Genomic DNA, 57,671 nt, shown 5'->3' on the forward strand with positions numbered 1-57,671 from the left:
GCTGCAGCTGGAATGGATGCTAGATAAAGGGCAAATCTTAAATTTATATCTCACCCACACCCCGATGGGGGGCAATATTGAAGGTGTGCAAGCTGCCAGCTTGCGATATTTTGGTAAGATGGCAAAAGATTTAAGCCACACCGAATCCGCGCTGCTGGTGGTGATCCCGCAGCGACCCAGTTTGCATCGGCCAGATAGGCACCCGCAGTTAGCCCTTAACGCGCGCAACAAGGTGTTAGACCGATTGTTGAATTTTGGCGTGATCACCCCTTATCAGCATGATGTGATGGCCAATGAAGCCTTGTCCGCTAAGCGGCGTCCCTTGCCCCAGCTTACCCCATTGCTTGCCCGTGAGTTACAGAAAAAGCAGATAGATAGCTCGATAAATCAGGGGCGCATTACCACCACCATAAATCAGACTTTACAGGCTGATGTTAATGCGGTTGTCGAGCAGCGGTTAAGCCGTTTATCGCCTTTGCTTTCTATTGGTATTTTGGTGATGGAAAATGCGTCAGGCCACGTGCTGGCTTATAAAGGCTCTGCCGATTTTAATGATGCTCAGCGCGCAGGGCATGTGGATATGACCAAAGCGGTGCGCTCACCCGGCTCTACCTTAAAACCCTTCATTTATGGCATGGCGCTGGATTTAGGCTTAGTGCATTCGGCGAGTTTGTTAACCGATACGCCGCGCGCGTTTGGTGACTATCGACCCGCTAACTTTAGCCAAGGTTTTATCGGTGCCATGCGCTTAGATCAAGCGCTGCAAACATCTAAAAACGTACCTGCAGTGCAAGTGATGGCGGCCATTACGCCCGCGTATTTTGCGGATAAACTTAAGCAGCAGGGAATTTCCTTGCGAGTTGCTGAGCCTAATTTAGCCATTGCCCTGGGTGGTAATGGTTCAACATTGCGTGAGTTAGTGACCTTGTATTCCGCTTTGGCACGACAAGGCAAAGTGGCTCCACCTGTGTTCACCATGGCAAACGAACAAGGCTTGACTGATGACAACACTCATCGGGCTGCGCCAATATTATCGCCTGCAGCCGCTTGGATCATTGCCGATACCTTGGCCAAGATCCCGCCGCCAGATCGCGCTAAACCTGCATGGGGTAGAAAAATTAGCTGGAAAACCGGCACCAGCTATGGTTATCGTGATGCTTGGGCCGTGGGGGTAAGCCATGATTACACCGTGGGCATTTGGATTGGTCGCCCCGATGGCGCGCCCTTTGTTGGCCAAACCGGCGCCAATCAAGCCGGCCCCCTGTTATTTGATACCTTTGATTTACTGCCCGCCGATAAAGGGCGTTTAACTAAGCCAAGTGACGTGGTGGCCAAAGACATTTGCTGGCCCTCGGGTTTAAGTCGCAATTTGGTGGCCGAAAAAGATTGTCTCACCCGTCAACGCGCCTGGACCATTAAGGGATTAACCCCCGTGACCTTAGCCGAGCCGGGGCGTAAGCGCAGCCTACACCAATGGCCACTCAGTGTGGAAACTTTAACCAAACCCATGCACGCGTCAAGCCAAAAGCGGGTGAAAATTAGTTTTCCAACCAATAACTTGACCATCTTTAGCTACCCAAAGCAAAAGCTAAAATTGGTGAGTAATCAAGCTCAGGCGAATTGGTATGTTAACGATCAATTTATAACTGGACAGCAATTGGAGTTAGCGCCGTTAAAATCAGGTAAGCACCGCATCACGGCGTGTGTAGAATTAGCCTGTGATGCGGTCGATATTTTGGTTTACTAGCGCAAATAGTACGCTGGATGGATAGGAAATATGGCTGTAATAGCTAAGGATATGTATGGAAAATAACAAGATCTTTCTAACAATAAACAGAATAAACTCATTACTTTTTTTGGTTTTATTGATCGCTTCATTAATCGGGGCTGTTTTCGTATTTCAGGAGATCACGACAAGCACCAGAAAAAATGCTGTAGAAATCACGACCCCAGATAAAGAAACAAAAGAAGTTATTGAACTTTCAGATGTTGAAACGATACGAGATAAAGGAATCCAATATATTCGTGTTTATTCCAAGCGTGATGGTGTATTAATGTCTGGGGGATACTCCAAAACATTGATAAATCTTCTTTTCTTAAGTAAAAAAGGGGAAGAGCCTAAGTGGCTACTTCCCGATAATGATTCAAATATTCTTGTGCATCGTGTTCTCAAAACTTATGACGAGCAAACAAATAAATCGACTTCCGATTACATATATTTGGAAATAAATTCGCAGTCAGAAGGAAGCCGTGCCTGTATCAGCTCCATCGATGGGGAATCTCTGCATTGTCTTGATAAGGATTTAAACAAAATCATCCAGTATGAGTATTTTTCTGATGAAGGCACGATTGGTTTGTTGGTGCAAGTATCAAATGAGATCCGTTATAAAGTGTTTGATCTTGAATCAAAAAAACTGGAATCGGATAAGTTTGTAATTAAGCTTTAACAAGGTACTCGGTAGGAGCGATTTTTAAATCGCGAAAGGTATAAACCATAACACCTTGATTCGCTGTATAAATACAGCTCCTACCTGCACTCAAAATCGCTGTTAAATACAGAAATACCCAAAAGCGTTATTTTTGCCATGGCTTGGCAAAATCATATTGGCCAATCACATTAAGGCCAGTTAAATGCCGACGCAGCATATCAAGGGCAATGGTGGCGGCAATTTTTCGGGTTATGGTGCGACTTTTAGCGGGTAACAGCAACATTTGGCTAAAGACTTGTGTGGGGGTGGCTAAAGCAAAGGCGACCGTGCCAACGGGCTTGTCGGGTGTCCCCCCTGTTGGCCCAGCAATGCCGGTAACAGAAAGGGCGTAGTCACTTTGAGCACTTTGTCTTGCGCCTTGTGCCATTTCGACGGCGGTTGCTTCGCTGACCGCACCATACTGAGTTAATGTTGTTTCATGCACGCCCACTAAATCTTGTTTGGCTTGGTTGGAATAAGTCACCATGGCGCGATCTAAATAGGCCGAGCTACCTGAAATGGCAACTAAGCTTGCTGCTATCATGCCGCCGGTGCAAGATTCCGCAAGGGCGAGGGTGGCACCGTGCTTTAGCATCAATGTTTGGATATAGCTTGCCAAGCAGTCCCCTTGCTGGTGGTTAAATAAGGCATATTCACCTAAGGCTTGTTCAATGGCGCTGGCTGAATCTGCGATAGTTTGGCTGTTGGCACCAATTAACTTAACTTCGATCTCGGGGGCCGCAGTGCGATAGCCAAGGTGAATATCGGGTGCGATGGGCACGTCCTTAATCAGCTGATGAATACCAGATTCACCTAAACCAAAAGTGGTGATTTTGTGCTGGCTTAGGGGGTTATCCAGCTGGTATTGGGCCGCAATCTCTGGCCAGATCAGCTCACTAAACATGTGTTTGAATTCGTGTGGTACGCCAGGGGTGAAATAAAAGGTTGCCTGATTTATCTGAACACTAAAACCACAAGCCGTGCCTTTGGGGTTATCAATGACTTGTGCGCCTTGGGGTAATAGGGCTTGCTTGCGATTGGCGGGGGCCATGGTGCGCCCTTGTTGATGAAACTTGTTCTCCATGGTTTTAAGCCAAGATTCATTGAGCTCAAGTGGCACACCTTGTGCCTTGGCCGCGGCTTCACTGGATAAATCATCACTGGTGGGGCCAAGACCGCCATTGACCAGCACGATGTCACTGCGCTGCGCGGCTTCTTGAAATAACGGTACGAGTGCGTCCAGTTGGTCGGCAACCGTATGTAAGCGCTGGGGTTGCACACCTTGGCTAAATAATTGCTGGCAAAGCCAATTGGCATTGGTATCAAGTATTTGCCCGGTTATTATTTCGTCGCCCGTACTGATTATTTCGATTTTCATGGTAGTCCTTATCGCACCTTGCTGGCTGTTTTGCTTAGGCAGATTGATAAATTTCAGGTTTAAGATCAAGTATTAATACAGAAATATAAAATTGATTGCTAAAATTAAGCTGAATTCGCTTTTAAATAGGTTAAGGACAATGATGAGAGTATTTGCTGCAGTATTAACCTGTGCCATGTTCAGTGGCAGTGCAATCGCTGCGAACCCTTGGGAAAAATTCGATGAGCCCACCAGTGGCCCGGCCAGCTCGATTGGCAGCTATGCTAATGGTTGTTTAGTGGGTGGTGAGGCCTTGCCATTAGAAGGGGACGGCTATCAGGTGATACGCACATCCCGTGAACGGTATTATGCGCACCCTTTGATGATCGATTATTTAGTTGAACTGGCTAAAGAAAACAAACGTTTGGGTAATGGTGACTTATTGATTGGTGACATGTCGATGCCGCGAGGCGGGCGCTTTACTTCAGGTCATTCGAGCCATCAAACGGGCCTGGACGCAGATATTTGGTTGCGCATTGGTGATAAACAATACAGTCGAAAAGCCAGAGAGAACCTCAGCCCTTATAATGTGGTGGATATGCAAAACTACAAGATAAAGGCGCAAAAATGGACCAATGAGCATGCACAAATGGTGCAACTGGCCGCAACAGATAAACGCGTGGCGCGCATCTTTGTCCATCCTGTGATCAAAGAAACCTTGTGTAAAGCAGACTGGCCAGAAGGTCGCGATTGGCTGCGTAAGGTGCGACCTTGGTTTGGTCACAACTATCATATGCATGTCAGACTGCATTGTCCCAAGGGGGATGAATCCTGTACCCCGCAAGCCGCCCCGCCTGCAGGTGATGGGTGTGGTAAGGAGTTGTACTCATGGTGGCCAAAACCGAAATCCGAGCAAGAAAAGAAAAAAGAGCAAGAGCAGTTGTTGCTGGCTAAAAGCACCACTAAAAAGCCTGCTAAGCCGGTCTATAAAGATCAGCTAAAACTTAAACCCCTGCGTTGCCAAGATCTAGTAACAGGTACATTGCAGTAAGTTTGAGCGGTTAGGGTTAATTGTGACGGAGTTGCAGTTAACCCTATGCTCGTCTAGAAATAAAACATCAAGTAAACCGCAGCCGCTGTTAATAACCCCACACTGATAAAAAATTGCGTTTGTAATTTGACCATGACACTCTTCCTTGTGACTCAGTTAACCAATCATAAGAACAAACTCGCTGTTGAAAAATTAATCTAGATCATACCCTCGGGTTGTTTTTTGAACTTAATGAAAATTTTGGGGGACAGATCGTTTCACGCAATAACATATTCCTTGCCGATGTTGTTATTGAATCGCCAAGGGAACCCTTCTTCGACCCATATCAAGGGCGGACGGCATCAAGTTACGTTAAAATCTTCAATAGCGCATTTTGAGTCAGAACTTAACTTATTGTAAATAATAGGCTTACTGCATTCATTTTGATGCTTAATGATTCCCTTAGACTTGACTGACTCGTGATCAAACAGTCTTGTGATTAAATTTAGGAATGAACATGTTCAATCGCTCATCATGCTTTTATCTGGCTAGTGCTTTATTGGTGGCTATTTTGTTTGTCAGTTTAGATAGCATCGCATTGCAAACTCAAGTGCCCGAGTATTACAAAAACGCCATCAATTTGATGTTAAGTAGTCCGATGGGGGTCCCCATTATTGTGGTAATGGCATTCGCTATGGCTGGGATCGTTTTTATGCTGTTCAATGCCCAGTATATGCGCCATATCGTGTTGATTTACGTGATTGGCTTGGCGTTATTTTATGGTTTTGTCAGTTTGGTTGACCATCTCGCTAGCGCGCCAGTTGAGCCCCAAGAAGTGACCTCGAACGAAGCGGTGGTTGAGCAACAACGGCCCAGAAGGCCAGTAGAAGATGAAGCGGTGCGTGGCTGGTTGAAGCAAACGCTGATTCAAGAAGCGGAAAAAGAAGATACGCGTTTAACCCTTAGCTCGGGGGTTATCTTAGTCCTTATGGCTGTCATCATCTTGTTGATCCTAGCGCCTAGATGGCAGCAAAGGCGTCAGGCTAGCGACAGCTTAGCTGAGACACCACCACCATTAGCCAACCTCGCCAAACAGCAAGCCAAGCAAATGCAGGCCAGCTCAAGTAGCGCCAAAGCACAAATCATTAATTGTTATCAGCAGTTACTGAGTTTATTAGCGCAAGAATACAAGTTAGTACGCCATCCGGCGCAAACTGCACAGGAATTTTATGTGCAGCTTAAACAGGCGCAGTTACCGGCTGAGCCTTTGTATCAACTGACGTTAATATTTGAAAAGGCCTGCTATAGCCAAGTTGATTTTGTGAGTGAGGAAGTGGCTAAGGCGATCACCTATTTAGACGAAATATCACAGGCCAAATCTTGATGAAAGCAACCTTTAATACCGTCAGAAAATTAATCCTATTTGTGTTAGTGAGTGCGCTGATTTGTATGGTGCTGGTTACATTCAAACCAGCATGGTTGGTGGATGGGTTAACTTGGTTACTGTCCATCCCACGGGTGTTTATTTGGGCAGGGTTAATTCTATTGCTCTTCTTTATTGCCCTGCAACGAATTAAGCGGGCTGATCTTAGGATGCCGGTGCTGTTGGTGAATCATCAAGTTGAGCAAGAAAAGGATGTACACCTATTACAGCAGTTAAGTGAACTATTTGTCGCAGGGAATGAGCAGCGTTTACATGGTCATGTTAAGCATTTATACCTCAAACAGTATTGCCAGCAGCATCAGCTCAATAGCCGAGATGGGTTAAAGCAACTAATGACAGATCAAAGCATTAGCCTTGAATTAAAGCAGGCCATGTCGTTTAAGGTAACCCCTAATTGGCGACAAACCTTAAGTTTTGGCCACTGGCCAATTTCAGGGCGGGCCTATTTACCCCATGCCATGGCCATTTTGGCTGCCTTAAAGCAAAGTGCAGATTTAACCTAAGGAGTAGTTTATGAATTCAACCCCATTGAACGCAGCCCAGATCCCGTCAATATGCGCCGCGGTGTTAGCCGAAGTGGAACAAGCCATCATAGGTAAGCGACCTGTGTTAGAGCAAGTGTTAGCGGCATTGCTGGCCCAAGGCCATGTATTACTGGAAGACAACCCTGGCGTGGCGAAAACACAAATTGCGAAAAGCTTTGCTCGGGTACTTGGCCTTGATTTTAAGCGCATTCAATTTACCCCAGATTTATTGCCTGGCGATATCCTGGGCGGGTTTATATTTGATCGTCAGTCAAATCAGTTTCAGTTGAAAAAAGGCCCTCTATTTACCTCGGTGTTGTTGGCAGATGAAATCAACCGTGCATCCCCGAAGGCACAATCGGCATTACTTGAAGCGATGGAAGAAAAGCAAGTCACCTTAGACGGGGAAACCTTACCCTTGCCGCAACCGTTTTTTGTGATGGCAACGCAAAACCCCATTGAATACGAATCCACGTTTCCCTTACCTGAAGCTCAGCTCGATCGGTTTTTGCTTAAATTATCGGTGGGCTATCCAACAGAGCAGCAAGAGATTGCCATTTTGCAGGCAAGACAATCACGTCAATCAGCGCAGCCGCAATTAAAGGTGATCACGGATCAAGCCCAGTTAGTGGCGATGCAACAAGCCATTGAACAAGTGACGGTGAGTGAGGCGCTGCAATCATATATCGTACAAATAGTGCGTGCGACCCGTAGCATGAATAATGTGGTGGTCGGGGCGAGCCCACGAGCCAGCCTAGCCTTATTAGCCATCAGCCGGGCTTGGGCTGCGATGCAAGGACGAGATTACGTGTTGCCCGACGATATTAAAGCCGTTGCCGTGCCTTGTTTGGCACACAGGTTGAGTCTATCGCCTGAGTTGTGGGGGCAAGATCAAGCGGGCGAGAAAATCATCGCACAAATATTAACGACCATAGCGGTGCCGATGGAGTCAGGTCATGGCGCAGACTAAATCACTGCAGCTGACTTTCATTATGTTTTTGCTTCTTGGTTTGTTACTTACAAATGCAACCTTAGTGGCAATGAGTTTGTTCCCCCTCAGCTTTTTGCTTGTGGCAACGATGACTCAGCCTGCTTTGAAGCTTAAGCTGCGACGTGAGGTGACGAAAAATAACCATTACATTGTGTTGGATTATCACATTAGCAGTGAGCATGGCAACATCAGTCATCTTTACCTAAAGGAAAAGATGCCCGCCAGTTTAAAGGCGAAGGCGGCAGATGTTGAGTTGGTTGCACCATTAAAGCAGGGCGAGCCCTTGGTTTATCGCCATGAAATCCCTCTCAGTCGTGGCCAGTTTGACTTTAATCAGATAGAAGTGTCAGCTGCGGATTATATTGGCCAAGTTTACCAACGTGAAAATGTGTTACAACCTGCTAGCATTGCTCAAGTTCCCGCTGCGCAAGGGATGGGAAACATCCCGCTCAATTCACGTAAAACCTTTGGTTTTAATGGCGTGGTTGCGGCGGGTAAAGCGGGCACAGGCGAGGCTTTCTTTGGCTTAGGCCAATATCAAGATCATATGCCCAGCAAGGCCATTAACTGGCGAGCCAGCGCAAAGCATGAAAGTTTGCTTCTGGCTAATGAATTTGAACAAGACAGCAATATGAATGTTGGCTTGATTTTAGATGCGCGCCAGTTAGGTGCTATGGGGTCAAATGCGAGCAGCTCAGTCTTGGCTAGTGGGTTAGATTTGACCTTAACCTTAGGCTTAAGTATGGCAAAAAGCCTATTGCGCAGCGGGCATCGACTGGGGTTGCTGACGTTGGGACAGCAACTAGACTACGTATATCCTCAGTGTGGGCGCAGACAATTGCGTAAAATTGAGCAAGCCTTAACTAAGGTTGAACCTTCTAAAGCTGGCGGGCTTAACTTGTGGGCATTAGAGAATAAACCGGGGCTGTTTTTTCCCAACAAGGCCAATCTCGTGATGATTAGTCAGTTGCAGCACGGCGATTTACATTTACTGCAAGGATTGAAACGGGCTGGCTATTACTTGACGGTGATAGTGCCCGATCCTTCTGGGCTCGTCGCAGGTGAGCATCAACAGCAGGTTAAGGACTTGTATCATCTGCACCGAGAGAGCTTGCTACAAGAGTTTAAGCAGCTATTTAAGCAACATGGGATCACCCTGATCACTTGGCCCATGGAGCAAGAGTTAAGTCAGTTCTATCATCAGGCCTTAGTGCCGGCATTGCGCTTACAAAGGAGAAGAGGATGATCTTGGCTTTGATCTTACAATTATTACCTGTACTTGGCCTAGTGGGGCTGTATTACCCCAACGGTATCATGGCCATGGTTATCTTGGTGCTGTTTCCGTTTTACCACATGGATAAAAATGTCTCGGCGGTGATCTTTTATGCCACGGCGTTAGCGCTGGGGGTGATTGCGATGACCAGTGACGATTTTTACCCTGTGATGAGCTTATTTGCTATTGCTATGGTTGGCTGGCAGCTTAATCAGCAGCGTATTTCACAAGATACCATGGCGTCAATGGTCACTAAAGCCAAGCGTCTATCAATGTTAAGCCTAGCCACGCTTGTCTTTATCATCGGTCTCTACCATATCAAGTTTTCATTACCCATTGGATGGGCGATGGTTTTGCTTGTGCTGACGTTAGGTTTGTTTATGGCTGGATTATCAATCACGACGAAGCGAGCACGGATACGCTCTGAAGAAGGTAAAAGGATAAATTAATAGGGTCTATATAGATTCCACCGGCGTTTTGTTTTCTGCTGTGAGCTATCTATCTGTTTTTTATGGTTTGTTGATGCAGTATTGACTAAGCAGCGAAATGTTCCAAAGAAAGTCAAGTATGGTCACAAACTAGGGGTGGATATGAATCATTTTGGGCGAAATGCTCTGCTGGGTGTTGTTAGTTTGGTGTTGTTGGGGTGTGGCGGCGGCAGTGGCGGCTCGGCAGAGCAACCAACGGGCCCAACTGTTATCAGTTGTGATGTCGACCTGCCAAATTATCAGCCTCAGCCTGGCCAACCTGAAATTCGATTGCTGGGGGACAAAGTGACGGTGCTGAATGTGGGTGACCAGTATGTTGAGCCTGGGGTGATTGCGATGGACCCCGAAGATGGCGATATTTCAGGGCAAGTGCTGATGTTAGGCAGCGATAAAATTGATATGAGCCGCGTGGGAGACTATTTCTTACGCTATCAAGTGAAAGACAGTGACGGCACCCCATCCTTAGCTGAATACAGGATAGTTCGCGTGGTAGATGGAGAGCAAGTTAGTCGCTACAGTCCGAGGCTCTTTAGTGAAATGGATGCGATTTGGGAATTTTACGAGCAGCTACCCGTGGATTTTGGTCAAGACCCGAATAAGCAATATCCACTGCTGATTAGCAATCATGGCTGGATGCATTCAAAGACCTTTGATGCAGGGAATAACTTACAGGCAATGAACGAGACCAATGTAGTGAAAATGTTCAAGTCGCTGCAATGGGACAATACCTTGCCCTTCATCGTGCTGGCGCCCCAGCGTTGCCAAAGTGAACTCGGTGATCATGTGACCGCGCGACTCAATAGTTTTGTAGAATGGGCCATGCGAAACTATCCCGTTGATGCATCGAGGGTCTATATGACAGGGCTAAGTAATGGCGGTTTTATGACTTGGGATTACGCACAAAAATACGGTGATAAACTGGCCGGTGCAGCGCCCATAGTGATGGGGTATTGGCACGATATCTGTCCGGTAAAACAAGTTCCTATTTGGGCGTTTACAGCGGAAAATGATACCAGCATCCCTGCGTCACACGTGATCAATGCCGTTGAGACCTTGCGCCAATGTCCAGATCTTGGTGTTGAACCTAAGTTAACCGTGTTTAGTCGCGGTGGCCATTTAATTGACGACGAAATCTACAGCCTTGAATTTCTTGGTGAGGGCTTGCCTGAGTATGATGTGTACGATCAGAGTATTTTCGATTGGTTTTTATCTCACCAGCGCAGTGAGCACTGAGCGCAAGCTAAGCCTAAGCTTTACATTCGGCGATGAAAGGGGTAAATACGCCTGTTTAAACCGAGTTGCCACTCAAGGAAGGGATAATGAACGTGAGTCGATCTATGAAGAACACAGACTATCAAATAGTGTGTGTTACCTTAAACCCGGCCCTTGATTTAACGGGGCTCCTGCCAAATTTGTGTGTCGGTGAGCTAAATCGGGTTAACACCGCCAGTATGCATGCGGCGGGTAAGGGGATTAATGTCGCTAAGCTGTTATCTCAACTTGGGGCGAAGGTGGCCGTGAGTGGCTTTTTAGGCTCGATGAATGAGGCTGACTTTACCGCGCTGTTTTCCCGTTTTGACCTTGCCGATCATTTTGTGCGTGTGTCGGGGGCAACGAGGATCAATGTTAAATTAGCCCTAGCGCAACAAGAAAATGCTGTCACCGAGGTGAATTTCCCCAGCTTTAGTGTTGATGAGGCCGCGTTTGCACATTTACGGGAAACCTTGCTGGGGCTGGCAAAGTGCAAGCCCTTGTTTATCATAGCCGGAAGCTTACCTACTGGGGTTAGCGCGCAGCGCTGCAGCGAACTGATTCGTGATATACAAGCATTAGGCGCGCGAGTGGTGTTTGATAGCAGTAAGGCCGCCCTAAAAGCCGGCGTACACGCTGCCCCTTTTCTGGTTAAACCCAATCAGCAGGAGCTCAGTGAACTGACTGGACAACCCATATCTGAGCTTGAGCAGGTGCTCGACGCTGCTACCACCCTTTATCAACAAGGTTGTGCCAATGTGGTTGTTTCCCTTGGCGCACAGGGAGCTGTTTGGCTAAATGCGCAAGGGGCTTTATTGGCTATCCCGCCTAAGATGAAGGTAATGAGCACTGTGGGAGCGGGCGACAGTCTAGTGGCAGGCTTGTGTTGGGGTGAGCTTAATCAGTGGTCAAAACAAGCCAGCCTTCTTTTTGCTACTGCGCTTTCAGCACTTGCGGTAAGCCAAGTGAATGTTGGGCTGGAGCTGCGCAAAGATGCGCAGGCATTGCAGGAGTTAAGTCATCAAGTGGTACTACAAAGCCTGTAAAATAACGCGTCAGATCAAAGCCGAGTGAGGTAACAACCTGCCTGTGTTGTTACTGTGATCTGTCAACTTGAGCTCAATGACGTCTGCTTTGTATGATGGGCGCCATTTATTTTAACAAGTTGAGTATGATGGCCATTCAAATTACCTATTTTCCCATGTGGCAACGCCAATTGAATTGGCATAAACCGGCCCATAGCAAGTTGGCTAATGTCCCCAGTTATATTAGCCATATTATTTTATCCTTTGTATCACCTCAGCTTAGCTTTGATGGTGATCTGGATGCCAAGGTGAGCGATGTCTTTTTTGAAGGGGAAAGCCAACAACTGCAAGACGATAGCGGCTCTGGCAGCGGTGGTGCGACGTTAAAGCAACTCAAGGCATGTTTGGCGTTAACCCATGGCCAACAAGTACTGGTCTCTGTTGGCGGCGAGATTGGGGGGGAATTTGATGATAGTGAATTTGATAATATTGCCTTGTTGGTGGCTGAACTAGGCTTAGATGGTATCGATATTGATTACGAGCCAGCCGGATTAATGACGGCAACCCCAGCGCAAATCAAGCGCTATCAAGAGATCATTATCGGGTTTCGTCTTGCTTTGGATAAGCAAACGCAGCGCACGAGTAAATCCTATTTATTGAGCTGTGCTCCGACCGCTGTTGGCCTGCTCGGTGGTGAAGACGCCTACTCGAAGATGGGCATCACTGAACCCGCGTTGACGCGCTTTGATGCCAGTCAGCTCGGTCAAGTGGCTGAGCTTTGCAGCGATATAATCAGCCAGCTTACGGGCCTTATCGATGGGCCAGAGCGTGAACAAGAGTGTGCCATCGGTGAATTGGGCCAAACATCAACCTATCGACAGCCGGGCCTATGCCATGTTGGCACCGTGGCCAGTGCCTATGATTTTCCATCAACGGGTAAAATGGTCGACGTATTGTTGAGTGAAAACCCTGATAAGGCGAGTCAAGACCGTTATCCCTGTATCGGTAACATGTTGGATTTAGTGATTTATCAAGCTTACAACATGGGCACCGCTAATGTATTGGCGCGGATCCTTTGTTATGAAGCACACCGCTGTGTGTCTGACTATTTAGCGGGCTTGAGTGATGAAGCAACGGGTTTTGCTATTGGCCATGGTTGCCATGTCGGCAAAGAGGCTTGGCCACAATTTGCCTACACGCCCAAGCGGTTAGCTTACCTTTACGGCTATATTGCTCAATTTGGCCGCCCTCAAGACGGTGCCAGCTTTTGGAGTTATTCGAGCCCTTGTAGTGATGACTCAAATTATGTGCCTGATTATTCCGAGCCCAAGGAAAAGTGGTTTAGTCAAACCAGTGATGTGTTTTTGCACACCGCCAAGGTGCTTGGCTTGGTTGGCAGTCAAGACGTGGAACAGCACAGAGGAGAGCAACACGCTGAGCTGACTTAGCTGCGCATCAAAAAGGAGGCATGGATAGCCTCCTTTATCTTGTTTTCGCCTGAGGATTAAAGGACGACTTTCACATGATCTGAAACAGATTTGGCCATTGCGACGGCGATTTCTGTATCTTGACCACGACACAGGGCAACCCCTAAACGACGCGAACCTGCGATTTCTGGCTTACCGAATAAACGTATTTGCGAGCCAGGGATCCGCGCTAGGGCTTCACCGACTTGATCGTACTGAATATTGTTGGAATAACCTTCACCCAAGATAACACTGGACGCCGATGGGCCAAATTGTCTGATTTTACAGATAGGCAGGCCAAGAATGGCGCGAACATGCAGCGCAAATTCAGATAGGTCCTGCGAAATCAACGTAACCATGCCAGTGTCGTGTGGGCGAGGTGACACTTCGCTAAAGTAAACGTCATCACCTTTGATGAAGAGCTCAACACCAAATAAGCCGTAACCACCTAAATTCTCAACCACTTTTGCTGCCATGGCATGGGCTTTCTCGAGTACGTCGTCTTCCATTTTTTGTGGTTGCCATGATTCACGGTAGTCGCCATCTTCTTGGCGGTGGCCTATTGGTGCACAAAAATGAATGCCGTCCACGGCGCGAATGGTCAGAAGTGTGATCTCATATTCAAACTTAACAAAGCCTTCGACAATGACCTTACCTTTACCGGCGCGACCGCCTTCTTGGGCGTAGGTCCAAGCCATGTCAATGTCAAATTTTTCACGGATCACGCTTTGGCCTTTGCCTGAGCTGCTCATCACAGGCTTGACTACACAAGGTAGGCCGATTTCAGCAACGGCGCGATCGAAGTCTTCTTTATTGTCGACAAATTGGTAAGGAGAGGTGGGAATACCAAGCTCTTCTGCAGCAAGGCGACGGATTCCTTCACGATCCATGGTTAAGGCCGTCGCGCGGGCAGTAGGGACTACGTTATAGCCTTGCTCTTCAAGCTCAAGCAGTTTGGATGTCGCAATGGCTTCAATTTCAGGGATAATGTAATCGGGTTTTTCTTGTTGGATGATTTGCTCTATGCTGTCGCCATCAAGCATGTCTACCGTATAAGAACGATGAGCAACTTGCATGGCTGGTGCGTTTTCATAGCGGTCAAGGGCAATGACTTCGACGCCAAAGCGTTGTAGTTCAATGGCCACTTCTTTACCTAACTCTCCCGAGCCAAGCAGTAATGCGCGAGTGGCATTGGTACAGTTTGCGGTTCCTATCATATTGAATATCCCTTAATGTTAAATTTTTAATAGCTTACTTAAAGTAAGTTTAATTTAGTTTGATAACGGTCAGTTCTAGTTGATTAAGCTGCGTAAGCAGTGTTTTGTATTGGTTTGTCATGTCTATTTTTTGGCCTACCCGATGGGCGAGTACGGCTGTTTTGACGTCACCGAGGCCATATCCGGCAAAACGCAGTTGCGATAAAGCCGACTGTAGTGCGGGTAAACTCGGATTGTAGGCTGCATTTTCACTATAGCGGCCAATAAACCATTGTTCATCATGGGTTTGCAGCCCCAAGCTGTGGTAATAGCCCGTATAGGGCGCATAACTTAGATTGGCCTCGGCTATGATTGCCTGATATTGTGCTGGTGAACCAATTGGTTCACCGACTGGCTCGCCATTTGGTTCGTCAACGGCCACAAAGCACTGGGTTGGCTGCTGAAATAATGCCTGTTGGTTACCTAAATCCTGTGGTCCAAAACTATCGGGTAAAAGCTCGGCAAAGGGGCGATCGGGTTGCGATAATACTTGTACCGTGAGCGCTTCTTGTCCGGCGACTTCACGAATAAACTGACGACAATGGCCACAAGGGCTGGCGTTAACAAATAATTGCTTAATGCCGGTTTCTTGCGCAAGCCATGCGTTATTGATGGCCGCTTGTTCGGCATGGACACTTTGTCCTAAAGCCTGCCCAGCAAACTCTAAATTAGCGCCTATATAACCTGCACCACTGTTGCCAACCACTAATGCGCCGACGTTAAAATCCGATACTGGCGTGACCGCAAAACAAGCCGCAAAAGGCAATAAACTGGGCAGTTGTGCTGGCAGAAGTTGTGCCATGATCGACGCTGGAATTTGGCCACTAAAGGGGTGCTGGGCAAATGCTTGATGCATCTGAGCTTGGATTGGCTCAGCCAAGTGTTTGACGGCTTGGTTAAATACGTCGTTGTTCATCATCACTCCCATTCAACAAGTTATGTCAAAAATAGCATATAAAGTGAAAAAATGATCGGCGCTATCAAAGCCATTAACAATGCAGACAATATTAATGCTAAGGATGAATAAGCCCCGTGGCGTTCGCTTTGTTCAATGGCTCGCGCTGTCCCTAATGCATGGGCAGCACAGCCCATGGCTAAACCTTGGGCTTGGGGGTCTGTTACTCCGACTAAGCGCAGCCAAGGTAAACCAAATGCAGCACCCAGGATCCCGACCAGGATCACCACCGCAGCGGTAAGCGCGGGGATCCCGCCAATACTGTCAGTAATGCTCATGGCCACTGGGGTGGTGACCGATTGCGGGGCGAGTGACGCCATCAAGGCTGCATCGCCCCCCATGGCCCAAGCAAGGGGAATAACGATCAATAAAGACAGGGTTACGCCAACACTGCAGGCCAATAAAATAGGCCCTAATTGTTTTCGGATCTGTGATGCTTGTAAATACAAAGGTACTGCTAATGCCACCACGGCAGGCTCAAGTAGCCAGGTTAAGGGATAGGCGCCTTCGGCATAAGGCTCATAGGGGAGTTCAAAGACGAGATGCAGCCCAATCAGGCTTAGCATCGATAACAACACAGGATTCAAACAGGGCCATGCCAGTCTGCTGTAGAGTTTCTTAAAGCCAAAGTACACCAATATCGTCAGGGGCAGAGCAAGCCAAAACATTTTAGTTTACCTTTAACAGCCGTTGAAACAGATGACCCACAAGCGTCATCACCGAGAATGTGCCAATGACAATACAGGCTAACAAGCTGGCCCAGTGGGTTTGAACCATGTCGAGATAATTAATCAGCCCTACGCCAATGGGAATAAACAGCAGCGCCATATAAGTCAGCATGGGATCGGCCACTGGTTTTACCCACTCAACTTTTATGATGCCAATATTGAAGCTGACAAACAGCGCGACTAGGCCCAATATACTGGCTGGGAAATCAAACGGAAGGGCTGCAGCAACGGCTTTGCCACCGAGTAGGTAAAGCCAAATGATGAGTGCAGCACGCAGCAATAGCAACATAAAGGTAGAAACGCAGGTAATCAATGGATCAGTTGGCCATTGTAATTGATAATAAAGGCGTTTTCGAGTAGTTAGACCTGATACTTCATCTTGCTTGCTGAGCTAAATTGGCAATCGTCTAATACTTCATCTCGATGCCTAGGCTAAATTGGCTTGTGCCATGGCCAGGAATGTGCCCCGTACTGTATAGGGTGCGTAGTTTGACATTTTCTTCAAGAGCAAAATTGAGACCGAATCCAACCGCAATATCGTCTTTATCTTGATTGATCAAGCTGTTGTTTTGGTGAAATTCATGTAGGGTGAGCGTATCTACCATTTGACTATAGGCGATGCTGTTTTCGTCATACAGTTGGCCAAAGACTTCGAGGTTAACGGTCTTATCTTTGGATGAAACCAGAGGCAGTGCTAAGGTGTCATAATAACTGCTGTGGCTAAACGTTGAGTGCGCTAAGTCGGTATCAAATGTTGTTTGTTGGTAAATTTTGGCGAACGTACTTTTCAGTTTAGTGTAGGTTTCACGCGGTAGGTTAGTCAGATAAGTGCTGGTCGTCACGAAAGGATTGTCGACATCTGTTTCATTAGTTTTCGCATTAACCCCATTGGCGGTGAACAGTGTTGTTAGTAGCACTGATAGGACACTTGTTCGCAAACTTGCACGCATCCATAAAGGGCGAAACTTAAATGATGAACTGACTTTACACATGGTCGACTCCTTATACCATTTCCTCAGTATACAAATTAAGTCGTCTAAGAAAATCGACTTAAGGCGATAATTTGAGCAGGATCGGCTATTCCCAGGATTTATGATTAAAACTTGAGAACAATGAGTTTTTTTCGCTCGATCACCCTATTTGCATCTTTGTTAAAGGTATCTGTTATGTTGTTAGGTATATTTTCGATTGCGGGTAAGCTCCCCCGCTTGTTTAACCGTATTGATGGTCGGCATATTCAAGCGCTCCCTGTTCAAGCGCACGCTACAAAAGAGCGCATACAAGGTCTGTGCCAGTCCGTGTTTTTGGCGCTTTGTGTGGCGCTATTATCAGGGTGTCAGCAAGAGGTGACGCAAGCTGTAGCCTCGACAGAGACCAAGGCCAACTTTGATCTAGCTGACATAGATAACCAAGGTTTGGCGAACGGGGTGACGTTGGATTTTGAATTTTGCCTCGCAAATCAAGAAGCATTAATTAATGAGGTTAAGGCTCTTTATCCGCAGCTTCAGGTGATGAAGGCCAGTCGAGGGAGGATAGGTTGTGAAGTTGATTCAAACGGCCAAGGATCACAAGTGTTGGTCATCGGCAACACCGGCGTTGATAATTATCGGGCCCATTTTAATGAACTTTTACTCCATCCCAGTATTGTGCGCATCGAACGCACCTACTGGGAATAGCCCTTTATAGCCTATGTGGCTTAGCTGGTATAAGTGCTGCTAACGCTCGGCGACAAACTGGTGCAGCGCTTTTAGGATCTTACACTTAGTTTCATTGTTTTGATGCTCCATGTAGAGGGCTTCAAGCTCAGTAATAAACCGGCTGCCATGCTCGTCAAAATAGGCTTTGCAATGATGTTGCCAGCGAACTAACTCCCCTTCGTCTAATGTTTGCGGGAAGTTTCTAGCCCGATAACGAAATAACATCTCTGGCAGGCGTTGATCCTCGAAATTTAAGTCCATGGCGCCAAGGCGACTGGGCTCTGTTTCACGAATAATGGTGAATAAGGATTTGTCATTCGGGCTAAAAAAACCACCGCTGTAAAGTTGAGTCTCAGGATCATCTTGTGGTTCAAATTGGCGCTCTAGACGATAAACATCAACCAATTTTTGTTTTAATTCTGGGTGCTCCAGTAATAGGTTGAGGGATTGCCGACATTGTTGGCGGTTAATGCCAAGTTCATCGGCGCGTTGCTCTGTTAAGGTTTTAGCGGTGGCCACCACCGGACATTTGTTGGTATGAATCAGCTTGAGTGGCGGGCGAAGAATGCCCTCAGGTAATTCTGTCTGCTTGGTGTAGAGGTAGTCAGCAATTTGCGCGGCGCTCAAACTTAATAGTTGGCTAAGATCTTGGGTCAAATCCAATGCAATCACGGCGTTTTTGTTGGTTGGATGCCAATCAACAACGGCAATATATGACGCACATCCTTGTAGGGCTGGGAACATACCAGAGACATGCACTAGCGGGACTTGCTTGACAATGGCCTGATTGATGATGTCGGCAACTTGTTTTTTATCGCGCAGTTTAAACAAGTAATCATAAAGTTTAGGTTGTGCCTGTTTGATAAGCTTGGCCATGGCAATGGTTGCGCGTACATCAGAAACCGCATCATGGGCATGGGCGTGGCTGATGTCGTTGGCTTGGGTCAGCAGCTCAAGGCGAAAAGAGGGCACGCCAGTGTCTTCATCAATGACCCAATTAATGCCATCGGGGCGAAGGGCGTAGCAGGCTCTTACCATATCTAAAATGTCCCAACGTGAATTACCATTCTTCCACTCACGTTCGTAGGGATCGTAAAAATTGCGGTATAAACAAAACCGCGTTACCTCATCATCAAATCTCAAGTTGTTGTAACCCACTACGCAAGTGTTGGGCTGCATCATTTGAGTATGGATTTGTTTAATGAAAGTGGCTTCATTGACCCCTTTTGCCATGGCGCGCTGCGGCGTGATCCCGGTGATCAGACAGGCGACGGGGCTAGGTAAATAATCACTGGGGGGTTGACAAAATATTTCGATGGGATCGGCAATCTCATTGAGGTCTAAATCGGTGCGGATCGCTGCAAATTGAGAAGGCCGATCCGTTGCCGGACTTAAGCCAAATGATTCATAGTCATGCCAAAGCAGTGAAGGGGTGGGTTGTAACATGCCAGTCCATCAAAAATTTAAGGTTTAACGGCCATGATACCTGATGATTTGCGCCAGTCATAACCTGACTCAATATTTGTGATGAAAAATACCCACTGAGGCTTCCACTATGTGGAATTGCAGCTACCCTTAAATGAGAAGCAGTAGAAGGGAGCGCCCTTATGGAAGAAATAACGATTGCAAGATACGTCAATAAACGCCCTGTTACTTTTCATCGTGACGAAACCGTTGCCCACGCAGTGGAGAAGCTATTACGAGCGAAGCAAATAGGCGGGCCAGTCCTTGATGAGCATAAAAAAGTCATCGGCTGGATTTCAGAACAAGATTGTTTGCAAAAAATGATCGAGTCAAGTTATCACTGCGAAAGTGCCGCTCTAGTCGAAGACATGATGCGAACGGACGTCTTATCCCTCACCATTAATGCCAGCGTATTAGATGTAGGCCAGCAAATGTTAGGCGCCAAGCCTAAAGCCTATCCAGTGGTTGAAGATGAGCGCCTCGTTGGTGTCATTTCACGTAGTGATATATTAAAGGCCATCGATATGCATTTGTCGTCTTGCTATGTAAAAACCGCTTGACCCACATTGGACATCATAGCAACTCATTCTAGCTAAGGGCCGTGTTGGCCCTTTTTATTTATCAACATGCTGATATCTGATAGCATCGGCGCCCTACATTGTAAGAGGGTTAGGTTTTGTCAGACGCAGTTATCGCACTTAAGCAACGCATTCCACTTTGTCTTAAAAAGGATCAGTTTCGTTTCCAACGCCGAATAGAGGGGGCTGTTAAGAAATCGGCTGCCAGTGGCGCTGCAAAAATACTTGATAAAATTACTCAAGATGTAGAAAAGTCCATCGCCATTCGCCAATGGCGGGCGAACCATTTACCTAAGGTCAATTATCCCGAAAGCCTACCTGTTACCCAAAAGCGTGAAGACATTGCCAATGCCATTCGCGATAACCAAGTGGTGATCATTGCCGGTGAAACGGGCTCTGGTAAAACCACGCAAATTCCTAAGATATGTTTAGAGTTAGGTCGCGGCGTTGATGGCTTAATTGGTCATACCCAGCCAAGGCGATTAGCGGCCCGCAGCGTGGCCTCGCGGATTGCCGAAGAGTTAGACAGTGAGCTGGGCCAAACCGTGGGCTATCGGGTGCGTTTTACCGACCAGCTTAGTGATGAGTCTTACATCAAGTTAATGACCGACGGTATCTTACTGGCAGAAATCCAGTCGGACCGCTTTTTAAATCAGTATGACACCATCATTATCGATGAAGCCCACGAACGCAGTCTTAATATCGATTTTATCTTGGGGTATTTAAAGCGCTTATTGCCAAAACGTCGCGATTTAAAGGTGATCATTACCTCGGCCACCATTGACCCCGAGCGCTTTGCTCAGCACTTTAACGATGCGCCGATTATTGAAGTATCGGGCCGAACCTTCCCGGTAGAAATCCGTTATCGACCGCTAGAGGAAAGTGGCAGTAGCGATCAAATCGACGGCATTATCAGCGCGGTTGAAGAGCTTGGCCGAGAAAGTAACGGCGATATCTTAGTCTTCTTAAACGGTGAACGTGAAATTCGCGACACCGCCGATGCATTGCAAAAGCGCGATTTTCGCCATACCGAAATTTTGCCATTATTTGCGCGATTAAGCGCCGCAGAGCAAAACCGAATTTTTGCGCCGCACCGTGGCAGGCGAATTATTTTGTCGACCAACGTGGCGGAAACCTCATTAACGGTGCCGGGTATTAAGTACGTGATAGACCCGGGCACGGCGCGTATCAGCCGATACAGTTATCGCACTAAGGTGCAACGTTTGCCAATTGAAGCCATTTCGCAAGCCAGTGCTAATCAACGTAGCGGTCGTTGTGGTCGTGTCAGCGAAGGTATTTGTATTCGCTTATACGGTGAGGACGATTATAACGGGCGCAGCGAATTTACCGACCCTGAAATTCTGCGCACCAACTTAGCGTCGGTTATCTTACAAATGCTGGCCCTGGGCTTTGGCGAAATTCAAAAATTCCCATTTTTACAAGCGCCCGATGCTCGCAATATTAATGACGGCATGAAGTTACTGGAAGAGCTCGGCGCGGTAGATTTAACCGTGCGCGATCCCCGAAAGCGCTTAACTAAGATCGGTGTACAACTGGCCAAATTACCCGTTGACCCAAGATTAGCAAGGATGATTTTAGCGGCGCAGGATTTTAGCTGTGTTAATGAAGTGATGGTGATCTCGGCGGCGCTGAGCATTCAAGATCCGCGTGAGCGCCCCCTTGATAAACAGCAGGCATCCGATGAAATGCATCGCCGCTTTCAGGACAAAGATTCCGACTTCTTAACCTTCTTAAATCTTTGGCAATACATTAAAGAGCAGCAAAAAGCGCTCTCGGGCAGCCAGTTTTCTAAGATGTGTAAAAAAGAATACTTAGCCTACATGCGCGTGCGTGAATGGCAGGATATCTACACACAGATCAGACAAGTGATCAAAGAGCTTAGTATCAGCATCAATTCAACGCCAGCCGATTATGATGCTATTCATTGCTCCTTAGTCTCTGGCATGCTGTCTCACGTAGGCTTTAAGGACAAAGATCAAGAATACATGGGGGCGCGTAACAGTAAGTTTTACCTGTTCCCCGGCTCAGGTTTATATAAAAAGCAGCCGAAATGGTTGATGGTGGCAGAATTAGTTGAAACCTCTAAACTGTTTGGCCGCATTGGTGCGCGTATTAAGCCCGAGTGGTTAGAGCTATTGGCTCAACATTTAATTAAGCGCAGTTATAGCGAGCCTCATTGGTCGAAAAAAAGCAATGCGGTGATGGCGTTGGAAAAGCAAAGCTTGTATGGCATTCCTGTGGTGGTGAATCGCAAGGTGCTCTATTCCGATATCGATCCTAAGGTCTGTCGAGAACTGTTTATTCGCAGCGCCTTGGTGGAAGGGGAGTTTGACACCAAGTTTGCGTTCTTTAAACAAAACCAAGCCTTGCGCCAAGATATCGAAGAGCTTGAGCACAAATCCCGCCGCCGCGATATTTTGGTTGATGACCAAGTTTTGTTTGATTTTTACGATCAAAAGCTGCCCTCCGACATCGTCTCAGGCACGCATTTTAATACTTGGTGGCGTAAGCAAAGTAAACGTTTGCCTGAGTATTTAAATTTCGAGCGTGAGCAGATGATGGCGCACGACGCCGAGCATGTGACTGGCAATGCATACCCCGACCATTGGCATCAAGGCAGCTTTAAGCTCAAGCTGGATTATCACTTTGAGCCGGGGGCACCTGATGACGGTATTACGGTTAATGTGCCGCTGGCCATCATCAACCAACTCGAAGACAAGGGCTTTGATTGGTTGATCCCCGCACTGCGTGAAGAATTAGTGGTGAGCTTAATTAAATCCTTGCCCAAGGCATTGCGTCGTAACTTTGTGCCTGCGCCTAATTATGCCAGTGCCGCGCTGGCTAATATGTCGCCTGAAGATGGCAATTTACTTGATAGCTTAGCTAAGCAATTATTGCGCATGACGGGCGTGCGGGTTGAGCATGACCAATGGGACTTGCAAACCTTGCCGGAGCATTTACGCATCAAATTTAAGGTGCTCAATAAAAATGGCAAGGTGCTAGCCCAAGGTAAAGCGCTGAGTGAGTTACAACAGCAGTTACAAGGTGAGGTGCAACAGGCACTTTCTACGGTAGCCGATAAAGGCATAGAAAAAACCGATATTGTAGAGTGGGATTTTGGCGAGCTACAACAAGAATTTGTTAAAGATCACGGCGGCTATGAGGTAAAAGCGTTTCCTGCGCTGGTGGACAAGCGTGCTAGCGTGGCGATTGAGTTATTTGACAGCCCAGCGCGTGCTGAGCAAGCTAATCGTGTAGGCATGCGCCGACTCATGTTGTTGAATGTGCCTTCACCGATTAAGTATTTGCAAAAATCCTTGCCCAATAAAGCCAAACTGGCGATGTATTTTACTCCGTTTGGTCAGGTTAAAGATTTGATTGACGATTGTATCGCCGCTGCGGTCGATGTGCTGTTGAGCCAACATGCTATGCCGACAAACCAGCATGGGTTTGAGCAAGCGAGGGACCATGTACGCGCCAACTTAGATGAACAAACACTGGCGATAGCCACGATTGTTGAGCGCATCTTAACCTGTGCCAACGGGGTTAACAAAAAGTTAAAAGGCAAAGTGGGGCTGGATATGATCATGGCCCATGGTGATATCAAATCGCAATTACAAGGCTTGGTCTACAAAGGCTTTGTTTCAGATATAGGTTATAGCAAGTTACCCGATGTTGAACGCTATTTAAAAGCGTTAGCGCGTCGCTTGGAAAAACTGCCCGTTGATCCTATTCGTGACCGTCAACACACCCTTGAAATGGAAACCTTACTCAGTGAATACCAGGCCATCATTAAGAAATTACCCAAGGGCCAAGGGCAGCCTGAGCAAGTGGTTGAACTCCGGTGGTTACTTGAAGAGCTCAGGGTTTCCTTATTTGCGCAACAATTGGGAACCGCGGTGCCTGTGTCGGTAAAAAGGGTGAAAAATTTAATTAATGAGGTGAACGCCAGTTTACGCTAGGAAAAATTGTGCGGCTGGCTTGCTGCATTAGACTTTAGTCTATAGCTAGTAAGTTACTGATATGTAAATTTTATTTTTATTGGTGTGAATATTAATTCACATTTAGTGAGCGTATATGTAAAATACACTGGTTTTTTTACGGCTAAACGCTAACTTTGAGTGGCTTTTAGACGGCTAAAACGGTAGGATAGCTGCGAAAAAAGCCCACCAGATGAGCTTTTTTCAAAATAATAACAACATATAAGAAAGTGATGTAAATCCCATCCTTATTAAACTGCAGCACTGGGTTCAACATAATCGAGTGGCTGTGGAGATTGATTTGCTTCAGGGAAAGCGTTTTTCTGCTGATTAGCAAATTTAGGAATTCGCACCGAAATCCGGACAATCAGTCCGATAGCTGTAAGTAGGTGTATAAATTTCAAATAATAAAAGCTTGGGCAAATTAACGCCTCGGTCGGCTTTTGCCTGTTTAATTGGAAGGACGTGTCTATGACAAATAGAGAACAGAGCGCACAGGGTCTATATGTGCCAGAAATGGAACATGATGCATGTGGTATCGGATTTGTAGCTCATCTTAAAAACCGTAAATCTCATGAGATTGTAACTCAAGCCCTAGACATGTTAGCTCGCATGGAGCACAGGGGTGGACAAGGTTGTGATCCTTGTAGTGGTGACGGCGCAGGTATCTTACTGCAAAAGCCGCATGAATTTTTAGTTGAGCAAGCGCTAAAAGAAGGCATTACACTGCCTGCGTTTGATCAATATGGTGTGGGTGTTATCTTGTTCCCACAAGATGAAAACCAACGTGCACAGTGTCGTGAAATTCTTGAGCGCAACGTTGAGCGCTTAGGTTTAAAAGTGATTGGCTACCGCAAATTGCCAACCGACAACTCAATGTTGGGTGCCGATCCGCTTAGCACAGAGCCCCATTTCGAACATGTTTTCGTTACGGGTGGCGCGGATTGCGATCCTGCCGTACTAGAGCGTAAACTTTACGTATTACGTAACTACACTGTTCGTATTTGTCTAGAATCTGTTTCTGGTATTGAAGACAACTTCTATATCAACTCGTTCTCTTATAAGACAACTGTATACAAAGGCCAGCTAACCACAGAGCAAGTACCTCAGTACTTCCTAGACCTGCAAAACCCAAGCATGGTGACGGCGTTAGCATTAGTACACTCACGCTTCTCAACCAACACCTTCCCAAGATGGCGTCTAGCACAACCGTTCCGTTACATCGCTCACAACGGTGAGATCAACACGGTACGCGGTAACATCAACTGGATGAAGGCGCGTGAAGCTATCCTTGAGTCTGACCTATTCACTCAAGCTGAAATCGATATGTTACTGCCTATTTGTCAAGACGGTATGTCTGACTCGGCTAACTTCGATATGGCCCTAGAGCTGATTGTTCTATCTGGTCGTTCACTGCCACACGCATTAATGATGATGATCCCTGAAGCGTGGCAAGAAAACAAAAACATGGATCCTGCGCGTCGTGCGTTCTATCAGTACCACGCTAACATCATGGAACCATGGGATGGCCCAGCGTCTGTTTGTTTCACCGACGGTGTGCAAGTAGGTGCAACCCTTGACCGTAACGGTCTACGTCCATCACGTTACACAGTAACGAAAGACGACTTCCTAGTGATGGCGTCTGAATCAGGTGTAGTTGAAATTGCACCAGAAAACGTAGAATACCGTGGCCGTCTACAGCCAGGTCGTATCTTTGTTGCGGACCTAGAACAAGGCCGTATTATTTCTGACGACGAAGTAAAAGATGGTATCGCAAACGCGAAACCATACGAGCAATGGATCAAAGATAACCTGATCACATTAGACTCATTGCCTGCAACATCAAATAGCTACGAGCAGCCAGCGGCTAACGTACTGCTTAATAAACAGCAAGCGTTTGGTGTGACATCAGAAGAATTGAATGAAATCATTGTTGCTATGGCTGGTACCGCAGGTGAGCCACTAGGTGCAATGGGTGCTGACTGGCCGTTAGCGGTACTGTCGCACCAGTCACAGCATTTATCACACTACTTTAAGCAGCTGTTTGCTCAAGTAACCAACCCGCCAATCGATCCGATTCGTGAGCGCATGGTTATGTCACTTAAGACTTACTTAGGTAAAGACCAAAACCTATTGGCTGAAACACCTGAGCACTGTCATAAGATTGAACTTGAGTCACCGGTTATTTCTAACGCGCAGCTAGAAAAAATCCGTAGTGTTGACCACAAGCATTTACAAGCGAAAACCCTAGACATCCTATTCACCGCCAACGGTGAGCCAGGCATGCTAGAAAAAGCGATCAACAAGGTATGTCGCTACGCCCAAGATGCGGTTGAAGAAGGTTACTCTGTGATCATCTTATCTGACCGTAACGCCAACTCAGATCATGCGGCTATTCCAGCTATGTTGATCACAGGTGCGGTACACCATCACCTGATCCGTAACGGCCTACGTGCTAAAGCGGATATCGTGGTAGAAACCGGTGATGCACGTGAAACGCACCACTTTGCAACCCTAATCGGTTACGGTGCAAACGCGATCAACCCATACCTAGTACTAGAAACGGTTGTTGAGCTACAAAAGCGTAACAAGCTAGATGCGAGCGTATCAGCTGACAAATTGTTTGAGAACTTCCGCAAAGCGGTCGATAAAGGTCTATTGAAGATCTTCTCTAAGATGGGTATCTCTACGGTTCAGTCATACCACGGCGCGCAAATTTTTGAAGCCCTAGGTGTGAGTAAAGCCGTTGTTGATAAGTACTTCACTGGCACTGTAACGCGTATCGAAGGTCTCTCTATCGACGATATCGCGAGCGAAACGCTAGTGCGTCATCGTTTTGCTTACCCATTACGTGAAATCCCAGTAAAAACCCTTGATGTAGGCGGTGTTTACCAGTGGAAACAACGTGGTGAGAAGCACTTATTTAGCCCAGAAACCATTTCGCTACTGCAACAGTCTACCCGTAACCGCGATTACGGCATGTTCCAACAATATGCTGATGCAGTGAACGCACAAGGTGACAACGCCGTTACCTTACGTAGCCAATTTGTGTTTGACCAAGACCAAATCACGCCAATTTCAATCGATGAAGTTGAGTCGGCTGAGTCAATCTTGACGCGCTTTGCAACAGGTGCGATGTCATTTGGTTCTATTTCATACGAAGCGCACTCTACGCTAGCTATCGCGATGAACCGCATTGGCGCGAAATCTAACTCAGGTGAGGGTGGTGAAGACCCTACGCGTTTTGAGCCTAAAGCCAACGGCGACTGGGAACGCTCTGCAATCAAACAGGTTGCTTCGGGTCGTTTCGGTGTAACTTCGTACTACTTGACTAACTGTGATGAAATCCAGATCAAGATGGCACAAGGTGCGAAACCAGGTGAAGGTGGTCAGTTACCCGGTCACAAGGTTGACGACTGGATCGGTGCAACACGTCACTCAACACCAGGTGTGGGTCTAATTTCACCACCACCACACCACGATATTTACTCAATCGAAGATTTAGCCCAGCTAATTTACGATTTGAAAAACGCCAACCGTAAAGGCCGCGTTAACGTTAAGCTAGTATCAGAAGCGGGCGTAGGTACGATCGCATCGGGTGTTGCTAAAGCGAAAGCGGACGTCGTCCTGATTGCAGGCTACGACGGTGGTACAGGTGCATCGCCAATTTCGTCGATTCGCCACACAGGTTTACCGTGGGAACTCGGTCTAGCTGAAACGCACCAAACGCTACTGAAGAACGGCCTACGTAACCGTATCGTTGTTCAAGCTGACGGTCAGATGAAGACGCCACGCGACTTAGCCATTGCTACCTTATTAGGTGCAGAGGAATGGGGTGTTGCCACGGCTGCGCTGGTTGTTGAAGGCTGTATCATGATGCGTAAGTGTCACTTGAACACCTGTCCTGTGGGTATCGCAACCCAAAACAAAACCCTACGTGACCGTTTTGACGGCCGTGTAGAAGACGTAGTGACTTTCTTCCAATACATGGTTCAAGGTCTACGTGAAATCATGGCTGAACTTGGTTTCCGCTCCATCAATGAGATGGTGGGTCAATCACATATCCTTAAGGTACGTGAAGACATCAAGCACTGGAAATACAAGAACCTAGACCTAAGCGTGATCTTGCACAAAGCACTGCCGCGTGACGAAGACGGTATGTTCAAGCAACGTGACCAAGACCACGGCCTAGACGCAGTACTTGACCGTAAGCTGATTGAAGCTGCGCAACCTGCATTACTTGAAGGCAAAGCCGTTAACGCTGAGTTTGACATCATCAATACCGACCGTTCGGCGGGTACCATGTTGTCGAATGAAATTTCGAAAGTGTACAAAGACAAAGGCCTACCACAGCCAATGCACGTTAAATTCAAAGGTAGCGCAGGCCAAAGTTTGGGTGCCTTCCTAGCGAAAGGCGTGACATTTGAAGTAGAAGGTGACGCGAACGATTACTGGGGTAAAGGCTTATCTGGCGGTACGCTAGTGCTATACCCAGATGCGAAATCGAGCATTGTTGCTGAAGACAACATCGTGGTTGGTAACGTATGTTTCTACGGTGCAACGTCGGGTGAATCTTTCATTCGCGGTATGGCTGGTGAGCGTTTCTGTGTACGTAACTCAGGTGCCAAAGTGGTTGTTGAAGGTATCGGTGACCACGGTTGTGAATACATGACAGGTGGTGTTGCGATTATCCTCGGCAGCACAGGTCGTAACTTTGCTGCAGGTATGAGTGGCGGTGTGGCTTACGTTTATGACGTAAACGGCGACTTTAAGTCTAAGCTAAACGATGAGCTAGTTGACTTAGATCCACTTGAGCCAGAAGACGTAGCACTACTCAAAGACATGATCACTAAGCAGCACAAGCTAACCGGCTCACAAGTGGCTGAGCGCTTCTTGAACGACTTTGAAACAAGTCTGAAGAAGATGGTTAAAGTCATGCCAAGAGATTACAAAGCCGTACTACTAAGAAGAAAAGCGGAAGCAGAGCAGAAAGAAGCGGAGGCCGTATAATGGGTAAGCCAACTGGATTTCTAGAACATGGTCGTGAACTACCAGGCAAGGTATCAGTTCAAGAGCGTATTAAAAATAACGATGAGTTTGTCAAGGATGCTGAATTCGGCGCGAAAATCCAAACACAGGCTTCACGTTGTATGGACTGTGGTGTGCCTTTCTGTCACAACGGCTGTCCAATCGGAAACATTATTCCGGAATTTAACGACGCGGTTTACCGCGATAGTTGGGAAGAAGCTTGGGAAATCCTAAGCTCTACCAACAACTTCCCTGAGTTTACGGGTCGTGTTTGTCCGGCTCCATGTGAAAGTTCATGTGTATTGGGTATCAACCAAGACCCCATCACTATCTGTAACATTGAGAAAAACATCGTAGAAACGGCGTACGCAAAAGGTTACGCCAAGCCGAAGATCCCAACGGCGCGCACGGGTAAAACCGTGGCAATCGTGGGCTCAGGCCCTGCAGGTTTAGCGGCTGCTGAGCAGTTAAACAGCGCTGGCCACACCGTAACGGTATTTGAACGTGACGAAAAAGTGGGCGGTCTACTGCGCTTTGGTATCCCTGATTTCAAACTAAGCATGAAAGTCATTGATCGTAAGATTGACCTAATGGCACAAGCTGGCGTGAAATTTGAGGTTAACGTCCATATCGGTGTGAACGTTGATGCTAAGCAACTGCGTAAAGACTTTGACGTTGTACTCCTAACCGGTGGTTCAACCGTACCTCGCGATCTACCTATTCCAGGTCGTGAACTAAAAGGCGTTCACTTTGCGATGGAATTCCTAGCGCAAAACAACCGCCGTGCCAACAACATGGATCTGAAGACCGAAGAAATTCACGCTAAAGATGATCACGTTGTGGTTATCGGTGGTGGTGACACCGGCTCTGACTGTGTAGGTACGTCTAACCGTCATGGTGCTGCTAGCATCACGCAAGTTGAGATCATGCCAATTCCACCAGAGAAGCGTACCGAGAACATGCCTTGGCCTTCTTACCCTATGATCCTAAAAACATCGACTTCTCACGAAGAAGGTGTGGATCGTAAATGGTCTATCCTAACGAAAGAGTTTATCGGTGATGAAAACGGTAACGTAAAAGAGTTAGTGATTGCCGACATCGAATGGGAAGAAGCGAAACCGGGTCAACGCCCAGGCTTTAAAGAAATTGAAGGTTCAGTACGTTCAATTCCTTGTACTAAAGCTTTCTTGGCAATGGGTTTCTTACACCCAGAGCCGACTGGCGTCCTAGCTCAGTTAGAAATCGAACTAGATGATCGCGGAAACGTAGCGACTAACGGTTTCCAAACTAACCAAGCAGGCGTGTTCGCTGCGGGTGATATGCGCACAGGTCAATCTTTAGTGGTACGTTGTATCAACGAAGGTCGTGAATCTGCCCGTGCGATTGACGCATACCTAATGGGTAACACCAACTTAGAGTGTATCAATAACTCATTGATGCTCTCTGCTTAATAACGATATAAGTAACACCATTTCCAATTTTGCCAGTCCGAAGGGACTGGCTTTTTTGGTTTTTGGCAGACCGAATTTTAGTGATTTAATGACACCAATACCGATGACAAAAGACGATGGCAAAGCTAGGTTTACGGCTTAAGGCCATTGCAAAACAAGTCACCTTTAGTGGCCAACCTATTTGGGATTGTTGTTGCGATCACGGTTACTTAGGGCAATATCTGCTTGAGCAAGATGCTTGTATTCAAACTGGCTCAGTCGTTAACTTTGTTGATTGTATCGCGGATATTATCGCTCAGCTTAACACTCGACTAAGCCAGATCACTGCGTTACAAGGTCGCTGGCAAAGTCACTGCATCGATGTGGCTAAGTTGCCGTTAGCCGAGCAAACTAGTTTATCTCATACCATCATTATCGCTGGTGTAGGTGGCGAACTCACCGCGAAGATGGTCACCGCGCTGAACCAGCAATTTGCCAAGCACAAGTTAGAATTTATCCTTTGTCCAGTGCATCATGAATATGAAATGCGCACGGCTTTAGCGCAGCAAGGGTTAAGATTGTTCGACGAGCAATTAGTGAAAGAAAACGGCCGCTTTTATGAAATCCTTCGCGTTGGCTGCTATGGCCAAGATGAGATCACCCCAACTGGCAAAAAGCTTTGGCATAGGGTCGGTCCAATTGAGTCGCAGTACCTAGCTACAAAAATAAAACATTATCAACGTTTAGGCTTGGGTGGGCAGGATACAGCAGGTATCATTAGCGCTTACGCAGTGTATTTAGATTAACATATCCAAGCAGAGTAGGAGCGGTTTTTAAACCGCGAAATAGACCTAAGCTTTTAAAAGTTAATGAAAAGTTGGAATATCATGAGTTATATACCCCTAAGTGAGCACAAAAAAGCGTGGATCTTTAACCGCCAAGATCTACCCATTACCGATGAGGATAAGGCACAAATCAAACTCCTCGCACCTACTCGTGCCGCCAACTTTTGGAACATGAGTATCAGCAAACAAGTTGACCATCCCGATTTTTTTAAAAAAGGCGACTGGCCTTTTGCGATTCAAACTTGGCAAGAGCAGGGCGATTGGGAAACGGTGTGGGACAGTGAAGAAACGGCATTGCCTGAATTGATAACCGATCACCTAAATTGGCAAGATAACACTACCGTCTTCTATTGCAGTGATCGTTACAGCATTATCGAAACCTCATGGGGGGTCTTTAAACGCTGTTGGAAAAACTTTTTGTTTTTAGATGATGGCTCGATACTCTTAGGTAAAAAGCGCGAACAAGTGGTGCAGTTTATGTCTAACGGCACCTTTAGGCTGGGTGTGAAACCGGGATCTTAAGTAACACCGAAAGTAATCGCTGCATGACTGCAGCGCCTACAAAACAGCAGCTTCCACAGAGTTCAGCCTAGTGGAATGGTATTTCTCCCCTGCAGGAGGTAAGCAGGGCGACTAGCCAAACTTACCTCTCCCCAATATGGCAATAACTCAACTACTCAGGTTTCATATAAAGATCCATTTCTTCACTGATTATTTTGCGCATCTCAATCAGTTTTACCGCAGTGGCATGTTGACGTTTATCGTCTTCGGTCACGGGCACCCAAGTCGGCACTGGACTAGGTTTGCCAGCCTCATCCACCGCCACCATGATGACAATGCAATAAGTGGTGATTTTGCGGTTGAGGTCTTTAGGGTCACAGGCCGTGACTTCAATGGCAATGTGCATGGACGAAGAGCCGGTATAAACCACCTTGGCATCCACCTCGACCAAATTACCCACTAAAATAGGTGAAACAAAGCGAATACCACCGGCATACGCGGTGATACAATACTTACCACTCCAGCCTGCCGCGCAGGCGTAAGCCGCTAAATCTATCCACTTCATTACCGCACCGCCGTGCACCTTTCCACCAAAGTTTACGTCTTGCGGCTCGGCTAGAAATCGTAATGTCACTTCTCTTTGTTGTTGACCCATGTACTGCCCTTACTGCTTTTGTTGAATATTTAACATGTTATTAGGATGAGGAGCTTTCGAAATCATTGTTTCATGTTGAAATAGCTCAAGCCAAGCCTTTCCTGTAAAATGGCGCGGCATATTTTTGATGTTATCTCAGTATAGTAGAAGGATTGTTATGAAAACCTTGTCCTCATTGTTACTTGCCTTAGTGTTAGCCTTGCCTCCATTGAGTGCCAGCTTTGCTTCGCAAATTGATTTAGAAGCGACCATGAAGAAAATGAAATTTGAGGTTAGCCAAGCGTATAAAGCGCAGGATATGGCTACTTTTAGTAACCATATTGATTCTTTTTCGCAATTGGTGTCCGACGCTAAACGTTATTCTTTTCCTGCTGAACGCAAAGAGGTGTCTTTGGAAGGCTTGAACAAGGTGGAACAAGCCGTTGACCTGATCCAACAAGATATTGCTGCCGGTGAGTTAGACAAGGCCAAGCAGCATTTAAAAACCATTGATGATTTACGTAAGGAATACCACAAAAAAAATAAGCCCAGTGTTTGGCAAAAGTTTTTTGGTTAATCCCCACTTATTTTTTGCTGCGTGGCTTGTATTGGGTCGCGCAGTAGCCTCGACTGACCGCCGGGTCACGCAGCTTAGCGTGTTTGGTTTTCCTTCCCGATACCCGTTTGCGCCACATTTTAAAACTACTGGGTTTAAGCTGCTGGCGCATTAGGGTAATAGTCCCTGTCTCGTTTAACCCGTAACAGCGGGCAATGGCTTCGAAAGGGGTACGGTCTTCCCAAGCCATTTCGATGATGCGTGAAATATCTTCTGGTCTCATTTGTTGGTCTCACATTGGTTGATGTGAGCCATTACGAACCGCCCTTACAAATGGATTGTTTGATTTTTCTCACAAACAATCAGTATCTTGTTTGGCTAATTTAGTCGCACATGAGTCATTGATTAATTACGGTCCTGACAGCGGCACAAAAAACCAAGAAAATGGACAGGCCGACAAATCGGGGTAAAAAAGTACGTTATTTAGCCATTAATGGTGAACCTTTTTTGATTAGAGTATTTTCCTTATGGTGAGTCGTGCTATACTCCGGCCGCATTTATTTAATATAAATTAACAGAGTGAACAAATGGCAGATCTATCAAAGTACAGAAACATTGGTATTTTCGCGCACGTTGATGCGGGTAAGACCACTACTACAGAACGTATCCTAAAGCTAACTGGTAAAATCCATAAAACTGGTGAAGTACACGACGGTGAGTCTACAACTGACTTCATGGAGCAGGAAGCTGAGCGTGGTATTACTATCCAGTCTGCTGCGGTAACTTGTGAGTGGAATGGCCACCGTTTAAACGTTATCGATACTCCTGGACACGTTGACTTCACCGTTGAAGTATACCGTTCTCTAAAAGTACTTGATGGTGGTATCGGTGTATTCTGTGGTAGCGGTGGTGTTGAACCACAATCAGAAACTAACTGGCGCTACGCGAACGAATCTGAAGTATCTCGTATTATCTTCGTAAACAAACTAGACCGTATGGGTGCTGACTTCTACCGTGTTGTTAAGCAAACTCAAGACGTACTAGCGGCTAACCCACTAGTGATGGTTCTTCCTATCGGTATCGAAGATGATTTCGTGGGTGTAGTAGACCTACTATCTCGCAAAGCATACGTGTGGGATGACTCAGGCCTACCTGAGAACTACGAAGTTCAAGACGTGCCAGCTGATATGGTTGATAAGGTAGAAGAATACCGCGAGCAACTGGTTGAAACGGCTGTTGAACAAGACGACGACCTAATGGAAGCTTACATGGAAGGCGAAGAGCCAACTATTGAGCAAATCAAAGCTTGTATCCGTAAAGGTACTCGCGATCTAGCGTTCTTCCCAACTTACTGTGGTTCAGCGTTTAAGAACAAAGGTGTTCAACTTGTACTTGACGCGGTTGTAGATTACCTACCATCGCCAACGGAAGTTGACCCACAAGAGCTAACCGATCCTGAAACAGGTGAGCCTACTGGTGAAGTGGCTACTGTTGATCCTGACCAGCCGCTAAAAGCGCTTGCGTTTAAGATCATGGATGACCGTTTCGGTGCCCTTACCTTTATCCGTATTTACTCAGGCCGCATGAAGAAGGGTGACACTATCCTTAACTCTGCGACTGGTAAAACTGAACGTATCGGCCGTATGTGTGAGATGCAAGCGGACGACCGTAACGAAATTACTGAAGCACAAGCTGGTGACATCATCGCGGTTGTGGGCATGAAGAACGTTCAAACTGGTCACACTCTATGTGATCCTAAGCACGAATGTACGCTTGAGCCAATGATCTTCCCTGATCCAGTAATCTCGATTGCTGTTGCACCAAAAGACAAAGGTTCTACTGAGAAAATGGGTATCGCGATCGGTAAAATGGTTGCAGAAGATCCATCTTTCCAAGTTGAAACTGACGAAGATTCAGGTGAAACCATCCTTAAAGGTATGGGTGAGCTTCACTTAGACATCAAAGTAGACATCTTGAAGCGTACTTACGGCGTTGAGCTAAACGTAGGTCAACCACAAGTTGCTTACCGTGAAACGATCACGAAAGCGGTTGAAGATAGCTACACGCACAAGAAGCAATCTGGTGGTTCTGGTCAGTTCGGTAAAATTGATTACCGCATCAAGCCAGGTGAGCCAGGCTCAGGCTTCCAGTTCAAATCTACTGTTGTAGGTGGTAACGTTCCTAAAGAATTCTGGCCTGCAGTTGAGAAAGGCTTTGAAGCTATGATGGAAGAGGGTGTGCTAGCTGGCTTCCCTGTACTAGACGTTGAAATTGAACTGTACGATGGTGCTTTCCACGCAGTTGACTCATCTGCTATCGCATTTGAAATCGCAGCGAAAGGCGCATTCCGTCAGTCTATCCCGAAAGCGGGTGCACAACTTCTTGAGCCTATCATGAAAGTTGACGTGTTCACGCCAGAAGACCACGTTGGTGACGTAATCGGTGACTTAAACCGTCGTCGCGGTATGATCAAAGACCAAGAAGCGGGCGTAACTGGCGTTCGTATCAAGGCTGACGTACCACTATCTGAGATGTTTGGTTACATCGGTCACCTACGTACGATGACTTCAGGTCGTGGTCAGTTCTCTATGGAATTTGCTCACTACCTACCATGTCCACAAAACGTGGCTGAAACGGTAATCGCTGAAGTTAAAGAAAGAAACGCTAAGAAATAAGCGTTTTTAACTTAGCTTTACGTAACCCCAGTTGCTTTGCGGCTGGGGTTATTTTTTGGGTTTAAAAAATGTCTGCTGTATTAAAGTACGTTCAGGGCTACCCTCTGAATATTCAACAATCCGTTGCCGAATTGGTGGCTTCAAAGAAGCTAGGGCAATACTTGCGTAATAAGTATCCCGAGCCCCATCAAATGACCAGTGAAAAATCCCTCTATGATTATGTGATGGGTTTGAAGAAGCGTTACCTTAAACAAAGTGCGCCCATTAGCAAAGTGGTTTATGACAATAAGTTACACTTAGTTAAGCATGCTTTAGGAACTCATACCTATGTTTCTCGAGTGCAAGGTAATAAGCTAAAGGCGAAGCAAGAAATTCGCATTGCTGGGCTATTTAAACAAGCGCCTGAGGCCATGCTGAACATGATCGTGGTGCACGAGCTGGCGCATCTAAAAGAAAAAGAGCACAACAAGGCATTTTACCAGCTGTGCCAATACATGCAGGGCGATTATCACCAGTTAGAGTTAGATACGCGTTTGTTTTTGACCCAGCTTGAGTTGGCTGGCCCTTTGTATAAATAACTTAAGCGGGAACTGCCGTTTTGTGGGAGCTGCAGTTTTGTGGGAGCTGCAGTTTTGTGGGAGCTGCAGTAATGCAGCGATAAATGCTAAGACTAAATCGCACCATGACCGGTGCTCCCACAGATGCTAAGACTAAATCGCACCATGACCGGTGCTCCCACAGATGCTAAGACTAAATCGCACCATGACTGGTGCTCCCACAGATGCTAAGACCAAATCGCACCATGGCTGGTGCTCCCACTCGATGTCACCGTAAAAAATTACACTTAATAACAACGATCTTTGATCATGGCTAGCATGTCATCTGTTAGCACTGATTTAGAGATATAGCTTTGGCCACCATTTTGTGCGAACAAAATAATGCCTTTCTCTGTCTCGGTATGGCGCTTTATATCTTGCCAAGGCAGCATTGTTTGAGTGTAAGGGTTTTTACTACTAAAGCCTTGCTCATCCATGCTGATCACCACTTCACTATTGGCGCTTCTGCTCCACATCTGTCTGGTTAGCCACCAAGCGCGGCGATAAATATAGCTGATCACTTCTAATATACCCAGCCCAAGAAGTACGCTACCGGCCACTGTGTGTTGCTCGGTAAAAATAAGCAGAAACAACCCTGCAATAAATAAAATAGCAATAAAGGCGTAGCGCGGTTTAGCGTGTTTACTATAGGGCTGTGATTCGTCGAAGCACTCTTCAAGATATTGTTTTGAAATTGTAAAGCTTGTGGTTAATGGTGTTGATTGTGGCATAAATAAGCGTCCCCTATGATCTATTGGCAGTATATCATAGGGCCAAAATGTCAAACACAAGCCAAGCTCGGCTTGATGTATATTTTAGTCGCAGGCAAGGTAAAGGGGTCGAACTCGCCTGCCTGCGGGATAAATGAGCAACAATAGTTTATACGTGCCCAGGCGGGGTGGTTTCGATAAACAAGGGATCGGTTTTGGCTAAGCTTAATAGTTGGCGAAGCGCGGGGTAGTCATCCAGTGAAATTCGGTTTCTAAAGATGCCCCAATCAAGATAGCAGGCTAGCCTTAACTCCCCCTCATTAAGAGGCAGCGAATCGGTTAAATGCTGGCTGTTTAAGTAGGCCAAGCCACTCTCTACTCGCCCTTGTTGCCTAGTAAGATATTGACTATTTGCGGCGAGGATATTGTCTTGCAGCTCTAAAAAGAAAATATTCACGGTGGCATCAAGTACCGTGTTCACCATGCAAAATAGCTCGAAATCCATAATATCCGCGCAAAAAGCTTGGCCTGCCTTTTCTCGTAAATAACGAATGATCACCACAGAGTCGGTTAGGGTCAGGTCACCATCAACTAAAAAGGGAACTTTTTTAGTGGGAGATTGCTCGGCGCTGGCAGCCGCGTCAGTTTCTACAAACTCACAAGTTAAACCTGTTTGGGCGATGACCATGCGACAGTGGCGAACAAAGGGTGAGGTGTAGCTACCGTATAATTTCATATCGACTCCCATAAAATGACTTTATTTTATTAATTGAGAGTTAACAATAGCAATTAAAATAGCCACTTATAAAGGTTTTAAGTGGCAAAATTTGCTTTAGAGCCGGCTTAAGGGATTAATGGGATAAGATCTGATCTAAGAACAGCTTAAGCCTGTCTGATTCAGGCTGTTCAAAGAAGGTATGGGGATCGTTTTCTTCTATGATTTGCCCCGCGTCCATAAAAATAACTCTGTCGGCGACTTTTTTCGCAAAGCCCATTTCATGGGTTACGCAAATCATGGTGATCCCGCCTTTAGCCAGCTCAACCATCACATCGAGCACCTCTGATACCATTTCTGGGTCAAGGGCAGAGGTCGGCTCGTCGAATAGCATGATTTCTGGATTAAAGCATAAGCAGCGGGCGATGGCTACGCGCTGCTGCTGGCCCCCAGAGAGTTGGTTTGGATATTTATTGGCTTGGTTCGCTATCTTAACGCGCTCTAAATAGTACATGGCGGTTTCGATAGCTTCTTTTCTGGGTTTCTTGTGCACCCAAGTGGGCGCGATCACTAAGTTTTCCAATACCGACAAATGTGGGAATAAGTTAAAGTGCTGAAATACCATGCCGACCTGAGAACGGATATGGCGAACAATTTTGACGTCCTCAATCAGTTCGGTATCGCCAATAAATATCTGCCCCTTTTGAAACTGCTCTAGGTGGTTAAGGCAACGTATTGTGGTGGATTTGCCAGAGCCTGAAGGACCACAAATCACCACCTTTTCGCCTTTTTTTACGTTGAGATTAACATCTTTTAATACATGGAAATCACCATACCATTTATTGACGTTTTCCATTCTGATCATGAATTCAGTAGTCGACATGGCATTACCTATTTGAGTTCTGTATTGAAACGTCTTTCGACGGATTTTGAGTATTGCGACATAGAGAAGCAAAATACCCAGTAAATAAAGGTGACAAAAACATAGCCTTCTACTTCATAGCCAAGCCAGTTGGTATCACTGTTGGTTAGGGTCACCATGGCCAAAATATCAAATAAACCGATGATAAGAACTAAGGTCGTGTCTTTAAACAGTGAGATAAACGAGCCCACTAGGTTAGGGATAGAAATTTTTAATGCTTGGGGCAATATAATTAAAATCATCCCTTGCCAATAACTTAACCCCAGAGACTCACTGGCTTCATACTGCCCTTTGGGGATGGCCTGTAACCCGCCGCGCACAACCTCTGCAATATAGGCGGCTTGGAATAAGGTGATCCCAATGAGGGCGCGAAGCAATTTGTCAAAATCTAAGCCGTCACGGAAAAATAACGGCAACACCACGGAAGCCATAAACAAGATAGTGATGAGTGGCACCCCGCGCACAAACTCGATAAAGGTGATGCACAAGGTCTTAACCACGGGCATGTTATCGGCTTGGCGACCCAGCGCTAGCATGATCCCGATGGGAAAGGACGCGATAATGCCGACTGCAGCAACGATGACGGTTAACATTAAGCCTCCCCATTTATCTGTTTCAACCACTTCTAGGCCAAAGCCGCCGTAGATGAAGATAATAGAAACAAAAGGGTAGAGCAGAATAATGGCAATTTTGAGTTTGATACTTTTCAGCAGCTTAACACTGGCGATAAAGGCCACCGTCAGTGCGGCGACGAACAAGGGACGCCAATGTAAATGTTCGGGGTAAAAGCCATAAATAAATTGGTCAAACTTTTCGATAATGAAGATCCAGCGCGCGCCATCTTTGGTCACTTCATCTTGGCTTCCCGACCAAGTGGCACTAAAAAATAACCAGTCCAGCAAAGGAGGTACCGTGAGGTAAAGCAGGTAAATACAGAGTAAAGAGAGTATGGCGTTTTTTACGTCCTTAAAGAGATTAACTCTCAACCAATGAAACACGCCATGGTGATTAACGGGAGCGGGTTGAGCAGGTTTTACGTCATAAATTGCCATGATTAACGCCCCTTAATTTGCATCTTGGCATTGAGCCAATTGAGTAGTAGCGAAATAACAATACTAAAGGCCAAGTAAACTGCCATGGTCATTAATATAATTTCAATCGCTTGCCCGACCTGATTTAACGTGGTGCCGGAAAACAAGGTGACGATTTCGGGGTAACCAATTGCCGTGGCGAGGGATGAGTTTTTAACCAAGTTTAAGTATTGATTGATAACCGGTGGAATGATCACACGCAGCGCTTGAGGCAAGATGATTTTTCGTAGAATGACATGATCTTTTAAGCCTAATGAATGGGCGGCTTCTTTTTGACCTTTGGGCACCGATTCAATGCCCGCACGAACAGCTTCAGCAATGTAGGTAGCGGTATAAATACTCAATGCAAAGGCTAATGCCAGTAGTTCTGGAATAATGACCCAGCCACCACGAAAGTTAAATCCTTTGAGCTCAGGTACTTCACTGGAAATCGGTTGGCCAGCGATAAAAAACACCAGAATAGGGGAGAGAATAATAATGGCGCCGCCAACACTAAAGATAGGAAATTCTTCACCGGTATCGTCATGGCGTTTTATGGCCCAGCGAGCAAGGAAGAAAACACCGACACAAGCTAAAATAAATGCCGCGAGAATATAACCGCTGTTATCTTCAAAAATGGGTTTGGGCATTAAAAAGCCACGGTTATTAAGAAAGAACTCATCAAAGTAGCTATAGCTCTGGCGAGGGCTAGGTAGGGCGGCCAGAACCACGTTATACCAAAATAAAATTTGCAGTAAGATAGGGATGTTGCGAAACACCTCGATGTAAATCATCGATAACTTAGCAATTAAAAAGTTACCTGATAATCGGCCAATACCGATTAATAAGCCTAAGATAGTGGTGAAAAAAATAGCGATGGCTGATACTAATAAGGTATTGAGGATCCCGATCAGAAATACCCTCGCGTAGGTGGAGCTGCCATCGTCATATTCTACTAAGGTTTGACTTATCCCAAAGCCGGCAATTTGGTCGAGAAAAGTGAACCCCGTTTCAATGCCTCGGGCTTCAATATTGTCAAACATGTTATTGGTAAAATAAGCGGCGACGAAGAACACGCAGGCAAGGGCAAGTACTTGAAAAACAATGGCTCTTACCTTGGGGTTGTTAAGAAAACTGATGCCGCCGACGGGCTCTGCAGGTTTACTCATAGTGTTTTCTCATAGTGCTTATCCGCTTAATAAGGCGGCCCTACAAGCAGGGGGAGGTCCCCCGTCATGTTACTCGGCCATGAATCCATGGCACGGTGCCGCCTTTTGTGTTGCTATCTGATTGGCATGGGGTACATTAGGCCGCCATTGTTCCAAAGGTTGTTTAAACCTCGGTCAATGTTAAGGGGCGAGCCTTTACCCACGTTACGGTCAAACATTTCGCCATAATTGCCGACTTGTTTGATCATGTTGTAAGCCCACTTCTCATCTAGCCCTAGGCTTTTACCGGTATCGCCTGAGGTGCCAAGTAAACGTTTAACGCTGGGGTTATCTGACTTCATCATGGCATCAACATTGGCTTGCGTTACGCCAAGCTCTTCGGCCTCGAGCGTGGCAAACAAGGCCCAACGAACAATATTAAACCAGCCATCATCACCTTGACGTACCACAGGGCCTAATGGCTCTTTAGAGATGATCTCAGGCAATACCATGACCGAGTCAGGCTTATCCATTTTTAGTCTTAAACCGTATAACTGGGAAGCATCTGAAGTGACGGCATCACAGCGACCTTTTTTAAAGCCATCTATGGTTTGCCCTGAGGTATCGTAGGTGACGGCCTTGTACTCCATGTTTTGAGACTTAAAATAGTCAGTGAGGTTGAGCTCTGTAGTCGTACCGGCTTGAATACAAAAGGTCGCGCCATCAAGCTCCTTGGCAGAAGATACCCCTAACGATTTATTAATCAGAAAGCCCTGACCATCATAATAATTGACCCCTGCAAAATTAAGGCCCAAGGAAATATCACGGCTAGATGTCCAGGTAGAAGAGCGGACAAGCACATCTATTTCACCACTTTGCAGTGCGGTAAAACGCTCCTTTGCCGTTAAAGGAACATACTTAACTTTGTTGGCATCACCTAACACGGCGCTGGCGATAGCCTTACAAAAATCAACATCTATGCCTTCCCAAACGCCTTTTGAGTTGGTGGCAGAAAAACCCGGAATACCCGTTGAAACCCCACAGTTTAATTCACCTTTTTTCTTCACTGTTTCCAGTGTATCTGCTGATGCGGTTAATGGAATGAGTACAACAGCAGCGGCAAGGGATAAAGCAATTTTGGTTCTGTTCATCATTTATTCCTTTTGGATGGTTGGTAAGGCCATCAACACATTTTGCGTCAACACGGTTCAATCTGTTGATGTAACAAACGAATAACATTCTATATCTATAAACATTAGTCGCTGTTGTAGCTTTTGCCTCGTTTGATGTTGTTTTTTATTGTTTTAAGGATGCGCCTCGACCGAGTGTTGTGCAAAAAAGAGAGAAGCACGGGCGCTGGGAGCAAAGCACATGATGAGGTCATGCCAAGGGTGAGAAGGTTCAAGTATGTTGCAAAACGGCCCTTGATGTGAGGCGCCAAGGATATATTGATATTTATAAAAGTTATTGATTTACATTTGATTATCTCCGAATACAATAGCTCGCATAAATGTCATAAAAATAGCAAATTGCTGCAAACACATTGGGTTAGCTGACGGATCTCTTCTCTTTAGGCAGGGAAGTCTCGGCAACAAGCTAATCCTTCTATCCCACCATGATGGGTAATAGCAGTTTAATTGTTACAAGGAAAGTAGCCAGATGTTAAAACAAGCTTACAGCATCGTGTTGGCATCCATGTGGATGTTAGCAGCGACCTTAGTGCCCACCATCAGTGAAGCTAAAAACGTGTCATTAACCATAGTGTCCGAATTTCGCCAGTCTTGGCAGCGCAACTTCAATCCTTTTAATTCGGCGCACCGATTGCCCACCACCATGCAATTTATCTATGAGCCCTTGATTGTCTTCAACGAATTGCAAGGGGGCAAGCCTGTGTATCGGTTGGCCACGGCACACAGCTTTTCGTCGGACTTAAAAACCCTGACGTTTCACTTACGCCGAGGGGTTAAATGGTCTGATGGAACGCCATTTACCGCTGACGATGTTGTTTATTCACTGCGTTTAGCCGCCAGAGGTGGGGCCCTTGATGTGCGTGGCTTGGCCGATGATATCGACGCCATTAAAAAAGAAAATGCTTACACCGTTAGTATTAGACTTAATAAGGTTGATACAGGTATCGCTACCCGCATTGTGCGTGCGCCCATTGTGCCCAAGCATATCTTTTCAATGGAATCGGATATTGCTAGCTTTACTAACCCCAACCCCGTAGGCACAGGGCCTTTTACCGAAGTGCCGATGTTTTCGTGGCAGGTGTATGTGCAATGTCGTAACCCCCATTACTACCAAAATTCTCGATTAAAGATAGATTGTTTACAAAGCCCAATCATTACTAACAACGACGAGCTACTCGCCGCCGCGATAAAAGGTCGTTTAGATTGGACTTCCTCTTTTATCCCAAACATCGAAGAGGTATTACTGAGTAAAAACCCCAGCACCAAACACTGGTTTCCCGCGGCTGGCTCGGCCTCATTTGTGATGAACTTTAATTCCCCCGATCCAAACAACCAAAAAGCATTCAATAATTTAAGCTTTCGCCGCGCTTTTTCCATGGCGATGGATCGCAAACGCATGGTGGAAGAAGCTGGCTCAGGTTACTGGTTAGAAAATAACTACCCCAGTGGCTTAGGGGACCAATTTAAGGCGTGGTCTGATCCAAAAGTGAGAAAAAAATATGGCAAATTCAATACCTACAATAAAGCTCATGCTGCTAAATTGCTGCGTGATGTGGGCTTTAAAGACGTGGATAGCGATGGGTGGCTAGATAACCCAGATGGCAGTCAGTTTAGTTTTGAAATTTTAGTGCCTAATGGTTGGTCGGATCATGTCAAAACGGTTGAAATTGCCATAGAAAGTCTGCACGAGCTAGGTATTAATGCCACCATGGCTACCCCTGAATTTGGTGAATTAGTCGACAGAGTAAAAGCAGGGCAATATGATGCGCAATTCACTAACTACTTTGCTGGAGCAACACCGCATCGATATTACCACTCTGGATTTCATTCATCGCAAATGAACAAAGACCGATTTGCTGGCCATCATTACGTTGATCCTATGTTGGATAAGTTAATTGACAGTTTTAACCGCACCAATGATGAAGCGCAGCGCCTAGACATTATGCATCGTATCGAGGAGCGTATTGCCAGTCAGCAAATTACCGTGCCGGTGATCAGTTCCAACTTTAATTATCAATATGATGATGTGAGTTTTACCGGTTGGTTTAATGAGGAAAACCCAGGTGGCATTCCGGTGATCCACCCAGATATTCCAGAGCGCTTGCTGCATGTGCTGTCCCTTGCGCCTGTGGATACAGATAAAACAGCCATGAATTAATCCTGCCTGTAGTAAGTTTATCAAGGCCTTGGTACCAAGTATCAAGGCCTTTTTTGTATCTTATTTTATTATTTCATGTTCAGTAAAAAAGTGCTGTCGATTATATTGGAGTACCTTAGTCACGGGGGCTAGGCTTTGCTCTCTGATCAGATTCGCTTGATCTAATAAGGCTTGGCCAGCCTCGGCCGACTCACTAAAGCTGATATGAGGATCGGGCACGGCCGATAACAATAATCTCGTATAAGGGTGCTGGGGATCGTCTATCACACTGCTGGTGTCGCCCCATTCAACAATTTGTCCTTGATACATGATGGCTATTTCCTCGGCAAAATAGCGCGCGGTAGCAATATCATGGGTGATGTATAAAAAGGTAATACCTTGCTCTTGTTTCATTTTATTGAGTAACTTAAGGATATCTAAGCGAATAGAGACATCCAGCATACTGGTGGGCTCGTCGGCGAGGATGATTTCAGCGCCGATGGCCATGGTTCTGGCAATCGACACGCGCTGCCTTTGGCCACCTGAAAGTTGATGCGGGTATTTAGAGGGCGTGGATTCTGGATCTAATTCGACCATTCTCAGCAACTCAAGCACCTTGGCCTTGGCTTGTGCTTCGTTACTCACATGACCATGGGTAAACAGCGGCCTCGCTAAGTGATGATAAATGGTGTGGGCCGGGTTGAGTGAGCCGTAAGGGTCTTGAAAAATCATTTGAATATTACGGCGGTATTGGGCCAATTCTTTATGGCTATTAAAGGCATTAATGTCTTGGCCGCGATAGCTCACATCGCCACTGGTGTGATGATGCATGCGGGTGAGCAAGCGCGCTACGGTGCTTTTGCCTGAGCCACTTTCGCCTACTAACGCCAGCGCCTTGCCTTTTTTCAGATCAAAGCTGACGTTTCTTAAGGCATGAACTTGGCGTTTATGTAAGCCCTTGCCCGTGTTGAAGGTTTTGACCATATTACGAACACGAATTAGGGTGTTCTCGGTTTCAGATGGCATCATACACTTGCCTCCATAACAACGTTTGATTGTTTAATTGCTTGTTGCTGTTTGAGTTGATGATCAAAAGCAGCGGGAATGGATTGCCATAATTTTTTGGTGTAGGCGTGTTGTGGGTTGTGGAGTATGTCTTTGGCAAGGCCGACTTCCACCAATTCTCCTTTTAACATGACGCCAATGCGATCACAAAGTTGCGTCATTAAGCTCAAATCATGGGTGATAAAGAGCACCGAGAAGCCAAATTCTTTACGCAGCGCGTGAATTTGCAACAATATTTCTCGTTGAACCACCACATCTAAAGCCGTTGTAGGCTCATCCATAATGAGTAAGTCAGGATTTAACGCCAGACCGATGGCAATCACGATGCGTTGGCGCATACCACCAGAAAATTGGTGAGGATAGTCTTTTAAGCGATCGGGGCTAATGCCCACCAACTCCAATAAATGACCTGCACGTTTGGCACTTTCCTGCGGGCTATAACCCTTATGGCGATAAAACATATCGCGAAATTGCTCTTCAATGGTGAGCACAGGGTTTAGGCTGTTCATGGCACTTTGAAATACCATACTGACCTTGGACCAACGTGTTGCGGCTAGGGTACGTTTATCCATGGTCAAGGTGTCTTGGCCATTTAATAAAATTTGACCGCCAGAGATAAACGCAGGTGGCCTAAGTAACTGGCTGATAGCAAAGGCAATGGTACTCTTGCCACAGCCACTTTCGCCAGCAAGACCAAAAATTTCACCTTTGCCTATATTAAAGCTAACTTGATTAACGGCGCGAAATTCACTGTCATCAAGTAGGTAATCAACACAAAGATCTTTGATTTCAAGAGTGTTTTTTATGCTATTGGTGCCATCTAAATGAGGTTGATTAGCCATGATATGCGACCTCTTTCGAATTTGAAGAAGATTGAACAACGGATGAAGCTGCTTGCTTCGCTCGCAGTTGCTTGATGCGTTTATTAAAGCGTTTAATGCCGCTAAAGGTGCGAAGGCGTGGGTTAGCAATTTCATCAATACCAAAGTTAAGTAGGGCTAAGCCCATGCCGAGGATCGCAATCGCGAGACAAGGTACTAATACTTCCCACCAAGCGCCGACCGTCATAGCCGAGGCATTTTGGGCGTTAAACAACATGGTTCCCCAGCTAACAGCGAGCGGATCGCCTAAGCCAAGAAATTCTAAGGTGGCTTCGGTGATAATGGTGTAGATGATAGAACCAAGGAAGTTTAACCCGATGATAGAGCTAAGATTGGGCAATATTTCTACAAAGATAATGCGCCAAGGTGGCTCACACGCAAGCTCACTGGCATGGATAAACTCTTTGTTTCTTAAGGTTAATGTTTGTGAACGGGTTACCCGCGCTCCCCATGCCCAGCTAGTTAGGCCGATGATAATGGCGATGGTGAGTGGACTGGCCTCGCCAATAAAGGCAGCTAACACCAGTAACAAGGGGAGTTGAGGTATCACTAAGGCAATGTTAGTAATTAAACTCACAAACTCGTCGTATTTACCGCCAAAGTAACCCGCGGATACGCCAAGGGCTGTGCCGATCACGACTATGATTAAGCCCGCCCCAAAGCCCACCGCCAAGGAGGTAGCTGTGCCATGGACAAATAAATGGTAAACATCGCGTCCCATACGGGTGGTGCCAAACACGTTCTCTACACTCGGCTCTTGATGGGGCCGCGCTACCCGATCATTGGGATCATGTGAGGTGATAAAAGGTGCCGATAAGGCAATCAGTAAATAGGTGGTAACGATAAACAAACCAAAACTGACTTTTTTGTTACGGCGCAGTAATTTAAAAAAATTAGCCATAATTCTTCCCTTAAATTTAATAAGTCGTTCAATGTGAATCAATTCACTTAACTGGATTTAGTCATGACTTAGTCTCGACGCAGACGAGGGTCGAGGTAGACATAGGCGATATCGGCAACAAAGTTGGCCGACAACATAGCTAAGGTCATGATCAAGAGTTGACCTTGAATAACCGGATAATCACGCGAAACAATGGCTTCAAATAAGGTGTTACCTAGGCCTGGGTAGTTAAATACCACCTCAGTAATCAGCGAGCCACCCAGTACCACACCCACCGTCATGGCAAACGCCGTAATCGAAGGCAGTAGGGCATTTCGGGCACCATAATTAAACATGACGCGGCTTTCACTTAAGCCTTTGGCGCGCCCCATCACGATGTAATCTTCACCCAATAGGTTGATTAAATTGTTGCGTATGGTGAGCAAGTAGCCACCGATTTGGACTATGACCAAAGAGACGATGGGTAAAATAGCGTGAGTGAGTACGCTTTTGATGTATTCCAAGCTAAACGCCGGATCAAGCTCGATATTATAAGCATAAGAGAAGGGCAGCCAGTTGAGCGCCACGCCAAATACAAACATAAACAGCAAGGCAAGTACCACGGCAGGGATGGACTGTAACACTAAAGACAGCGGCGACAAGATGGTATCTAGCCAGCCACCTCGATACCATGCTGCCACTATGCCGGAAATCGAGCCGATGAAGAAACTGATCAAGGTCGAGGTCCCGACTAAGAACAGGGTCCAAATCATCGATCGGCCAAGCGCTTCATTCACCGTTTGCGGGAAGTATTTAACCGAGCTGCCTAAATCCCAAGTGACCACACTTTTTAAATAGGCAAAATATTGTTGATATAAGGGGCCATCGACAAAGCCAAAGGTGGCTTTTAAGGCAGCCAAACTTTCAACGGGGAGTGGATTACCTTGCGACGAAAACATCACTGTAATGGGATCGCCAGGCATCAAACGAGGTAAGAAAAAATTAAATGTCGCCGCAAAGAAAAATGCGATGAGATAAAACCCAAGACGACGTAATACAAAATCCATAACAGACTCCTTATGGAAGCAAAATGGGGACCTTAGGTCAGATGCGTAGAGGGCCAACTTGACCGAGTTTCAAGTTGGCCATGGCTTAAGCCTGTGATTAATGACTTAAGCTATTGCCTAGGTTACGACTTTGGTTTGAGGCTAAGTAAGTGCAACAGGCGCTCAGGGTTGCCTGGGTGAGGCTGCGGCTTAGCGATAGGGTTGTCGGCATTAAAGAAGCCTTCAAAGCGCTGGGTGTTGTACTGATACCAACTTGGGTTGTTAAACACAGGGATAAACGGCATGTTTTCTGCCACTATCATCTGGATCTGCCCCATGGTCTGCTGCTGTTTTGCTTTGTTTGTGGTGGAGTAAAATTGATCAAGCAGCTTATCTAGCTCAGGATCCGTAAAGCGGGTTGAGCTCATGCGTGTTTTATCGAGTTGCGAACTATGAAATGCCGTGTTGTACATCAAGTGCGGCGTAACACCGGCAAAATAGGCATTGATAGCGGCATCATATGAGCCATCGATTAATGCCGATGTCCATGCGGTGGCTTCAGGCGTTGAAACCTTGGCATTGATGCCCATTTCTTGCAGGCCATCGACGGCAATTTGCACTGTATTTACCCAGTCGGTCCAGCCGTTCGGTACTAAGATAGAAAACGCAATCGCTGAGCCATCTGGGTTGTCTACGTAACCATCGCCATCTTTATCTTGGTAGCCTGCTTGTTGTAATAACGCTTTGGCTGCCTTGATGTCGTAACGTGAGTATTGGCCAAATTTCTTGTCCACTTCATCATTGTTCCAAGAGTGATAACCGGCTCCTAGGCCCGAAGGGTATTCGTTAAGAGTCGGGTAGCCGTAACCTGCTATGTTAACCATGCTGTTACGATCCATCGCCATGGACACAGCGCGGCGGAAGTGCACGTCATTGAATGCTTTGCGGTTGCCAGGTTTAGTACTGGCAAGGTTTAAATTAAAGGCCACCATGGAATCGGCGGGGAACCAGTACTTAAAGTTTTGTGCATCTTTGGCCACATAGGTTTTGTCGATGTCAGGTAAAAACGAACCAAACCAATCAAGTTCACCTTTTTGTGCTGCGGCTAATACTTGGTCATTATTGGCTAATTGTGGCAAGCGCACACAGTCCACTTTTAGGGTGCTGTCATCCCAGTAATGGGGGTTACGACATTGAACATAAACGCGCGTGGTAAAGCGCTCAATTTCCGTTAATGGCCCGGTTCCAACTGGGTTTTCATTGGTGAAGGTCACGGGATCTTTTACATCACGCCAAATGTGCTCGGCCACCACAGGGACGCGCACAATTTCGATGGGGGCACCACTGTCTGGTACAGGGAAAGTGAACTTCACTTGGTGGGAGTTGAGCACTTCAACGCCACTGATGCGTTGCCAAATAGCGCGGGTGTCAAGGGCTGGATTGGCTTTGACTAAATCGAAACTAAATTTAACGTCGTCGGCATTAAATTCTTCCCCATCTGACCATTTAACCCCTTTGCGTAGGGTAAAAACCGCTGCGGTGGCATCGCTGTTAAACTCAATGTTCTCGGCTAAGCGGTAATGAACCTTGCCGCCTTGCATGGGATTATAAATGGCTAAAGGCTCATAGATATATTCGTTGGTGGTTGGTAAAAACGTGGTTTGATTATAGGGGTTAAAGTTTCTTACCCAAGATGTTCGTTGTACCGGCGCTATATTTAAAATGGCTTTATCGCTATCGGCGCCGGCGGCGGTTACCGGAAGGATAACACTGCTTGATAGTATCGCTGCTAAGGTACTTCTCACGATCAAATTTTTCATCTTGTTGCATCCTTGAAATAAGTCATTAATAAATTTAATGGCAACTTTGAATCAACTGTCAGCTTGCCATTGTGGCGTAAGTGAGTCGAGAGCCAGATGCGTTATTTGCCTGTTCTAATCAGCACGTCAGCTGTGTTCTTGATGACTTAAGCCAACCAAAATGCCCTGTCATTAAAAATCGGTGCTTGAGCATTTCGATGCAACAATTGAATCACTCGGGTTGTGTTACAACAATGTAAAAACTCGTAAATGTCTCAGAAAAAACGTAAAAACAAAACATTAAGGCACTGAAAAGTAACGGTATATTTTAGATTGATAGGAGTTGGTGTTTCGCGATATCGCTCACAACAGTGGCGTTTTTTTAGTACGATTATCTTGAAAAAAGTGACACACGGCGAGGTTGGCGTTTAGGATTGAGGGCGCTTTGCTTCAAAAATGAGTCATTCATTTGCAAGCGTGTATGTCAGTGGCGATACAAGCGTGTCAGTGAAACTAGGCAGCTTTTCATGCATAAAGGGAACGGTATTTACCGATCTTTGATAAACAAATGGTCAACATGTTATCAGGTAGTGGTATGGGCATCGCAGTAGGAATCATCGAGTTTTGTTGCAAAAAATAAAAAACATCAGTTTTCGGGCCAAGCTGGGCTTGGCGTTTTTACTTTTATCGATCACCCCAATGGCGGTGATCGCGATTGTATTCCATGCTTCTTTTGTTAGTAATAACAATAAGCAAGTGGCCGATACCCTCTATTCCATCGCGTTAAGTAAAGAAAATACGTTAGAACAGCATTTGCTAGGGCTGCGCCAACAAGCTCTGCACTTTAGTAACACGGACTTTGTGCGCTATGCCATGAGTAGATTTTATGGATTTTCTTATGCGTTTAATTTAATTGCCGATGAGCCCAAGCAAGCTGCTGATTTGTTGTTATCGACTTATCTACAAGCCGGCGATTTTAAAAACTTACCCTCTAAACTTGGCATGACGGTAGGTAGCTACGCTCATGTTCATGATCGATTCCACGATGGGTTTATCGACTATCTAACCGTTTCCGACTTTAACGACATTATCTTGATAAATTTATCGGGCCAAGTGGTGTATAGCACTAAGAAGGATGGGTATTTTACCGAAAACCTGCGCTCAGGAGAGTTGCAGAGCTCTCCATTGGGTCAAGCCTTTGTCGCGCTTGAACGGGAATTAGGTAATACCATCATTGCTGAAACGGCAAAGCCGATGCTATTTCACGATTATAGCTTTGATAACATAAAACAAGCTGTGGTCAGTTACTTTATTATGCCGATTAACAATCACGGTCGATACACGGGTTATATTGCCTACGCGTTGCCCACTACGCCACTGACCAAGATCATGGCCAGTCGACAAGGTCTTGGGTTGACTGGTGAAACCTACGTTATCAATAAACAAGGCTACCCTATATCCGCTTTACAAACGCAAGAGTCGCAATACCAGATATTGAATTTGCACCAACAGCAAAAACCATTGTGGTTAGATGCCCTACATCATTCCAATCGTCATAACTCAGGCACCTTATTAACACAAAATTATCAAGGAATCGCTACCTTAGCCGCTTATGTCAACCTTGATTTGATGGGGCATAAATGGGTTATCGTGGCCGAACAAGCTAACAGTGAAATCCAAGCGACCAGTATTCGTTTTCGTAACTTGATTATTTTAATCGGGGTTATTTCTGTCGCCATTATTATCGCTATCGTCTATTTATTATCCCGCTCCTTAACCAGACCATTAGAGTCGCTAATGTTGGCAACGGAAGCGGTGACATTGGGCGAATGGGACAGACATTTGCTCGGGCGGGGGCGCCGTGATGAAATAGGGCGTTTGGCGGCACAATTTGATGTTATGCAAGATGCCATTACCGACCAAATGAAAGTGATCAACGATACCAATCAGCAACTTGAAGAGAAGGTCGCGGTGATCAACGAGCAAAACATCGCCTTGCGCCAAGCCGATAAAATTAAAGATGAGTTTTTAACCAATACGTCACACGAGCTGCGCACGCCATTAACTGGGGTGATTGGGATCACCGAATCGGTGTTAAATGGGGTGGCTGGCCCCTGTAGTGACGAACAAGCCAAGCAGCTTAATCTCGCCCTCAATGGGGCAAAGCGGTTGGCCCATTTAGTGGATGATTTATTAGACTTTCACAAGGTTAAAAACAACCGTTTACGGGTTGATATGAGCTGCGTGAGCGCTAATGTCACCGTAAGTGGTGTGTTGGCGTTATCCAAGCATTTAATTGGCAATAAACCCGTCGAATTGAATGCAGACTTACCAACCGATGAAATATTTGTTAACGCTGATCCCATTCGTTTTGAGCAGGTGTTGTTTAACTTAGTTAACAATGCAATCAAATACACCGACAGTGGCCAGATCACGGTTTCGGTAGTGGCTCAGGGTGAGCAGGTCATGATCGCCGTCAAAGATACCGGCATGGGCATAGCGCCCGTCAATCAAGCCCGTATTTTCGACCCTTTTAAGCAATTAGATGGCAGTGAAACCCGCCGCCAAGGCGGCAGTGGTTTAGGCTTAGCCATTTCACAGCAGTTAATTAGCTTAATGAAGGGAAACTTAAGTGTTGAAAGTGAAGAAGGCAAGGGCAGCTGTTTTCGATTTAATTTAGGCCGGTGTCAGCCTTTGGCCCCCATGTTACCTCAGGGTGTCAATGCAGCTTATCAATTGGCTTTGAGTGACGGCCAACAAATGGGTGAATCGAATCAAGCATCTGAGCCATTTAACTTTACCAAAGATGATGAGCTCACCCAAGTGGGCCGACGAATCTTGGTGGTTGATGATGAGCAAATGAATTTACAGGTATTAAAAAACCACCTTAGTTTGGCTGGCTACCAAATTAAACTAATGACCAATGGCGATGACGCGCTGGCATTTTTACAGCAGCAACAAGTGGATTTGTTGATTTTAGATGTCATGATGCCAAAAATCAGCGGCTTTACTGTGGCACAAGAGGTACGCAAAACCTTCGACAACGCGACCTTGCCTATCTTAATGCTAACCGCAAAAACGCGCGTAAAAGATATCATGACAGGGTTTCATGTCGGGGCTAATGACTATTTAATGAAGCCTTTTGTTAAAGATGAGCTACTGGCGCGAGTGCATAATTTACTGGAGCTTAAACAAGCGGCTCAGTTTAGTCAGGAAAATAAACTATTGAAACAAGAGGTGGCCAGACGCATAGAAGCCGAAAACGCATTGCAGGCAAGCCAAGTAAGGATGACCCAGTTACTGGAAAATGTGGAAGATGCCATTGTGATTATCAACCCTTTTAACCAAGTGGTGTTTTTTAACCAAGGTGCGCAGCGATTATTGGGGTATTCCCAAGCACAAATGATCGGCGTTGACGTTAACCAGATCATGGCACAATGTGAGCTTGAGCGTATCTCACGTGGATTAACCCAACAGACTCGTTTTGAGCTGCAACTCGATTTTGTGTCCGCCAATGGTGACAAAATTCGCTCCCAAGCTTTTGTTTCACAGGTTAATCAAGGCAAGGGGAGTGCGATGGGAGATATCAGCATCGTGTTGCACCAAACCCAAGGCGATGTGATGGGCACACAGAGCAACCTTGGCCCTAGCTTGTGTTTGTCGGAATTAGAATACCGTCAAGTTTTGGTCGATATCATGACCAAAGCCTTGGCATTATGGCAAGACGCGACCGGGAAGAGTAAAATCGATCTAGCGCAGCAGAGTAAAATTTGGAAGGTTTATCTTGATCGCTCGTCGGCGCAAACTCGCACTTTAGATCGATATTTTTTGCTGCAAACCTTGCCTAAGATCCCCCGTTGGCGTGATGTACTTAGAACGGCTGCCTTTGTTAAGCAGCAATGTGCGAAACAAGCGGAGGCAGAGCGCATTACTGAATTAGAGGAATTAACCTTGAAAGTAAAAAATTACTTTGCCCAAAAATAGTCCATGGCTGTCTGAGTGTGATTTGGGTAAACTGCACCCCTAATCGACTCGCAATAAGGTAATGAGCGCGTGAGTGAAGAATTTGAAGTTGAAGCCATTGGTATTGAGGTAAACACTCAGCCAATCGAGTTATATAAAGTGTTAAAGATAGCCGATGCCGTCAGCGGCGGTGGTGAAGCCAAAATGGCCATTAGCGAAGGCTATGTGGCGGTTAATGGAGAAGTTGAAACGCGTAAACGTTGTAAGGTTTACGATGGTGATGTGATCCAGTTCAACGGTGAGTTTTATCTGGTGTTGTGCGATGTACCCGTTGCAGAGGTAGTCGTTACCCCTCAGCCTAAGCAACCCACAAAGCGCACAACGAAACAGTCTACAGACAAGGCCAATAAAGCCAGTCGACATAATAACCCTCATCCAAAAACAAAAAACAAGGCGAAAGCCCAGTCAAAGCCAGCCACATCTCATCAGATAGACAAACAAACCGGCAGACGTGAAATTAAATTTTGATGCTTACTTAGGAACTTTTAGAAAGTGACGTATAAACGCGTTGGTTTCTGGGTCGGCCAAGCTGGCTTTATCAATTAAGCGAATAGGCACTTCGGTGGTGGGCGCAATTTGCTCACCTTTGAGTAGCATATTGGCTTGTTGCATCACTTGGTAGCCCATGGCGTAAGGGTCTTGAACCACAAGTTGAGTGATCACATCGTCATGGAGTAAGCGATATATCCCGTCATTAATATCAAAGCCTGCCAACAAAGTATTGCCGCGCTTAAGTTTTTTGATTGCTAAAGCCGCCCCCTCGGTGGTGGCTTCATTGACCGCTAAAACCATATTGATCCGGGGATCCGCAACCAAGGCGGCATAGGTGGCATGTAGTGCGCTGCCCTTGGTTGAGCCTGCTTCAATTAACGTGAGTGAAGTGATCCCATAGTGTTTGAGTTGGTCTTGAAAGCCAACCAGCCGCTCTTCGGTAGAGGCATGCCCTGCGTCATTTTGCACAATCAAAGCATGAACATCACCGCGAAATTGCGTGGCTATCGATTCAACTAAACGTTTGCCCGCTTGGTAGTTGTTACTGGCAATAAACCCCATCGGGTTGGCACCAATGGCTTGTGAATCAAATACTAAAACCCGTTTGCCTCGGCGTTGGTATTGCATAATAAAAGGGGTTATTAAGTGGGCGTCTATGGCAGCAACGGCCAAGACTTCAACGTTAGAATTCAGGTAATTACGTATGATGGCAATTTGGGAATTGAGATCGTTATCATTGTAAGGGCCCCGCCATATGACCGGTTGATTAAGCTCATTGCTAGCTTTTTTTACTCCTGATTCAACAACTTGCCAAAAAGTGAGGCTCATTCCTTTAGGCACAATTAGTATTTTCGGCTGATCCATCGACGCCGCAAACGCAGAAGCAGAAAATAATAAATAAAAACCAAATAATCTAAATAAAATTCTAACCATAGACCCATCAGTTGGTATTGAAGGTGTAATTAATCACGCTTATTTTAGTATAACTAACTATTTATCATATGGGGCTGATATCTGCTACTAATCATCCGCGATTGAACACTGCGTTAGTTTTATGGCTTATCAGGTAAAAGTGATCCTTAACCTTGTATTAAGCTGATTGATTTAGCGGTAAACTGATGGCGTTTGATTTAAGATTTGGAATAACTATGCTCCGTATTATTTTCATCAGTGTCTGTATCTTGGCCTTATTCAGTTGCTCTACGCCACCCATAGAGCCCCCCATAGAGCCCCCTGCCCCCACCTTTGGTAAACAGCCTTCAGAACAAACCTTTACTCAGGTTTTGACTCCTGTGCCTCAAGTTCAAAGTGATAAACCAAGGGATTACAGTTTGTTTACCTTGCAAGCCGCGCAGGTTAAAAGTCGTTCCCCCAATTTAGTAAAACAACATAATGGGCTTTATCAGCGGGTGGAGCAGTGGTCTGAACAAAATGGCGACCCTGCAGATTTAAGTCAATATGGCATCAGTGCCATGCAAATGGGCGGGGCAGACGGTCAAGGTAACGTCTTATTCACGGGTTACTTTTCGCCGGTTATGAAGATAAAACACCAAGCTGATGCATTGTATAAATATCCCCTCTATGGGATGCCAAAGTGTTCAGGTAAATGCCCTAGTCGTGCTGAAATTTATGCCGGCGCGCTTGATCATCAAGGCCTCGAGATAGGTTACAGTAAGTCATTGCTTGATAACTTTATGCTAGAAGTACAAGGCAGTGGTTTTGTTTACTTTGAAGACGGTGGCGACAAGCAATATTTTGCCTATGCTGGCAAAAATGGCCATGCTTACACCAGTATCGGCAAGGTATTGATTGAACAAGGCGAGGTACCTCGTGAGAAAATGTCGCTGGAAGCCATTAAACAATGGGCACAGCAGCAAGACGAAGCCAAGCTACAAGCCTTATTGGAACAAAACGCCTCGTTTGTATTCTTTAAAGCCAATGAACAACTTGATGTGATTGGTTCGGCAGGGATCCCCTTGATTGGTGGCGCGGCGGTGGCTGGCGACCGTAAACACTTGCCAATGGGCAGTGTGATTTTAGCTGAAGTGCCACAACTAGATGCCAATGGCGATTGGACCGGACATCATGTCTTGAAACTACTTATGGTGTTAGATACAGGTGGGGCAGTAAAAGGAAGCCATTTGGATTTGTATCATGGCCTAGGCATACAAGCGGGACGTAATGCTGGCTACTACAAACACTTTGGTCGGGTGTGGCTGCTAAGCTATACCCCGTAACAACCGCTTTCTAAGTTACTCGCGCAACAAGTGTTAAGTTTGCTGCGCGAAGTTGATTATAGTTGTTCGGCTTGAGACAGGGCCTTAGTCGTGGCAACCAGTTTGGCCGATTGGCGATAGTTATAAGCTAGGCGAATGCTAAGCAAGATCGCCGCTGAGGTTAAGCCAGCAATAAACCCAATCCAATAACCTTGTGCGCCTAATGTGGGTAACGAGATGGGCCCTAAGGTTAAGCCGCTTGCTAAGCTGTAACCCAAAGGTAAACCTATCAGCCAAAATGATACTAAGGTGATATAAAATATCACTTGGGTGTCTTTGTAGCCGCGTAATATACCGGCAATGATAACTTGTATCGTGTCTGAGAACTGATAGACACATGCTAACACCAACAAGCTAATGGCCAGCTCAATGACGGCCACTTCGTCGGTATAGAAACCGGCAATTTGTTGGCGAAATACGTAACTGAATGTGGCGGTGACCACCGCGATGGCCAGGCCAAACAGGATAGCGGTATTGGCCGCGGTTTTCGCTTGCTCGGGCTTGCGTTCACCCAAACTATGGCCGACACGAATACTGGCTGCGATACCAATGCTTAACGGGATCATAAACACCATCGACGAGTAGTTAATCGCGATTTGGTGGCTAGAAACAACTAATGAGCCCATAGGTGCGAGTAACAGAGCCACCACGGTAAATAAAGTGACTTCAAAAAATGTTGCCGCAGCCACAGGAAAGCCAAGCTTAAATAATCGCTTCATTTGTTTCACATTGGGCTTAATCAAGCGGCGAAACGGATGCAAGGGTTTAAATTCAGCGTCTAATAACACATAAGCCAGCATGGCCAGACCCATGGCAAGATATACCAAGGCCGTGGCCACACCGCAACCAATGCCGCCCAACGCCGGCATGCCAAATTTACCAAATATAAATATGTAGTTAGCAGGAATGTTAACAGCCAAGCCAACGAAACCGATTATCATTGACGGTACGGTGCGAGACAGGCCATCACACAAACTGCGCAGGACTAAATACAGGGCAAAGGGCGGGATCCCCCAAATGACCGCATGTAAATAACCTTTGGTAAGGCGGGCTAAT

Annotated in this window: 47 protein-coding genes (2 of these 47 running past the window's edge); 25 read left to right on the forward strand and 22 right to left on the reverse strand. The window is 46.2% G+C overall.

Translation table 11 applies throughout. The features are described from left to right. Window positions 1-1,747: the 3' portion of a penicillin-binding protein 1C gene (gene pbpC / locus K6Y21_RS10885; RefSeq protein WP_233071874.1), read on the forward strand. 455 nt of this gene lie to the left of the window's left edge; only the last 1,747 of its 2,202 coding nucleotides appear in the window; the start codon falls outside the window, past its left edge; its stop codon occupies window positions 1,745-1,747. A gap of 55 nt (window positions 1,748-1,802) precedes the next feature. Continuing rightward, window positions 1,803-2,447, forward strand: coding sequence for a hypothetical protein (locus K6Y21_RS10890; protein ID WP_233071875.1), 645 nt, complete (start codon window positions 1,803-1,805; stop codon window positions 2,445-2,447). 127 nt (window positions 2,448-2,574) lie between these two features. Here K6Y21_RS10890 and K6Y21_RS10895 read toward each other — a convergent pair whose 3' ends face one another. Beyond that, a complete protein-coding gene (locus tag K6Y21_RS10895) occupies window positions 2,575-3,846 on the reverse strand; it encodes a CinA family nicotinamide mononucleotide deamidase-related protein (RefSeq protein ID WP_233071876.1) in 1,272 nt (423 codons plus the stop codon). A gap of 139 nt (window positions 3,847-3,985) precedes the next feature. Here K6Y21_RS10895 and mepA point away from each other — a divergent pair, with 139 nt between their 5' ends. The 9 genes from mepA (at window position 3,986) to K6Y21_RS10940 (ending at window position 13,299) form a co-directional block, all read left to right on the forward strand. After that, window positions 3,986-4,876, forward strand: coding sequence for a penicillin-insensitive murein endopeptidase (mepA, locus tag K6Y21_RS10900; RefSeq protein WP_233071877.1), 891 nt, complete (start codon window positions 3,986-3,988; stop codon window positions 4,874-4,876). Between the two features lie 496 nt (window positions 4,877-5,372). Continuing rightward, complete coding sequence (locus K6Y21_RS10905; RefSeq protein WP_233071878.1) at window positions 5,373-6,239, forward strand: DUF4129 domain-containing protein; 867 nt, start codon at window positions 5,373-5,375, stop codon at window positions 6,237-6,239. Continuing rightward, window positions 6,239-6,802, forward strand: a complete 564-nt coding sequence (locus K6Y21_RS10910; RefSeq protein WP_233071879.1) for a hypothetical protein — start codon at window positions 6,239-6,241, stop codon at window positions 6,800-6,802. The genes K6Y21_RS10905 and K6Y21_RS10910 overlap by 1 nt, the downstream gene beginning before the upstream one ends. A gap of 10 nt (window positions 6,803-6,812) precedes the next feature. After that, entirely contained in the window at window positions 6,813-7,793 is a 981-nt protein-coding gene (locus K6Y21_RS10915; RefSeq protein WP_233071880.1) for an AAA family ATPase, read from the forward strand. After that, complete coding sequence (locus tag K6Y21_RS10920) at window positions 7,780-9,060, forward strand: DUF58 domain-containing protein (RefSeq protein WP_233071881.1); 1,281 nt, start codon at window positions 7,780-7,782, stop codon at window positions 9,058-9,060. The genes K6Y21_RS10915 and K6Y21_RS10920 overlap by 14 nt, the downstream gene beginning before the upstream one ends. Continuing rightward, window positions 9,057-9,536: a hypothetical protein gene (locus K6Y21_RS10925; protein ID WP_233071882.1), complete on the forward strand. Its 480-nt coding sequence runs from the start codon at window positions 9,057-9,059 to the stop codon at window positions 9,534-9,536. Before K6Y21_RS10920 ends, K6Y21_RS10925 begins: the two co-directional genes overlap by 4 nt. Before the next feature lie 141 nt (window positions 9,537-9,677). Then, the gene (locus K6Y21_RS10930; RefSeq protein ID WP_233071883.1) at window positions 9,678-10,808 is read left to right on the forward strand and encodes an immunoglobulin-like domain-containing protein; all 1,131 of its coding nucleotides are present in this window, start codon (window positions 9,678-9,680) and stop codon (window positions 10,806-10,808) included. Between the two features lie 86 nt (window positions 10,809-10,894). After that, complete coding sequence (pfkB, locus tag K6Y21_RS10935; RefSeq protein WP_233071884.1) at window positions 10,895-11,872, forward strand: 1-phosphofructokinase; 978 nt, start codon at window positions 10,895-10,897, stop codon at window positions 11,870-11,872. Between the two features lie 125 nt (window positions 11,873-11,997). Then, a complete protein-coding gene (locus tag K6Y21_RS10940) occupies window positions 11,998-13,299 on the forward strand; it encodes a glycosyl hydrolase family 18 protein (RefSeq protein ID WP_233071885.1) in 1,302 nt (433 codons plus the stop codon). Between the two features lie 56 nt (window positions 13,300-13,355). Here K6Y21_RS10940 and purT read toward each other — a convergent pair whose 3' ends face one another. The 5 genes from purT to K6Y21_RS10965 form a co-directional block, all read right to left on the reverse strand. Then, a complete protein-coding gene (gene purT / locus K6Y21_RS10945) occupies window positions 13,356-14,534 on the reverse strand; it encodes a formate-dependent phosphoribosylglycinamide formyltransferase (RefSeq protein ID WP_233071886.1) in 1,179 nt (392 codons plus the stop codon). 49 nt (window positions 14,535-14,583) lie between these two features. Next, entirely contained in the window at window positions 14,584-15,489 is a 906-nt protein-coding gene (gene cdd / locus K6Y21_RS10950) for a cytidine deaminase (RefSeq protein WP_233071887.1), read from the reverse strand. Window positions 15,490-15,509: 20 nt separating this feature from the next. Beyond that, a complete protein-coding gene (locus K6Y21_RS10955) occupies window positions 15,510-16,196 on the reverse strand; it encodes an LrgB family protein (protein WP_233071888.1) in 687 nt (228 codons plus the stop codon). Between the two features lies 1 nt (window position 16,197). Further along, entirely contained in the window at window positions 16,198-16,569 is a 372-nt protein-coding gene (locus K6Y21_RS10960) for a CidA/LrgA family protein (RefSeq protein ID WP_233071889.1), read from the reverse strand. A gap of 94 nt (window positions 16,570-16,663) precedes the next feature. Further along, window positions 16,664-17,248, reverse strand: a complete 585-nt coding sequence (locus K6Y21_RS10965; RefSeq protein WP_233071890.1) for a hypothetical protein — start codon at window positions 17,246-17,248, stop codon at window positions 16,664-16,666. Between the two features lie 174 nt (window positions 17,249-17,422). On the opposite strand from K6Y21_RS10965, the gene K6Y21_RS10970 reads away from it, so the two are divergent. After that, the gene (locus K6Y21_RS10970; protein ID WP_233071891.1) at window positions 17,423-17,932 is read left to right on the forward strand and encodes a hypothetical protein; all 510 of its coding nucleotides are present in this window, start codon (window positions 17,423-17,425) and stop codon (window positions 17,930-17,932) included. Between the two features lie 39 nt (window positions 17,933-17,971). Here K6Y21_RS10970 and sbcB read toward each other — a convergent pair whose 3' ends face one another. Beyond that, complete coding sequence (sbcB, locus tag K6Y21_RS10975) at window positions 17,972-19,399, reverse strand: exodeoxyribonuclease I (RefSeq protein ID WP_233071892.1); 1,428 nt, start codon at window positions 19,397-19,399, stop codon at window positions 17,972-17,974. Window positions 19,400-19,560: 161 nt separating this feature from the next. On the opposite strand from sbcB, the gene K6Y21_RS10980 reads away from it, so the two are divergent. The 6 genes from K6Y21_RS10980 to K6Y21_RS11005 all read left to right on the forward strand — a co-directional run bounded on the left by K6Y21_RS10980 (window position 19,561) and on the right by K6Y21_RS11005 (window position 31,821). Beyond that, window positions 19,561-19,977: a CBS domain-containing protein gene (locus tag K6Y21_RS10980; RefSeq protein ID WP_233071893.1), complete on the forward strand. Its 417-nt coding sequence runs from the start codon at window positions 19,561-19,563 to the stop codon at window positions 19,975-19,977. Between the two features lie 116 nt (window positions 19,978-20,093). Then, the gene (hrpA, locus tag K6Y21_RS10985) at window positions 20,094-23,978 is read left to right on the forward strand and encodes an ATP-dependent RNA helicase HrpA (RefSeq protein WP_233071894.1); all 3,885 of its coding nucleotides are present in this window, start codon (window positions 20,094-20,096) and stop codon (window positions 23,976-23,978) included. 489 nt (window positions 23,979-24,467) lie between these two features. Next, on the forward strand, window positions 24,468-29,006 hold the full coding sequence (gltB, locus tag K6Y21_RS10990; RefSeq protein WP_233071895.1) for a glutamate synthase large subunit: 4,539 nt from the start codon (window positions 24,468-24,470) through the stop codon (window positions 29,004-29,006). Further along, window positions 29,006-30,475: a glutamate synthase subunit beta gene (locus K6Y21_RS10995; protein ID WP_233071896.1), complete on the forward strand. Its 1,470-nt coding sequence runs from the start codon at window positions 29,006-29,008 to the stop codon at window positions 30,473-30,475. The genes gltB and K6Y21_RS10995 overlap by 1 nt, the downstream gene beginning before the upstream one ends. Window positions 30,476-30,591: 116 nt before the next feature. Continuing rightward, window positions 30,592-31,260, forward strand: coding sequence for a tRNA (adenine(22)-N(1))-methyltransferase (locus K6Y21_RS11000; RefSeq protein WP_233071897.1), 669 nt, complete (start codon window positions 30,592-30,594; stop codon window positions 31,258-31,260). Window positions 31,261-31,341: 81 nt separating this feature from the next. Then, window positions 31,342-31,821 (forward strand): DUF2947 domain-containing protein, encoded by a 480-nt coding sequence (locus K6Y21_RS11005; protein WP_233071898.1) that lies wholly within the window; start codon window positions 31,342-31,344, stop codon window positions 31,819-31,821. A 151-nt stretch (window positions 31,822-31,972) separates the two neighbouring features. Here K6Y21_RS11005 and K6Y21_RS11010 read toward each other — a convergent pair whose 3' ends face one another. Further along, the gene (locus K6Y21_RS11010) at window positions 31,973-32,455 is read right to left on the reverse strand and encodes an acyl-CoA thioesterase (protein WP_233071899.1); all 483 of its coding nucleotides are present in this window, start codon (window positions 32,453-32,455) and stop codon (window positions 31,973-31,975) included. A gap of 157 nt (window positions 32,456-32,612) precedes the next feature. On the opposite strand from K6Y21_RS11010, the gene K6Y21_RS11015 reads away from it, so the two are divergent. Beyond that, a complete protein-coding gene (locus tag K6Y21_RS11015; RefSeq protein ID WP_233071900.1) occupies window positions 32,613-33,011 on the forward strand; it encodes a cytochrome b562 in 399 nt (132 codons plus the stop codon). Between the two features lie 7 nt (window positions 33,012-33,018). On the opposite strand, the gene K6Y21_RS11020 is transcribed toward K6Y21_RS11015, so the two are convergent. Beyond that, window positions 33,019-33,273 (reverse strand): TIGR03643 family protein, encoded by a 255-nt coding sequence (locus tag K6Y21_RS11020; RefSeq protein WP_233071901.1) that lies wholly within the window; start codon window positions 33,271-33,273, stop codon window positions 33,019-33,021. Window positions 33,274-33,577: 304 nt separating this feature from the next. Between K6Y21_RS11020 and fusA the strand changes: the two genes are divergently transcribed. Together fusA and K6Y21_RS11030 are read left to right on the forward strand one after the other, a co-directional pair. After that, window positions 33,578-35,665: an elongation factor G gene (gene fusA, locus K6Y21_RS11025; protein WP_233071902.1), complete on the forward strand. Its 2,088-nt coding sequence runs from the start codon at window positions 33,578-33,580 to the stop codon at window positions 35,663-35,665. Between the two features lie 68 nt (window positions 35,666-35,733). Continuing rightward, on the forward strand, window positions 35,734-36,243 hold the full coding sequence (locus K6Y21_RS11030) for a M48 metallopeptidase family protein (protein ID WP_233071903.1): 510 nt from the start codon (window positions 35,734-35,736) through the stop codon (window positions 36,241-36,243). Window positions 36,244-36,509: 266 nt separating this feature from the next. Here the strand turns inward: K6Y21_RS11030 and K6Y21_RS11035 are convergent, their stop codons facing one another. From K6Y21_RS11035 to K6Y21_RS11060, 6 genes are all read right to left on the reverse strand, one after another. Next, window positions 36,510-36,992: a YcxB family protein gene (locus tag K6Y21_RS11035; RefSeq protein WP_233071904.1), complete on the reverse strand. Its 483-nt coding sequence runs from the start codon at window positions 36,990-36,992 to the stop codon at window positions 36,510-36,512. A gap of 148 nt (window positions 36,993-37,140) precedes the next feature. Continuing rightward, entirely contained in the window at window positions 37,141-37,707 is a 567-nt protein-coding gene (locus K6Y21_RS11040; protein WP_233071905.1) for a glutathione S-transferase family protein, read from the reverse strand. 115 nt (window positions 37,708-37,822) lie between these two features. After that, entirely contained in the window at window positions 37,823-38,551 is a 729-nt protein-coding gene (locus K6Y21_RS11045; RefSeq protein ID WP_233071926.1) for an amino acid ABC transporter ATP-binding protein, read from the reverse strand. Between the two features lie 26 nt (window positions 38,552-38,577). Further along, window positions 38,578-39,660, reverse strand: coding sequence for an amino acid ABC transporter permease (locus tag K6Y21_RS11050; RefSeq protein ID WP_233071906.1), 1,083 nt, complete (start codon window positions 39,658-39,660; stop codon window positions 38,578-38,580). A 2-nt stretch (window positions 39,661-39,662) separates the two neighbouring features. Next, the gene (locus K6Y21_RS11055; protein WP_233071907.1) at window positions 39,663-40,847 is read right to left on the reverse strand and encodes an amino acid ABC transporter permease; all 1,185 of its coding nucleotides are present in this window, start codon (window positions 40,845-40,847) and stop codon (window positions 39,663-39,665) included. 113 nt (window positions 40,848-40,960) lie between these two features. Continuing rightward, window positions 40,961-41,977 (reverse strand): amino acid ABC transporter substrate-binding protein, encoded by a 1,017-nt coding sequence (locus tag K6Y21_RS11060; RefSeq protein ID WP_233071908.1) that lies wholly within the window; start codon window positions 41,975-41,977, stop codon window positions 40,961-40,963. 508 nt (window positions 41,978-42,485) lie between these two features. Here K6Y21_RS11060 and K6Y21_RS11065 point away from each other — a divergent pair. After that, complete coding sequence (locus K6Y21_RS11065; RefSeq protein WP_233071909.1) at window positions 42,486-44,174, forward strand: ABC transporter substrate-binding protein; 1,689 nt, start codon at window positions 42,486-42,488, stop codon at window positions 44,172-44,174. 60 nt (window positions 44,175-44,234) lie between these two features. On the opposite strand, the gene K6Y21_RS11070 is transcribed toward K6Y21_RS11065, so the two are convergent. The 5 genes from K6Y21_RS11070 to K6Y21_RS11090 all read right to left on the reverse strand — a co-directional run bounded on the left by K6Y21_RS11070 (window position 44,235) and on the right by K6Y21_RS11090 (window position 49,845). Beyond that, entirely contained in the window at window positions 44,235-45,182 is a 948-nt protein-coding gene (locus K6Y21_RS11070; protein WP_233071910.1) for an ABC transporter ATP-binding protein, read from the reverse strand. Next, window positions 45,179-46,060, reverse strand: a complete 882-nt coding sequence (locus tag K6Y21_RS11075) for an ABC transporter ATP-binding protein (RefSeq protein WP_233071911.1) — start codon at window positions 46,058-46,060, stop codon at window positions 45,179-45,181. The genes K6Y21_RS11070 and K6Y21_RS11075 overlap by 4 nt, the downstream gene beginning before the upstream one ends. Then, window positions 46,053-47,000: an ABC transporter permease gene (locus tag K6Y21_RS11080; protein ID WP_233071912.1), complete on the reverse strand. Its 948-nt coding sequence runs from the start codon at window positions 46,998-47,000 to the stop codon at window positions 46,053-46,055. The genes K6Y21_RS11075 and K6Y21_RS11080 overlap by 8 nt, the downstream gene beginning before the upstream one ends. Window positions 47,001-47,068: 68 nt before the next feature. After that, on the reverse strand, window positions 47,069-48,046 hold the full coding sequence (locus K6Y21_RS11085) for an ABC transporter permease (RefSeq protein WP_233071913.1): 978 nt from the start codon (window positions 48,044-48,046) through the stop codon (window positions 47,069-47,071). A gap of 122 nt (window positions 48,047-48,168) precedes the next feature. Continuing rightward, window positions 48,169-49,845, reverse strand: a complete 1,677-nt coding sequence (locus K6Y21_RS11090; RefSeq protein ID WP_233071914.1) for an ABC transporter substrate-binding protein — start codon at window positions 49,843-49,845, stop codon at window positions 48,169-48,171. A 603-nt stretch (window positions 49,846-50,448) separates the two neighbouring features. Between K6Y21_RS11090 and K6Y21_RS11095 the strand changes: the two genes are divergently transcribed. Then, the gene (locus K6Y21_RS11095) at window positions 50,449-53,808 is read left to right on the forward strand and encodes an ATP-binding protein (protein ID WP_233071915.1); all 3,360 of its coding nucleotides are present in this window, start codon (window positions 50,449-50,451) and stop codon (window positions 53,806-53,808) included. Between the two features lie 69 nt (window positions 53,809-53,877). After that, window positions 53,878-54,315, forward strand: coding sequence for an RNA-binding S4 domain-containing protein (locus tag K6Y21_RS11100; protein WP_233071916.1), 438 nt, complete (start codon window positions 53,878-53,880; stop codon window positions 54,313-54,315). A gap of 3 nt (window positions 54,316-54,318) precedes the next feature. Here K6Y21_RS11100 and K6Y21_RS11105 read toward each other — a convergent pair whose 3' ends face one another. Further along, window positions 54,319-55,272 (reverse strand): substrate-binding domain-containing protein, encoded by a 954-nt coding sequence (locus tag K6Y21_RS11105; protein WP_233071917.1) that lies wholly within the window; start codon window positions 55,270-55,272, stop codon window positions 54,319-54,321. A gap of 215 nt (window positions 55,273-55,487) precedes the next feature. Here K6Y21_RS11105 and mltA point away from each other — a divergent pair, with 215 nt between their 5' ends. Next, on the forward strand, window positions 55,488-56,576 hold the full coding sequence (gene mltA / locus K6Y21_RS11110; protein WP_233071918.1) for a murein transglycosylase A: 1,089 nt from the start codon (window positions 55,488-55,490) through the stop codon (window positions 56,574-56,576). A gap of 56 nt (window positions 56,577-56,632) precedes the next feature. On the opposite strand, the gene K6Y21_RS11115 is transcribed toward mltA, so the two are convergent. Beyond that, a protein-coding gene (locus K6Y21_RS11115) for an MATE family efflux transporter (RefSeq protein WP_233071919.1) crosses the window boundary here: on the reverse strand, window positions 56,633-57,671 show its 3' portion. It continues 362 nt past the right edge of the window; the window shows 1,039 of its 1,401 coding nt (coding positions 363-1,401); the start codon falls outside the window, past its right edge; the stop codon is at window positions 56,633-56,635.

Source organism: Motilimonas eburnea (assembly GCF_021295345.1).
Lineage (GTDB): Bacteria > Pseudomonadota > Gammaproteobacteria > Enterobacterales > CBDFNC01 > Motilimonas > Motilimonas eburnea.

Bases quoted from the DNA above. Each gene is read 5' to 3' on its own strand.
- K6Y21_RS11020 (WP_233071901.1), bottom strand. From the start codon at position 33,273: ATGAGACCAGAAGATATTTCACGCATCATCGAAATGGCTTGGGAAGAC.
- K6Y21_RS11055 (WP_233071907.1), bottom strand. From the start codon at position 40,847: ATGAGTAAACCTGCAGAGCCCGTCGGCGGCATCAGTTTTCTTAACAAC.
- K6Y21_RS10905 (WP_233071878.1), top strand. From the start codon at position 5,373: ATGTTCAATCGCTCATCATGCTTTTATCTGGCTAGTGCTTTATTGGTG.
- K6Y21_RS10895 (WP_233071876.1), bottom strand. From the start codon at position 3,846: ATGAAAATCGAAATAATCAGTACGGGCGACGAAATAATAACCGGGCAA.
- K6Y21_RS11070 (WP_233071910.1), bottom strand. From the start codon at position 45,182: ATGATGCCATCTGAAACCGAGAACACCCTAATTCGTGTTCGTAATATG.
- K6Y21_RS11015 (WP_233071900.1), top strand. From the start codon at position 32,613: ATGAAAACCTTGTCCTCATTGTTACTTGCCTTAGTGTTAGCCTTGCCT.
- fusA (WP_233071902.1), top strand. From the start codon at position 33,578: ATGGCAGATCTATCAAAGTACAGAAACATTGGTATTTTCGCGCACGTT.
- K6Y21_RS11075 (WP_233071911.1), bottom strand. From the start codon at position 46,060: ATGGCTAATCAACCTCATTTAGATGGCACCAATAGCATAAAAAACACT.
- K6Y21_RS10925 (WP_233071882.1), top strand. From the start codon at position 9,057: ATGATCTTGGCTTTGATCTTACAATTATTACCTGTACTTGGCCTAGTG.
- K6Y21_RS10930 (WP_233071883.1), top strand. From the start codon at position 9,678: ATGAATCATTTTGGGCGAAATGCTCTGCTGGGTGTTGTTAGTTTGGTG.
- K6Y21_RS10970 (WP_233071891.1), top strand. From the start codon at position 17,423: ATGTTGTTAGGTATATTTTCGATTGCGGGTAAGCTCCCCCGCTTGTTT.
- K6Y21_RS10915 (WP_233071880.1), top strand. From the start codon at position 6,813: ATGAATTCAACCCCATTGAACGCAGCCCAGATCCCGTCAATATGCGCC.
- K6Y21_RS11000 (WP_233071897.1), top strand. From the start codon at position 30,592: ATGGCAAAGCTAGGTTTACGGCTTAAGGCCATTGCAAAACAAGTCACC.
- K6Y21_RS10910 (WP_233071879.1), top strand. From the start codon at position 6,239: ATGAAAGCAACCTTTAATACCGTCAGAAAATTAATCCTATTTGTGTTA.
- K6Y21_RS10955 (WP_233071888.1), bottom strand. From the start codon at position 16,196: ATGTTTTGGCTTGCTCTGCCCCTGACGATATTGGTGTACTTTGGCTTT.
- mltA (WP_233071918.1), top strand. From the start codon at position 55,488: ATGCTCCGTATTATTTTCATCAGTGTCTGTATCTTGGCCTTATTCAGT.
- K6Y21_RS10965 (WP_233071890.1), bottom strand. From the start codon at position 17,248: ATGTGTAAAGTCAGTTCATCATTTAAGTTTCGCCCTTTATGGATGCGT.
- sbcB (WP_233071892.1), bottom strand. From the start codon at position 19,399: ATGTTACAACCCACCCCTTCACTGCTTTGGCATGACTATGAATCATTT.
- K6Y21_RS11030 (WP_233071903.1), top strand. From the start codon at position 35,734: ATGTCTGCTGTATTAAAGTACGTTCAGGGCTACCCTCTGAATATTCAA.
- purT (WP_233071886.1), bottom strand. From the start codon at position 14,534: ATGATAGGAACCGCAAACTGTACCAATGCCACTCGCGCATTACTGCTT.
- gltB (WP_233071895.1), top strand. From the start codon at position 24,468: ATGACAAATAGAGAACAGAGCGCACAGGGTCTATATGTGCCAGAAATG.
- K6Y21_RS11105 (WP_233071917.1), bottom strand. From the start codon at position 55,272: ATGGTTAGAATTTTATTTAGATTATTTGGTTTTTATTTATTATTTTCT.
- K6Y21_RS11065 (WP_233071909.1), top strand. From the start codon at position 42,486: ATGTTAAAACAAGCTTACAGCATCGTGTTGGCATCCATGTGGATGTTA.
- K6Y21_RS11040 (WP_233071905.1), bottom strand. From the start codon at position 37,707: ATGAAATTATACGGTAGCTACACCTCACCCTTTGTTCGCCACTGTCGC.
- K6Y21_RS10920 (WP_233071881.1), top strand. From the start codon at position 7,780: ATGGCGCAGACTAAATCACTGCAGCTGACTTTCATTATGTTTTTGCTT.
- K6Y21_RS11035 (WP_233071904.1), bottom strand. From the start codon at position 36,992: ATGCCACAATCAACACCATTAACCACAAGCTTTACAATTTCAAAACAA.
- cdd (WP_233071887.1), bottom strand. From the start codon at position 15,489: ATGAACAACGACGTATTTAACCAAGCCGTCAAACACTTGGCTGAGCCA.
- mepA (WP_233071877.1), top strand. From the start codon at position 3,986: ATGATGAGAGTATTTGCTGCAGTATTAACCTGTGCCATGTTCAGTGGC.
- K6Y21_RS11050 (WP_233071906.1), bottom strand. From the start codon at position 39,660: ATGGCAATTTATGACGTAAAACCTGCTCAACCCGCTCCCGTTAATCAC.
- K6Y21_RS11010 (WP_233071899.1), bottom strand. From the start codon at position 32,455: ATGGGTCAACAACAAAGAGAAGTGACATTACGATTTCTAGCCGAGCCG.
- K6Y21_RS10890 (WP_233071875.1), top strand. From the start codon at position 1,803: ATGGAAAATAACAAGATCTTTCTAACAATAAACAGAATAAACTCATTA.
- K6Y21_RS10940 (WP_233071885.1), top strand. From the start codon at position 11,998: ATGATGGCCATTCAAATTACCTATTTTCCCATGTGGCAACGCCAATTG.
- K6Y21_RS11005 (WP_233071898.1), top strand. From the start codon at position 31,342: ATGAGTTATATACCCCTAAGTGAGCACAAAAAAGCGTGGATCTTTAAC.
- K6Y21_RS11060 (WP_233071908.1), bottom strand. From the start codon at position 41,977: ATGAACAGAACCAAAATTGCTTTATCCCTTGCCGCTGCTGTTGTACTC.
- K6Y21_RS11090 (WP_233071914.1), bottom strand. From the start codon at position 49,845: ATGAAAAATTTGATCGTGAGAAGTACCTTAGCAGCGATACTATCAAGC.
- pfkB (WP_233071884.1), top strand. From the start codon at position 10,895: ATGAACGTGAGTCGATCTATGAAGAACACAGACTATCAAATAGTGTGT.
- K6Y21_RS11045 (WP_233071926.1), bottom strand. From the start codon at position 38,551: ATGATCAGAATGGAAAACGTCAATAAATGGTATGGTGATTTCCATGTA.
- K6Y21_RS11085 (WP_233071913.1), bottom strand. From the start codon at position 48,046: ATGGATTTTGTATTACGTCGTCTTGGGTTTTATCTCATCGCATTTTTC.
- K6Y21_RS10995 (WP_233071896.1), top strand. From the start codon at position 29,006: ATGGGTAAGCCAACTGGATTTCTAGAACATGGTCGTGAACTACCAGGC.
- K6Y21_RS11080 (WP_233071912.1), bottom strand. From the start codon at position 47,000: ATGGCTAATTTTTTTAAATTACTGCGCCGTAACAAAAAAGTCAGTTTT.
- K6Y21_RS10980 (WP_233071893.1), top strand. From the start codon at position 19,561: ATGGAAGAAATAACGATTGCAAGATACGTCAATAAACGCCCTGTTACT.